Annotated in this window: 57 protein-coding genes and 1 tRNA gene (2 of these 58 running past the window's edge); 37 read left to right on the top strand and 21 right to left on the bottom strand. The window is 69.1% G+C overall.

The features are described from left to right. Together SALMUC_RS01065 and SALMUC_RS01070 are read left to right on the top strand one after the other, a co-directional pair. A protein-coding gene (locus tag SALMUC_RS01065; protein ID WP_020040952.1) for a M48 family metallopeptidase crosses the window boundary here: on the top strand, nt 1-63 show its 3' portion. 630 nt of this gene lie to the left of the window's left edge; the window shows 63 of its 693 coding nt (coding positions 631-693); its start codon lies beyond the left edge, outside the window; it ends in the stop codon at nt 61-63. A 32-nt stretch (nt 64-95) separates the two neighbouring features. Continuing rightward, the gene (locus SALMUC_RS01070) at nt 96-746 is read left to right on the top strand and encodes a GntR family transcriptional regulator (protein ID WP_020040951.1); all 651 of its coding nucleotides are present in this window, start codon (nt 96-98) and stop codon (nt 744-746) included. A gap of 4 nt (nt 747-750) precedes the next feature. Here the strand turns inward: SALMUC_RS01070 and SALMUC_RS01075 are convergent, their stop codons facing one another. After that, nucleotides 751-1728, bottom strand: a complete 978-nt coding sequence (locus tag SALMUC_RS01075; RefSeq protein ID WP_020040950.1) for a LysR substrate-binding domain-containing protein — start codon at nt 1726-1728, stop codon at nt 751-753. Between the two features lie 103 nt (nt 1729-1831). On the opposite strand from SALMUC_RS01075, the gene SALMUC_RS01080 reads away from it, so the two are divergent. After that, on the top strand, nt 1832-2251 hold the full coding sequence (locus SALMUC_RS01080) for a cupin domain-containing protein (protein ID WP_020040949.1): 420 nt from the start codon (nt 1832-1834) through the stop codon (nt 2249-2251). Here the strand turns inward: SALMUC_RS01080 and SALMUC_RS01085 are convergent. Further along, on the bottom strand, nt 2191-3222 hold the full coding sequence (locus SALMUC_RS01085; protein ID WP_021119676.1) for an acetyl-CoA carboxylase carboxyltransferase subunit alpha: 1032 nt from the start codon (nt 3220-3222) through the stop codon (nt 2191-2193). The two genes, SALMUC_RS01080 and SALMUC_RS01085, sit on opposite strands and share 61 nt — an antisense overlap. A 114-nt stretch (nt 3223-3336) precedes the next feature. Beyond that, the gene (locus SALMUC_RS01090) at nt 3337-3930 is read right to left on the bottom strand and encodes a LysE family translocator (protein WP_020040947.1); all 594 of its coding nucleotides are present in this window, start codon (nt 3928-3930) and stop codon (nt 3337-3339) included. Nucleotides 3931-4011: 81 nt separating this feature from the next. Here SALMUC_RS01090 and SALMUC_RS01095 point away from each other — a divergent pair, with 81 nt between their 5' ends. Further along, complete coding sequence (locus tag SALMUC_RS01095) at nt 4012-4455, top strand: Lrp/AsnC family transcriptional regulator (protein WP_021119678.1); 444 nt, start codon at nt 4012-4014, stop codon at nt 4453-4455. Between the two features lie 104 nt (nt 4456-4559). After that, entirely contained in the window at nt 4560-4724 is a 165-nt protein-coding gene (locus tag SALMUC_RS01100) for a hypothetical protein (RefSeq protein WP_245584647.1), read from the top strand. Between the two features lie 7 nt (nt 4725-4731). Here SALMUC_RS01100 and SALMUC_RS01105 read toward each other — a convergent pair whose 3' ends face one another. Further along, the gene (locus tag SALMUC_RS01105; RefSeq protein ID WP_037370943.1) at nt 4732-5334 is read right to left on the bottom strand and encodes an exopolysaccharide biosynthesis protein; all 603 of its coding nucleotides are present in this window, start codon (nt 5332-5334) and stop codon (nt 4732-4734) included. Between the two features lie 454 nt (nt 5335-5788). Here SALMUC_RS01105 and SALMUC_RS01110 point away from each other — a divergent pair, with 454 nt between their 5' ends. Beyond that, nucleotides 5789-6826 carry an AI-2E family transporter gene (locus SALMUC_RS01110; protein WP_021119679.1) on the top strand — a complete coding sequence of 346 codons (1038 nt, stop codon included), beginning with the start codon at nt 5789-5791 and terminating at the stop codon, nt 6824-6826. A 193-nt stretch (nt 6827-7019) separates the two neighbouring features. On the opposite strand, the gene SALMUC_RS01115 is transcribed toward SALMUC_RS01110, so the two are convergent. Beyond that, entirely contained in the window at nt 7020-8015 is a 996-nt protein-coding gene (locus SALMUC_RS01115) for a YihY/virulence factor BrkB family protein (protein WP_021119680.1), read from the bottom strand. Nucleotides 8016-8198: 183 nt separating this feature from the next. On the opposite strand from SALMUC_RS01115, the gene SALMUC_RS01120 reads away from it, so the two are divergent. From SALMUC_RS01120 to SALMUC_RS01135, 4 genes are all read left to right on the top strand, one after another. After that, a complete protein-coding gene (locus SALMUC_RS01120; protein ID WP_020040941.1) occupies nt 8199-8654 on the top strand; it encodes a hypothetical protein in 456 nt (151 codons plus the stop codon). A gap of 114 nt (nt 8655-8768) precedes the next feature. Continuing rightward, entirely contained in the window at nt 8769-10151 is a 1383-nt protein-coding gene (locus SALMUC_RS01125; RefSeq protein ID WP_020040940.1) for a phosphomannomutase, read from the top strand. Between the two features lie 67 nt (nt 10152-10218). Next, nucleotides 10219-11139, top strand: coding sequence for a diacylglycerol/lipid kinase family protein (locus tag SALMUC_RS01130; protein ID WP_020040939.1), 921 nt, complete (start codon nt 10219-10221; stop codon nt 11137-11139). Beyond that, complete coding sequence (locus SALMUC_RS01135; RefSeq protein ID WP_020040938.1) at nt 11136-11954, top strand: metallophosphoesterase family protein; 819 nt, start codon at nt 11136-11138, stop codon at nt 11952-11954. Before SALMUC_RS01130 ends, SALMUC_RS01135 begins: the two co-directional genes overlap by 4 nt. A gap of 37 nt (nt 11955-11991) precedes the next feature. Here SALMUC_RS01135 and ilvD read toward each other — a convergent pair whose 3' ends face one another. Next, nucleotides 11992-13821, bottom strand: coding sequence for a dihydroxy-acid dehydratase (gene ilvD, locus SALMUC_RS01140; RefSeq protein ID WP_020040937.1), 1830 nt, complete (start codon nt 13819-13821; stop codon nt 11992-11994). A gap of 219 nt (nt 13822-14040) precedes the next feature. Between ilvD and SALMUC_RS31630 the strand changes: the two genes are divergently transcribed. Together SALMUC_RS31630 and SALMUC_RS31635 are read left to right on the top strand one after the other, a co-directional pair. After that, nucleotides 14041-15141 carry a hypothetical protein gene (locus SALMUC_RS31630; RefSeq protein WP_021119681.1) on the top strand — a complete coding sequence of 367 codons (1101 nt, stop codon included), beginning with the start codon at nt 14041-14043 and terminating at the stop codon, nt 15139-15141. A gap of 91 nt (nt 15142-15232) precedes the next feature. Next, nucleotides 15233-16399, top strand: a complete 1167-nt coding sequence (locus tag SALMUC_RS31635) for a mechanosensitive ion channel domain-containing protein (protein WP_021119682.1) — start codon at nt 15233-15235, stop codon at nt 16397-16399. A 10-nt stretch (nt 16400-16409) separates the two neighbouring features. Here the strand turns inward: SALMUC_RS31635 and SALMUC_RS01150 are convergent, their stop codons facing one another. Together SALMUC_RS01150 and SALMUC_RS01155 are read right to left on the bottom strand one after the other, a co-directional pair. Continuing rightward, nucleotides 16410-16826: a DUF6636 domain-containing protein gene (locus SALMUC_RS01150; RefSeq protein WP_020040936.1), complete on the bottom strand. Its 417-nt coding sequence runs from the start codon at nt 16824-16826 to the stop codon at nt 16410-16412. A gap of 87 nt (nt 16827-16913) precedes the next feature. Then, on the bottom strand, nt 16914-17873 hold the full coding sequence (locus tag SALMUC_RS01155; RefSeq protein WP_020040935.1) for an L-malyl-CoA/beta-methylmalyl-CoA lyase: 960 nt from the start codon (nt 17871-17873) through the stop codon (nt 16914-16916). 262 nt (nt 17874-18135) lie between these two features. Here SALMUC_RS01155 and dgcN point away from each other — a divergent pair, with 262 nt between their 5' ends. Beyond that, nucleotides 18136-19137, top strand: coding sequence for an N-acetyltransferase DgcN (gene dgcN, locus SALMUC_RS01160; RefSeq protein ID WP_020040934.1), 1002 nt, complete (start codon nt 18136-18138; stop codon nt 19135-19137). 98 nt (nt 19138-19235) lie between these two features. Beyond that, nucleotides 19236-20198, top strand: a complete 963-nt coding sequence (gene dgcA / locus SALMUC_RS01165) for an N-acetyl-D-Glu racemase DgcA (RefSeq protein WP_020040933.1) — start codon at nt 19236-19238, stop codon at nt 20196-20198. Between the two features lie 6 nt (nt 20199-20204). On the opposite strand, the gene SALMUC_RS01170 is transcribed toward dgcA, so the two are convergent. Beyond that, nucleotides 20205-21215, bottom strand: coding sequence for a DUF5671 domain-containing protein (locus SALMUC_RS01170; protein WP_020040932.1), 1011 nt, complete (start codon nt 21213-21215; stop codon nt 20205-20207). A 207-nt stretch (nt 21216-21422) separates the two neighbouring features. On the opposite strand from SALMUC_RS01170, the gene SALMUC_RS01175 reads away from it, so the two are divergent. Next, the gene (locus tag SALMUC_RS01175) at nt 21423-22286 is read left to right on the top strand and encodes a D-amino-acid transaminase (RefSeq protein ID WP_020040931.1); all 864 of its coding nucleotides are present in this window, start codon (nt 21423-21425) and stop codon (nt 22284-22286) included. Between the two features lie 87 nt (nt 22287-22373). Here SALMUC_RS01175 and SALMUC_RS01180 read toward each other — a convergent pair whose 3' ends face one another. The 4 genes from SALMUC_RS01180 to SALMUC_RS01195 all read right to left on the bottom strand — a co-directional run bounded on the left by SALMUC_RS01180 (nt 22374) and on the right by SALMUC_RS01195 (nt 26904). Then, nucleotides 22374-23558: a TIGR03862 family flavoprotein gene (locus SALMUC_RS01180; RefSeq protein WP_020040930.1), complete on the bottom strand. Its 1185-nt coding sequence runs from the start codon at nt 23556-23558 to the stop codon at nt 22374-22376. A 174-nt stretch (nt 23559-23732) separates the two neighbouring features. Next, the gene (locus SALMUC_RS01185; protein WP_020040929.1) at nt 23733-24788 is read right to left on the bottom strand and encodes a betaine/proline/choline family ABC transporter ATP-binding protein; all 1056 of its coding nucleotides are present in this window, start codon (nt 24786-24788) and stop codon (nt 23733-23735) included. A 10-nt stretch (nt 24789-24798) separates the two neighbouring features. Then, a complete protein-coding gene (locus SALMUC_RS01190) occupies nt 24799-25836 on the bottom strand; it encodes an ABC transporter permease (RefSeq protein WP_020040928.1) in 1038 nt (345 codons plus the stop codon). Between the two features lie 96 nt (nt 25837-25932). Beyond that, a complete protein-coding gene (locus tag SALMUC_RS01195; RefSeq protein ID WP_020040927.1) occupies nt 25933-26904 on the bottom strand; it encodes an ABC transporter substrate-binding protein in 972 nt (323 codons plus the stop codon). 453 nt (nt 26905-27357) lie between these two features. Here SALMUC_RS01195 and SALMUC_RS01200 point away from each other — a divergent pair, with 453 nt between their 5' ends. From SALMUC_RS01200 to SALMUC_RS01255, 12 genes are all read left to right on the top strand, one after another. Continuing rightward, nucleotides 27358-27663 carry an HNH endonuclease family protein gene (locus SALMUC_RS01200; protein ID WP_037370946.1) on the top strand — a complete coding sequence of 102 codons (306 nt, stop codon included), beginning with the start codon at nt 27358-27360 and terminating at the stop codon, nt 27661-27663. A gap of 60 nt (nt 27664-27723) precedes the next feature. Further along, nucleotides 27724-28116, top strand: a complete 393-nt coding sequence (gene ybgC, locus SALMUC_RS01205) for a tol-pal system-associated acyl-CoA thioesterase (protein WP_020040924.1) — start codon at nt 27724-27726, stop codon at nt 28114-28116. Between the two features lie 152 nt (nt 28117-28268). Further along, on the top strand, nt 28269-28964 hold the full coding sequence (gene tolQ / locus SALMUC_RS01210; protein WP_020040923.1) for a protein TolQ: 696 nt from the start codon (nt 28269-28271) through the stop codon (nt 28962-28964). A gap of 3 nt (nt 28965-28967) precedes the next feature. Beyond that, nucleotides 28968-29453: a protein TolR gene (tolR, locus tag SALMUC_RS01215; RefSeq protein WP_020040922.1), complete on the top strand. Its 486-nt coding sequence runs from the start codon at nt 28968-28970 to the stop codon at nt 29451-29453. Nucleotides 29454-29462: 9 nt separating this feature from the next. After that, nucleotides 29463-30623, top strand: coding sequence for a hypothetical protein (locus SALMUC_RS01220; RefSeq protein ID WP_021119684.1), 1161 nt, complete (start codon nt 29463-29465; stop codon nt 30621-30623). A gap of 106 nt (nt 30624-30729) precedes the next feature. Then, nucleotides 30730-32058 (top strand): Tol-Pal system beta propeller repeat protein TolB, encoded by a 1329-nt coding sequence (tolB, locus tag SALMUC_RS01225; protein ID WP_020043229.1) that lies wholly within the window; start codon nt 30730-30732, stop codon nt 32056-32058. Between the two features lie 120 nt (nt 32059-32178). Then, nucleotides 32179-32709 carry a peptidoglycan-associated lipoprotein Pal gene (gene pal, locus SALMUC_RS01230; protein ID WP_020043230.1) on the top strand — a complete coding sequence of 177 codons (531 nt, stop codon included), beginning with the start codon at nt 32179-32181 and terminating at the stop codon, nt 32707-32709. An 8-nt stretch (nt 32710-32717) separates the two neighbouring features. Further along, a complete protein-coding gene (gene ybgF, locus SALMUC_RS01235; RefSeq protein WP_037371038.1) occupies nt 32718-33569 on the top strand; it encodes a tol-pal system protein YbgF in 852 nt (283 codons plus the stop codon). Beyond that, nucleotides 33566-34855: a tRNA lysidine(34) synthetase TilS gene (gene tilS / locus SALMUC_RS01240; RefSeq protein ID WP_020043232.1), complete on the top strand. Its 1290-nt coding sequence runs from the start codon at nt 33566-33568 to the stop codon at nt 34853-34855. Before ybgF ends, tilS begins: the two co-directional genes overlap by 4 nt. Nucleotides 34856-34930: 75 nt before the next feature. Then, a complete protein-coding gene (ftsH, locus tag SALMUC_RS01245; RefSeq protein WP_020043233.1) occupies nt 34931-36847 on the top strand; it encodes an ATP-dependent zinc metalloprotease FtsH in 1917 nt (638 codons plus the stop codon). Between the two features lie 59 nt (nt 36848-36906). Continuing rightward, a complete protein-coding gene (locus SALMUC_RS01250) occupies nt 36907-37620 on the top strand; it encodes a methyltransferase domain-containing protein (RefSeq protein ID WP_020043234.1) in 714 nt (237 codons plus the stop codon). A gap of 96 nt (nt 37621-37716) precedes the next feature. Beyond that, nucleotides 37717-38316 carry an MOSC domain-containing protein gene (locus SALMUC_RS01255; protein WP_020043235.1) on the top strand — a complete coding sequence of 200 codons (600 nt, stop codon included), beginning with the start codon at nt 37717-37719 and terminating at the stop codon, nt 38314-38316. A 55-nt stretch (nt 38317-38371) separates the two neighbouring features. On the opposite strand, the gene SALMUC_RS01260 is transcribed toward SALMUC_RS01255, so the two are convergent. Next, the gene (locus tag SALMUC_RS01260) at nt 38372-39178 is read right to left on the bottom strand and encodes an EF-hand domain-containing protein (protein ID WP_020043236.1); all 807 of its coding nucleotides are present in this window, start codon (nt 39176-39178) and stop codon (nt 38372-38374) included. 214 nt (nt 39179-39392) lie between these two features. Here SALMUC_RS01260 and SALMUC_RS01265 point away from each other — a divergent pair, with 214 nt between their 5' ends. Then, entirely contained in the window at nt 39393-41072 is a 1680-nt protein-coding gene (locus SALMUC_RS01265) for a formate--tetrahydrofolate ligase (RefSeq protein ID WP_020043237.1), read from the top strand. 126 nt (nt 41073-41198) lie between these two features. Then, complete coding sequence (locus tag SALMUC_RS01270; RefSeq protein ID WP_020043238.1) at nt 41199-42101, top strand: bifunctional methylenetetrahydrofolate dehydrogenase/methenyltetrahydrofolate cyclohydrolase; 903 nt, start codon at nt 41199-41201, stop codon at nt 42099-42101. Nucleotides 42102-42108: 7 nt separating this feature from the next. Here the strand turns inward: SALMUC_RS01270 and SALMUC_RS01275 are convergent, their stop codons facing one another. Continuing rightward, the gene (locus SALMUC_RS01275; protein ID WP_020043239.1) at nt 42109-42522 is read right to left on the bottom strand and encodes a PaaI family thioesterase; all 414 of its coding nucleotides are present in this window, start codon (nt 42520-42522) and stop codon (nt 42109-42111) included. Between the two features lie 42 nt (nt 42523-42564). Further along, nucleotides 42565-43230, bottom strand: a complete 666-nt coding sequence (gene pdeM, locus SALMUC_RS01280) for a ligase-associated DNA damage response endonuclease PdeM (RefSeq protein ID WP_020043240.1) — start codon at nt 43228-43230, stop codon at nt 42565-42567. A 165-nt stretch (nt 43231-43395) separates the two neighbouring features. On the opposite strand from pdeM, the gene SALMUC_RS01285 reads away from it, so the two are divergent. Then, a complete protein-coding gene (locus SALMUC_RS01285) occupies nt 43396-43692 on the top strand; it encodes an antibiotic biosynthesis monooxygenase family protein (protein WP_020043241.1) in 297 nt (98 codons plus the stop codon). 9 nt (nt 43693-43701) lie between these two features. Here the strand turns inward: SALMUC_RS01285 and SALMUC_RS01290 are convergent, their stop codons facing one another. Together SALMUC_RS01290 and SALMUC_RS01295 are read right to left on the bottom strand one after the other, a co-directional pair. Then, nucleotides 43702-46116: a ligase-associated DNA damage response DEXH box helicase gene (locus tag SALMUC_RS01290; RefSeq protein WP_020043242.1), complete on the bottom strand. Its 2415-nt coding sequence runs from the start codon at nt 46114-46116 to the stop codon at nt 43702-43704. A 130-nt stretch (nt 46117-46246) separates the two neighbouring features. Beyond that, nucleotides 46247-47182 (bottom strand): aldo/keto reductase, encoded by a 936-nt coding sequence (locus SALMUC_RS01295; RefSeq protein ID WP_020043243.1) that lies wholly within the window; start codon nt 47180-47182, stop codon nt 46247-46249. 178 nt (nt 47183-47360) lie between these two features. Here SALMUC_RS01295 and yghU point away from each other — a divergent pair, with 178 nt between their 5' ends. Further along, nucleotides 47361-48218 (top strand): glutathione-dependent disulfide-bond oxidoreductase, encoded by an 858-nt coding sequence (gene yghU, locus SALMUC_RS01300; protein ID WP_020043244.1) that lies wholly within the window; start codon nt 47361-47363, stop codon nt 48216-48218. A 63-nt stretch (nt 48219-48281) separates the two neighbouring features. On the opposite strand, the gene SALMUC_RS01305 is transcribed toward yghU, so the two are convergent. Further along, on the bottom strand, nt 48282-49649 hold the full coding sequence (locus SALMUC_RS01305) for a cytochrome P450 (protein WP_020043245.1): 1368 nt from the start codon (nt 49647-49649) through the stop codon (nt 48282-48284). A 124-nt stretch (nt 49650-49773) separates the two neighbouring features. Here SALMUC_RS01305 and SALMUC_RS01310 point away from each other — a divergent pair, with 124 nt between their 5' ends. Together SALMUC_RS01310 and tuf are read left to right on the top strand one after the other, a co-directional pair. Next, a complete protein-coding gene (locus SALMUC_RS01310) occupies nt 49774-50382 on the top strand; it encodes a hypothetical protein (RefSeq protein WP_020043246.1) in 609 nt (202 codons plus the stop codon). Between the two features lie 117 nt (nt 50383-50499). Further along, nucleotides 50500-51618, top strand: coding sequence for an elongation factor Tu (gene tuf / locus SALMUC_RS01315; RefSeq protein ID WP_021119686.1), 1119 nt, complete (start codon nt 50500-50502; stop codon nt 51616-51618). A 197-nt stretch (nt 51619-51815) separates the two neighbouring features. On the opposite strand, the gene SALMUC_RS01320 is transcribed toward tuf, so the two are convergent. Beyond that, entirely contained in the window at nt 51816-52043 is a 228-nt protein-coding gene (locus SALMUC_RS01320) for a hypothetical protein (protein WP_020042708.1), read from the bottom strand. 480 nt (nt 52044-52523) lie between these two features. On the opposite strand from SALMUC_RS01320, the gene SALMUC_RS01325 reads away from it, so the two are divergent. After that, nucleotides 52524-52599, top strand: a tRNA-Trp gene (locus tag SALMUC_RS01325). A gap of 328 nt (nt 52600-52927) precedes the next feature. On the opposite strand, the gene SALMUC_RS01330 is transcribed toward SALMUC_RS01325, so the two are convergent. Next, nucleotides 52928-53485: a hypothetical protein gene (locus tag SALMUC_RS01330; protein WP_020042709.1), complete on the bottom strand. Its 558-nt coding sequence runs from the start codon at nt 53483-53485 to the stop codon at nt 52928-52930. Nucleotides 53486-53820: 335 nt separating this feature from the next. On the opposite strand from SALMUC_RS01330, the gene secE reads away from it, so the two are divergent. From secE to rplK, 3 genes are all read left to right on the top strand, one after another. Beyond that, nucleotides 53821-54012 (top strand): preprotein translocase subunit SecE, encoded by a 192-nt coding sequence (secE, locus tag SALMUC_RS01335; protein ID WP_020042710.1) that lies wholly within the window; start codon nt 53821-53823, stop codon nt 54010-54012. Nucleotides 54013-54159: 147 nt separating this feature from the next. Then, a complete protein-coding gene (gene nusG / locus SALMUC_RS01340) occupies nt 54160-54693 on the top strand; it encodes a transcription termination/antitermination protein NusG (protein WP_020042711.1) in 534 nt (177 codons plus the stop codon). A 145-nt stretch (nt 54694-54838) separates the two neighbouring features. Further along, nucleotides 54839-54991, top strand: the beginning of a protein-coding gene (gene rplK / locus SALMUC_RS01345; RefSeq protein ID WP_020042712.1) for a 50S ribosomal protein L11. It continues 297 nt past the right edge of the window; 153 of the gene's 450 nt are visible here — the first part of the coding sequence; it begins with the start codon at nt 54839-54841; the stop codon falls past the right edge of the window.

The following is a 54991-nucleotide window of genomic DNA, read 5'->3' on the forward strand; positions in this document are numbered from 1 at the left end:
GCGCCGCGCCGCTGGCTGCGGGACGAGGGCGCCGGGCTCCACCGCTACCGTTTCGACGATTGACCAGGCCCGGATTCGTGATCACAGTCCCGCCGATGACCCCGACACCGCGCCCCTCCGAGATCGTCAGCGCCGCGCATGAACGCGTCTACCGCGGCTTGCGCGCCCGCGTCATGCTGGGCCAGATCGCCCCGGGCGAGGCGCTGACCCTGCGCGGCATCGGCCGCGAGTTCGAGGTCTCGATGACCCCCGCGCGCGAGGCGGTGCGCCGGCTGGTGGCCGAGGGGGCGCTGTCGATGTCCTCCTCGGGCCGGGTCCAGACGCCGGAGCTGTCGAACGAGCGGATCGAGGAGCTGGCGGCGCTGCGTGCGCTGCTCGAGGTCGAGCTGGCCTCGCGCGCCCTGCCACGCGCGCACATGGCGCTGATCGACCGGCTGCAGACGATCAACGCGACGATTTCGGACGTGGTGCTGAACCGCGATGCGGTGGGCTACATCCGCAGCAACCTCGAGTTTCACCGCACGCTCTACCTGCGGGCGCAGGCGCCGGCGATGCTGGCCATGGCGGAGACGGTCTGGCTGCAGCTGGGGCCCACCATGCGTGCGCTCTACGGCCGGCTGCGCCGCACGGAGGCGCCACAGTTCCACCGGCTGATCATCGCGGCGCTCAAGGCCGGCGACGAGCCCGGCCTGCGGCTGGCGGTGCGCTCTGACGTGACGCAGGGGCTCAAGCTGCTGGTGAGCTGAGTCGCTACTGCGCGGCCCGCAGGACCATGTCGTCCTGCGCGAGGCCCTCGCTCTCATGCAGGATCGTCTCGAAGAGCCAGTCGCGGAAGGCGACGATCACGGGGTCGTTGCTGCGCGCCTCCTCGTAGGCGACGGAATAGATCGTGCGCGTCGGCGATTCGAGGTCGAAGGGCATCACGAGGTCGCCGCGCTCCAGCGCGGTGAGCATCATCGCCTTGTAGGCCAGCCCGACGCCCAGCCCGTTCTCGGCCGCGCTCATGGTCAGTTCGCAATGCGCGAAGACGGGCCCGCCCGGCGGGCCGTCGGAGGCCTGCCCGGTGCGCGGGGCGCCCACGCGGGGGCAATCCTCCGCGCGGTCGACGAGGCCGAACCACTCCTCCCAGCCGTCGGCGACCTCGTCGCGGATCAGTGTCTTGCGCAGCAGGTCCTCGGGGCGGCGGATGTCGGGGTTGGCGTCAAGATAGGCCTGGCTGCAGACCGGCACCCGGGTCGAGGACATGAAGGGATCGACGATGACGCCCTCGACCGGGTCGTCGCCCCAGTGGATCACGAGATCCAGAGCCCCGCCGCGGAACTCGGTCGGCGGCATGCCGGTCTCGATCGAGACCTCGACGTCGGGGTAGTCGGCGAGGAAGCGGTGCAGCCGCGGCATCAGCCAGCGCTTGGAGAAGCCCTCGGTCGACTTGATCCGCAGCCGGCCGGAAAAGGTCTCGCCCGCGGCCGCGCGGGTCGAGGCGTCGAGCATGTCGAGCAGCGGGGTGAGTTGCGAGAGGTAGCTGCGCCCCTGGTCCGTGAGTGCCGTCTGGCGGACGCCCCGCACGAAGAGCGTACGGTCGAGGTAGGTCTCCAGGACACGAACCTGGTGGCTGATCGCGGAGGGCGTCACGCAAAGCTCTTCGGCGGCGTCCTTGAAGCTGCCGAGGCGCGCGGCAGATTCGAAGGCGCGCAGGGCGGGGAAGGGGGGCAACTTGCGCTGGTGCATGGATGAATTCCTTTCACCCGCCGGCAAAATGGTTTCGTTTGTCCGTCACAATGCCCCAAGCCTACCCTGATTTTGCAAATCCTCAAAATCGGGAGATTTCCAGATGTCCTTTTCCATTCGTTCCCTCGCCCCCGCGTTCTTCGGCCTGGCCGGGCTGGCCGCCGGTTTCGCCTTTGCAGAGATGTCCGGCCCGACCGAGCACAAGGGCCTCGCCGTCGAAGCCCTGGGCAAGCTCGAGGAGGGCATGATCGCGCGTCAGACCGGGCTGGACGGCTACATGATGCAATTGCGGGCCATCACCATCGAACCCGGCGGCCAGATCGCGCAGCATTCGCACGAGAACCGGCCCGGGCTGGTCAAGGTGATCTCGGGCGAATGGGTCGAGGGCAAGCCCGACGGCGAGACGAGCTATGCCGAGGGCGACATGGGCATCCTCGAGGACGGGGACACCATGCACTGGTTCTACAATCGCGGCGACGTTCCGGCGACGGCCATCGTCTGTGACCTGAACCCGACGGGCTGAGCCCTCAGGCCCGCCACGGCCCTTGGACGCCCGAGGGCGAGGTACTTGTCGCGACGCGCCTTGACCAGTGCCTTGGGCTTCTTGCCTTCCATCTCGCCCAGCATGGCGGAAATGGCGGCGCCCACGCTGGCGATCGTGCTGTCGCGGTCGCGGTGCGCCCCGCCCAGCGGCTCGGGCACGACGCGGTCGGCCACGCCCAGCTTCAGCAGGTCCTGCGCGGTGAGGCGCAGGGCCTCGGCCGCCTCGCGCATCTTCTCGGCGTCCTTCCAGAGGATCGAGGCGCAGCCCTCGGGCGAGATCACCGAGTAGACCGAGTGTTCCAGCATCGCGATGCGGTTCGCGGTGGCAAAGGCCACGGCGCCGCCCGAGCCGCCCTCGCCGATGATGACCGAGACCAGCGGCACGCCGATCTGCAGGCACTTCTCGGTCGAGCGGGCGATGGCCTCGGACTGGCCGCGCTCCTCGGCCCCCTTGCCGGGGTAGGCGCCGGGCGTGTCCACGAGCGTGATGACCGGCAGGCCGAAGCGGTCGGCCATGTCCATCAGCCGGATCGCCTTGCGGTAGCCCTCGGGGCGGGCCATGCCGAAGTTGCGCTCGATGCGGCTCTGGGTATCGTTGCCCTTCTCGTGGCCGATCACCATGACCGGCTGATCGTCGAAGCGCGCCAGCCCGCCCATCACGGCGTGGTCGTCGGCAAAGCCGCGATCGCCCGCCAGCGGGGTGTACTCGGTGAAAAGCGCCTCGATGTAGTCCTTGCAGTGCGGCCGGTCGGGGTGCCGGGCGACCTGGCACTTCCGCCAGGGCGTGAGCTTGCCGTAGAGGTCGCGCAGCAGCGCGTCGGCCTTGCGGTCGAGCGCGGCGGCCTCGTCCTCGACCTTCATCTCCTCGTTCTTTTCCGCCATGGCGCGCAGTTCCGAGGCCTTGCCTTCGATTTCTGCCAGCGGTTTTTCGAAGTCGAGGTAATGCGTCATCGCCCGGGTATCCTGTTGCACGGCGCCTATATGGAGACAGTGGCGGCGCGATGCAACAAAGCAAGGGCGCCGGGGCGGGAAGATGCCGTGCGTTTCGGTGGCCCGCGGGCCGCGTCAGCCCAGCATCACCGCCGCCAGGGAGGCGACCAGCAGGCCCGCCATCACCCAGTTGAAGATCCGCAGGTTGCGCGGGCTTGCCAGCACCCGGCGCAGGCCGCGGCCCATGACCGTCCAGGTGGTGGTCGAGAGGACGGACATCGCGACGTAGGTGCCCGCGACCCAGAGGATCGCACCAAGGTCGCGGCCGGCGGCGTAGAGCGTGATCGCCCCCAGCGCCATGGACCAGGCCTTGGGGTTCACCCACTGGAAGGCGGCCGCCTGCAGGAAGGTGAGAGGGCGCCCGGCCGCGCCATCCTCGCCCGGGGCGGCGGCATGGGCGATCTTCCAGGCCAGCCACAGCATGTAGACCACCGAAACGGCCGTCAGCACCTGCCGGGCCAGGGGCCAGGCCTCGAAGAGCTGCATCACGCCCAGGCCGACCATCACGACCATCGCCGGGAAGCCCAGGCCGATGCCCATCATGTGCGGGATGGAGCGGCGCAGGCCGAAGTTGGCGCCCGAGGCCATGAGCATCAGGTTGTTCGGCCCCGGCGTGATGACCGAGACGAGGGCGAAGGCCGCCAGCGCGAGGAAGAGATCGGGTGTCATGGCGCAATATGACACCCATATCCGCGGCTCCGGATTGCGTTTTGCTGCGTGGTATGCGCAATTTCGCAATCAATGAGCGACATGGATGATATTGACCGCAAGATATTGCGCGCTCTTTCGGGCGACGGGCGGATGAGCAACCTCGCCTTGGCCGAGCGGGTGGGCCTCTCGCCCTCGGCCTGCCTGCGGCGGGTCGCGGCGCTGGAGCGGTCGGGCGTCATTCGCGGTTATCGCGCGGTGGTCAGCGGCGAGAAGACCGGCACCGGCTTTGTCGCCTACGTCACCGTGGGGCTGAACAGCCACACCAAGGCCGCGCAGGAACTCTTCGAGGCGGCCATGCGACGCGCCCCCGAGGTGCGCGAGTGCCACAACATCACCGGCAACGTCGAGTACCTGCTGCGGATCGAGGTCGCCGACCTGCGCGCCTACAAGGAGTTCCACACCGAGGTCTTGGGCACCTTGCCTCAGGTGAATGCGATCACCTCCTTCGTCGTGATGGGATCGCCCAAGGACGAGCGCGCCTGACGTGACGGAACACCGCAACTGTTGTTTGCGTTTTGCCGTCAGTTTCCGACCTTGGGAAAGGCAGGGCGATGCCCGACAAGCCAACCGAACGAGACAGTCACGACGTGCGTGCCGGACCCGGCGACGCGGGAGCACAAGACCGGCCTGTGCACCGGCCCGAGACGCCGAGCGACCGGCAGCGCGGCAGGAGCGCGACCCGGCTTCTGGTCGGTCTCGTGATCGGCGGGTGCCTGGCGGCGCTGGTCTTCTACCTTGCTGCCTGGCTCTAGTCGGCGGTCAGACCGCGCCGAGCGCGAAGAAGGGCAACATGGCGGCGCTCAGCACGGCAATGCTGCCGATCAGCGCGAACAGCCCGTCTCGCGCGAGCAGTGCGGTGGAAAAGAGCAGCACCGCCGCGCCCAGCACCGACGATGAAAAGGGGACCAGTTCGAGGAAGGGCATGGCGAGGCCGCAAAGCATGCAGAGCAGGTAGAGCCAGGCGCGCATCGGCGGCCGCACCATGAAGCGCAGTCGGCTGCGGGTCTTGTTGTCCAGCCAGTCGGTGAACTTGCGCAGCTTGGTGACGGCAGCCCGGGCGCGGGCGCCGTCGATGCGGCGGTCCATGATGAAGGCCGGTAGCCATATGTGGCGGCGTGCCAGCAGGAGTTGCAGCGCGATGAAGGCGATCGTCAGGCCGCAGATCGAGGAGAACAGCGGAATGCCGGACAGCGGCGAGACCACCAGCAGCGCGGGGACCATCATCACGGGGAGGAACGAGGAATCGCCGAAGCTTTTCAGAAGGTCGCGCGGGGTCACCGTGTCGCCGTGCGCGGCTTCGTCCAAACGGTCAACGATTTCTCCGACCGGCCGTCGCGGGCCGTCCGATGCTGTGGTCGTCATGTGAGAGAGTGATCCCCGGCTCGTGGCTACTGCGGTCAACGCGCGGATCATAGCCCGGTTCCCTGGTCCTGGCGAGCCAATCGTGGTTCAGCCGAAACCCGCCAGAGCCGCCAGCCGGAGCAGCGCACAGACCATCCCCGTCGTGGTTTTCGCGGGCTCGTCCCACCCGGCGTCCTACCCAGAGTACGGCGATGCGTCCGGGTCGACGCCGAGCCGGCGCAGGGCGGGCCGGCCCACGCCGACAGTTCCGGATTATGGCGGCAATAGTCTGGGCAGGCATCGCCATGTTCCAAGTTGCGCACCTGCGGGGACCCGACCGCATCCGAGATTGTTTCCGAAATTACGGCAGTCCCTTGAGCAGATGGAACTGGAGCGGACTTGAGGACAGCGCGAGTGAGTATGCATCAACCCTAATATGTCGGGAACGAATGGCGCCACCGGATGTTATCAAGCCATGGCAAGCCGTCCCCTTTCCGGCGATCCGATCGTGCGCGTCGCGATCGTTGTGATCGCATCCATCGCCCTGCTCGCCGGTCTTCGGCTCGCTGACGACATTTTCGCCCCCTTGGTGCTCTCCGTTGTCGTGGGCATCATCTTCGCCCCCGTTGCGGATCGGATGGACCGGATCGGCATTCCGCGGCCGGTGGCCGTGCTGGTCCTGATGGTCCTGCTGTTCTTCGCCTTCGCGGCGCTGGCCTACCTGATCGAGCCCTACATCTCTCTCGCGATCGACCAGATCCCCTCGGTCCGCTACGAGATCCGCAAGCTGCTCTTCGAATACCGCGACCTGATCCGCGGCATCGACGAGGTGAACGAGCAGATGTCCGAAGCGCTCGGCAACGGCGACTCCGAGGGCGATGGGGGCGCGGCCGCTATGCCGGGCATGACCGATGCGTTGTTCCTGGCACCCGCGATCCTGGCGCAGATCCTGATCTTCCTCGGCGGGCTGTTCTTCTTCCTGCTGACCCGCGACAACATCTACCGCTGGGCCTCGCGCAGGATCGGCTCGCGCGCCGACACCGCCGCCATCATGGAGCGGTTCTGCGATGCCGAGATCACGGTCTCGAGGTACTTCGCGACGATCTCGGTCATCAACGCCGGGCTCGGGTTCGCCGTGGGCGGCGTGCTGATGGCGGTGGGCGTGCCCGGTGCCGTGATCTGGGGGATCGGCGCCGCGCTGATGAACTTCATCCTCTACCTCGGTCCGGCGGCCATGGCCGGCGGCCTTCTGCTGACCGGCGTCGTGCACTACGACGGTCTCATGACCTTTGCGCCCCCGGCAATCTACCTTGCGATCAACATGACGGAGGCGCAGTTCGTCACGCCCTCGCTCGTGGGGCGGCATGTCGATATCAATCCCTTCCTGCTCTTCGTTTCGCTGGTTTTCTGGCTCTGGCTCTGGGGGCCGCTGGGCGGCATCGTTGCCATTCCGGTGACGGTCGTGCTGCTCAAGATGTTCGACATCTTCAACGAGCACCCCACAGGCCCCTGAGGTCCGGTCCAGAGCGGGATCGATATGGGCGGGCGGCTGTCTCGGCGGCGCCCGCCCTTTTCATGTCGTGAGCAGGAGGCATGTCGTGGACATCAGGCACCGTGCCGCGAACATGAAGAGGCCCCGCCCGGGGAGGGGCGGGGCCGTACGTGCCAGACCGCACGAGGGAAGTCGGGACAGGTTTGCGGTCTAGTCAGGGACAGGACAGAACAGCGTCCTTGGCAACACAACACGCCCGGGCGGCCGCGGTTCCTGCCGATTTCAGGTTTTTTTGCACGGTGCCCAACGGGGGCTCCTTGGCCGGGACCGGCTCGTCCGCGCGGGCGCGCGCGATGCGTTCGAGTTCGCCGTTGAACTGCGCGCCGAGCAGGGTCATCAGTGCGCTGACGTAGAACCACAGGAGCAGCGCCACCACTGCACCGAGGGAGCCGTAAACCTCGTTCAGGCGGTCGAAATTGCGCACGTAGGTTGCCAGCGCGAAGGAGCCGGCCGACCAGCACAGGACCGCCATCACCGCACCCGGCGTGAACCAGCGCATGCGCTGGCGCCGACGGTTCGGCCCGTAGCGATAGACCAGCGCCGTCGCGAAAAACACGATGCACAGCAGCACGACCCACTTGATCGCCTCGACGGCGAGCTCGACCTCGCCGGGCAGTCCGAGGAAGGCCAGCGCGGCCGGCACGATCACGACGGCGGCGAAGGCCACGAGTGCCACGACGATGAGCATGGCGGTCAGCGCGTAGGCCACCGCGACGCGCAGGAAGACGTTGGGCCGGTGCGGCCGGTCGTGCACCGCGTTCAGTCCGCGGATCAGCGCCGCGACCGAGATCCGCGCGGTCCAGATCGCCAGCACGATCGAGAAGACCGAGGCCCATTGCAGAGTCGAGCGATTGGTGCTGACGAGCTTGGTCACCTGGTCCGAGATGAGCGACCAGGCCCCTTCCGGCACCAGGTCGCGCACCAGGTCCATCTGTTCCGAGATCACTGCAGGATCGGCCCAGTAGCCCCAGATCGCGATGACCGCGCTCATCGCGGGGAAAAGCGACAGGAAGGCGTAATAGGCCACCCCGGCCGCGGCGAGTCCGAGGTTGCGTTCGTCCATTCGGATCCAGGTGCGCCAGGCGGCGCGCACCCACTCTCGGGCGCCCAGGTCGCGCGTGCGCATCTTGGCCGGTGCGGCGTCGCTCATGGTCCGGATCTCCCTGCCGTTTCATCGCCCGGTGGCGGGCTCTCTCACGACTATGTGAGGCTCTCTCGCCCCGGGGCAAGCGCTGCGCGCTCCGCGAGGGCGCGCCTTAACCGGCTCTTCAGCCGGGCCTGTTTCCTATGGCGTCAGTAATGTTCCGATTCTGTTCCAGTTATAGGGGCCGCCATGCGTCTTGCCGGTTGTCTTGTCCTCCTGTCCATTGCCCTGCTTTCCGTGCCGACAGCGCAGGCCGCTACGCCGGCCCGCGAGCGATGGGCGCCCTTCGTCGTCGGCGACGATCCCGGCGGGCGGCTCAGGCCGCGTCTCGAGCTGGTCGCGCGGTTGCGGGCCTCCGGGCGGCGGGTCGAGATCCGGGGGCGATACTGTCATTCGGCCTGCACCGTGTACCTCGGCGCCCGCAATGTCTGCGTCAGCCCGCGCACGCGCTTCGGTTTTCATGGGCCCTACTACCGCTCGGGACCGATCGTTCATCACCGCTTCGACCATTGGTCTCGGGCGATGGCGGCCCACTATCCGGCGCCGCTGCGCCGGTGGTTCATGCGCTACGCACGTTTCCTGACGGACGACCAGGCGATCCTGAGTGGCGCGGAGCTGATCAGGATGGGGGTTCCGCGCTGCTGAGGCCAGCCGTTCGTTCGGTTTGCGGTGTCATCGCTTGCGCACCCGCTGTAGAAGGCGTTCAGGGCCGCCCTGCGGCCGGACAACTGCGCGTTTTCGCAAGGGATTCTGATCGACATGGCACCGAAATTCGGAACGAGCGGCCTGCGCGGCCTTGTGACCGAACTGAAGCCCGAGCTGGTGGCGGACCACGTCCGCGCCTTCGCCGCGGCCTGCGACACCGGCGGCACGGTCTGCGTCGGGCGCGACCTGCGCCCCTCGTCGCCGCGCATCGCGGACGACGTGATCCAGGCCGCGGCGGGCATGGGGCTGCGCGTCATCGACTGCGGCGAGGTGCCGACGCCGGCGCTGGCGCTGGCGGCGCGCCGGCACGGGGCCGGCGCGGTGATGGTGACCGGAAGCCACATTCCCGCCGACCGCAACGGGCTCAAGTTCTATTCCGCCCGGGGCGAGATCACCAAGGCCGACGAACAGGCGATCACCGCCGCGCTGGGCACGGCGCCCGCAACGGATACCGGCCCCGCGCCGGAAGCGGATGTCGAGGTCGGCGCGCGGTTCGTCGAGCGTTATGTCTCGGCCTGTGGCGCGGGCGCGCTGGCGGGGCGGCGCATCGGGCTCTACACCCATTCCGCCGTGGGCCGCGACCTCATGGCGCAGGTCTTTTCCGGCCTGGGCGCCGAGGTGATCGAGCTGGGCCGGTCCGAGACCTTCATTCCCGTCGACACCGAGGCGGTCGACCCGGAGGTGCGCGTGCAGATCGCGAACTGGGTGGCCGAGCATCGGCTCGACGCGCTGGTCTCGACCGACGGCGACTCCGACCGCCCGCTGCTTGCCGACGAGCAGGGGCGCATCGTGCCGGGCGACATCCTGGGGCAGATCACCGCGCAGGCACTGGGCGCGGACACGGTGGTGACGCCGATCTCCTCGAACAGCGGCGTGACCGAAAAGGGCTTTGGCGCGGTGCGTCGCACGCAGATCGGCTCGCCCTTCGTGATCGCGGGCATGGACGAGGCGGGCGGCAAGGTCGTGGGCTACGAGGCCAACGGCGGTTTCCTTCTGGGCTTTGCCGCGCAGGGGCCCATCGGTTCCTTCGAGCCGCTGCCGACGCGCGACTGCGTGCTGCCGCTGGTGATGACGTTGATCGCGGCGCAGGGCGGGCCGGTCTCGGCCCGCATCGCGCAGGAGCCACCGGTCGTGACCGTGGCCGACCGCCTGCAGGAGGTCCCGCAGGAGCGGTCGCGCCCCGTCGTGGCCGCGCTGGCCGAGGACGCAGCGGCCCGCGCCGACTTCCTCGGCGCGCTGGGAGGCACGGAGTCCGGCGTCGACCTGACCGACGGGGTGCGCATGACCATGACCGACGGCCGTGTCGTGCACGTCCGCCCCTCGGGCAACGCGCCCGAGCTGCGGCTCTACGTCGAGGCACCGGACGCCGAGGGCGCGTCGGCCCTGCTCGAGGCGGGCCTGGCCCGGCTGCGCAGTGCCGTTGCGGCACCCGCCTGAGCTGCAGCGCAGCGGAACCGGCTGACGGCAGGGGCGTTGATCCGCGGAACAGCCAGGAGCCGCGCCCGTGTCGTCAGACCAGAACGTCTGCGTGATTCTCAACGAGAAGTCCGGAGACCATCCAGAAGGCACCTCGCGCCGGGCCCGGCTCGAGACGCTGCTGTCGGAGAACGGGCTGCAGGCCCACATCCTGACGCCCCAACCCGGCCGCGCACTGGGCGAAACGGCGCGCCGGGCGCTGGATCGCGGCTGCAAGATGCTGGTCGCGGCGGGAGGCGACGGCACGATCTGCGCCGTGGCCGAGGCTTGTCACGCCGCCGACGCGCCCATGGGCGTGATCCCGCAGGGCACCTTCAACTACTTCGCGCGGGGCCTTGGTATCCCCGAGGACATGGCCGGCGCCGTCCGGGTGCTCGCGACCGGGCAAAAGCGCGGGGTCCGGCTGGGCGAGGTCAACGGCGAGGTCTTTCTCAACAACGCGAGCCTCGGGCTCTACCCGCTGATCCTCAACAAGCGCGAGGGCGTCTACAACCGCTGGGGACGCTCGCGCATCGCGGCTTACTGGTCGGTCGTGCTGACGCTCTCGGGCTTCCGCCGCCCGATGAAACTGCGCATCAACCGCGACGGCGAGGAGACGCGCCTGCGCACGCCGCTGGCCTTCGTGGCGAACAGCGCTTTCCAACTCGAGCAGTTCAACCTCGACGGCGCCGACGAGGTGCGCGCGGGACGGTTCGCGATGCTGACGTCGCGCGCGGACACGCGCGGCGCGCTGGCTCGCCACGCGCTGCGGCTGGCCAACGGCTGGGCCGCGCGCGGCGAGGACTTCGACCTGATGACGGGCGAGGACATTCTGGTGGACACAGGGCGCAAGCGGGCGCTGGTGGCGCGCGACGGCGAAAAGAGCCTGATGCGCGCGCCCGTGCGCTTTCGCCTGCGCGAACGCCCGCTGCAGGTCGTGGTGCCCGGGGACGATACGGAGGACGGATGAAACGGGTCGCGCATGTCTCGGATCTGCACTTTGGCCGGACCGACCACGCGTTGCGTCATGCCCTGATCGAGGCGGTGAACGCCGCGAAGCCCGACCTCGTCGCGGTGACCGGCGATTTCACCCAGCGCGCACGGCGACGGCAGTACAGCGCGGCGCGAGCCTTTCTCGAGCGGATCGAGGCGCCCTGGATGGCGGTGCCGGGCAACCACGATATCTCGCTGGACAACCTGTGGCAGCGCTTCTTTCGCCCCTGGAGGCGGTATCGCGAATTCATCTGCGACGACCTGTGCCCGGTGCACGTGCAGGACGGGCTGGTGGTCGTCGGGCTGAACACCGTCAACCGCTTCCGCTGGCAGTCGGGCCGCGTGCGCTGGCTGCAGATGCGCACCGTCTCGCGGGTCTTTTCCGAGCACGAGGGCATCAAGGTCGTGCTGGCGCATCACCCCTTCGAGCAGGACGCCGACATCAAGAAGACGCTGATGCGCGACGCCGAACGCGCGATGGAGCGGCTGTCGGATTGCGGCGCGGACCTCGTGCTGTCCGGGCACCTGCACCGCTGGCGCACCGAGCCCTTCCTGTCGGCCAAGCACGGCGCGCAGGTGCTGCAGGTTCACGTGGGCACGGGGCTGTCGACGCGGCTGCGTGGGCAGGACAACGACTTCGCCCTGCTCGATCTGGACGCGGACACGGCGGACGTCACGCGCATGGTCGCGCGGCAGGGGCGCTTCGTACCCGAGGGCACGCGGCATTTCCGGGTGCGTGATGGCGGATGGGTCGAGGCGACCGGCGGTCCGGTCGGGGCCCCGGAGGGCTGAGCCGGGTCCCGGGGGGCAGGCCCGGAACCCTAAGCGATCAGATCTGGCGCACGGCGCCCTTGGCGGCGCTGGTGGTTAGCGCAGCATAGGCCTTGAGCGCTTTCGACACCTTGCGCTTGCGCTTTTCGTCGGGCTGCCAGCCCTTCTCGTCGCGGGCGAGGCGCCGCTCGGCGATCACGGCATCGTCCACGGCAAGGTTGATCTTGCGGTTGGGGATGTCGATCTCGATGGTGTCGCCTTCTTCCACGAGGCCGATGGCGCCACCCTCGGCCGCTTCGGGCGAGACGTGGCCGATCGAGAGGCCCGAGGACCCGCCCGAGAAGCGGCCGTCGGTGACCAGCGCGCAGTCCTTCCCGAGACCTTTCGATTTCAGGTAGGATGTCGGGTAGAGCATTTCCTGCATGCCCGGCCCGCCGCGCGGCCCCTCGTAGCGGATCAGCACGATGTCGCCCTTGTGCACCTTGCCGGTCAGGATCGCGCTCACGGCGCTGTCCTGGCTCTCGAAGATGCGCGCGGGGCCGGAGAAGGTCAGGATCGACTCGTCGACACCTGCGGTCTTCACGATGCAGCCTTCCTCGGCGATGTTGCCGAAGAGCACGGCCAGCCCGCCGTCCTTGGAGAAGGCGTGGTCGTAGTCGCGGATCACGCCGTTCTGACGGTCGAGGTCGAGCGTGTCATAGCGCATCGACTGCGAGAAGGCCGTGGTCGAGCGCACGCCGCCCGGGGCCGCGCGGTAGAAGTCGTGCACGGTCTCCGAGTTGGTGCGCGCCACGTCCCAGCGGTCGAGCGCATGGGCCATGGTCTCGGCGTGGACGGTGTGCACCGAGGTGTCGATGAGGCCCGCACGGTCGAGCTCGCCCAGGATGGCCATGATGCCGCCGGCGCGATGCACGTCCTCCATGTGGACGTCGTCCTTGGCGGGCGCGACCTTGCAGAAGACGGGGACGTGCCGCGACAGCTTGTCGATGTGCGACATATCGAAATCGACCTCGCCCTCGTTCGCGGCGGCCAGCAGGTGCAGCACCGTGTTGGTCGAGCCGCCCATGGCGATGTCGAGCGTCATCGCGTTCTCGAAGGCCTTGAAGGTGGCGATGTTGCGCGGAAGGACGGTGGCGTCCTCCTGTTCGTAGTAGCGCTTGGCCAGGTCCACGATGAGGTGGCCCGCCTCGACGAACAGCCGCTGCCGGTCCGAGTGGGTCGCGAGCGTCGAGCCGTTGCCCGGCAGCGAGAGCCCCAGCGCCTCGGTCAGGCAGTTCATCGAGTTGGCGGTGAACATCCCCGAGCAGGAGCCGCAGGTCGGGCAGGCGGCTTCCTCGATGGCCGAGACCTGCGCGTCGGAATACTTGTCGTCGGCGGCGGCCACCATGGCGTCGACCAGGTCGAGCGCCCGTTCGGTGCCTTCCCATTCGACCTTGCCGGCCTCCATCGGGCCGCCCGAGACGAAGACCACGGGGATGTTGAGGCGCATCGCGGCCATCAGCATGCCGGGGGTGATCTTGTCGCAGTTCGAGATGCAGACCATGGCGTCGGCGCAGTGCGCGTTGACCATGTACTCCACGCTGTCGGCGATGATCTCGCGCGAGGGCAGGGAGTAGAGCATGCCGTCGTGGCCCATGGCGATGCCGTCATCGACCGCGATGGTGTTGAATTCCTTGGCGACGCCGCCGGCCTTCTCGACCTCGCCGGCGACCATCTGTCCGAGGTCCTTGAGGTGGACGTGGCCGGGCACGAACTGGGTGAAGCTGTTGACGATGGCGACGATCGGCTTGCCGAAGTCTCCGTCCTTCATGCCCGTGGCGCGCCACAGGCCGCGCGCGCCGGCCATGTTGCGGCCGTGGGTGGTGGTCCGGGAACGGTAGGCTGGCATGGTGGCTCCCCCTGATTGCGGTATCGGGTCTATGTATCCATGTGCGGACGCTGCGGCAAGGGGCCGCGCACCCGCGCTTGCCATGCGGGCGCGGCGACATAATCTTGCTTTTGGCCGCGGGGTTGCTCCTCGGAGACCGGACATGCAATTCGGATATACCTTTCGAATTTGTCGCGGCGCCCGCGCCAAGATCGACGACCGACCAACGGAGCCACGGACATGGTGTCACGCGCCCTGCACAGCCTTTTCGCGATTTTCCTGTTTGCCTTTGTCGGGCTCGGCGTCGTCGCCACACCCTCCGCAGCGCAGGACGCCGCCGCCACGGAGGCGGCCGAGGCGCGCTCGGATGTCGATCTGCTGATCGATGTGATCGAGGACGACACCGCGCGCGCAGAGCTGATCGAGCGGCTGCGCGCGGTGGACGGCCAGGCGGTGACACCGGGCGAGGTCGTCGACGAGATGGCGCCGGGCGCACCGCCCCCCGACGACCTGTCCTTCGGCCGGCAGGTGGCGCTGATCACGCAGGAAGTGGCCGAGGGCATCGCGGGCCGCCTGACCACGACCTGGGCGCAGCTCTCGCGGTCCTCGGGCGTGCTCGACGGTCTCAGCGGCGCCGAGCTGGGCGTGCTGCTGGACGCGCTGCGGGATCTCGCGCTCATCATCGCCGGCACGGTGGTCGTCTACATCGTGCTGCGACGGCTGGGCAAGGCGCTCTACGCGCGCATGGGCGCCTCGGCCCGCGACGGTGGCGCGCTTCGCACGGTGGTGCTGTTCCTGGCCTCGGCCCTGATCGATGCCGGGATCGTGATCGTGGCCTGGGCTGTCGGTTACGCGATCGCGGTGCTGTTCCTGGGCGAGTTCGGCCAGATCGGCATACGTCAGACCCTTTACCTCAACGCCTTCCTGCTGGTCGAGATGACCAAGGTGGTCGTGCGCATGGTGCTCTCGCCGTCGGCGGCGAACCTGCGGCCCCTTCCGGTGACGGATGGTGCCGCGCGCTATCTCGCGACCCGGCTGAACTTGATCGTCGGGCTCGTGGGCTACGGGCAGCTGCTGGTGGTGCCGGTCATCAACTCGAACGTGTCCTTCGCCGCGGGGCGCGCCGTCTCTTCGCTGATCGCCTTCGCGGTGCTCGCGCTGGCGATCTGGCTGGTGCTGCGCAACCGTCGCGCGGTGACTGACTGGATGCTCGGTTCCCGCCGCCGTACCGCCCCCGCTGCGGCGGAGCCTCGGGCCGAAACCGCTGCGCGCCCGGCGAACGAGGAGTCTCGACCCCGAGGCGCGGATCGAGCCCGAGGCGGGCGTCGACCTCGAGGATGAGCAGGCACACACGCGGCAGCGCAGGCGTCGCGAGCCGCTGGCCTGGCTCGCGCGGCACTGGCACTGGCCCGCGGTCGGTTACCTGCTGGTGATGTTCCTGCTGGTGCTGATCCGCCCCGGCAACGCCGCCTTCCAGTCGATGATCGGCTCGGCCCAGGTGCTGGGCATCGCGCTGGCGGGGATCGCCGTTGCAGGCATGATGGGCCGGACCATGGCACGCGGCGTGCATCTGCCCGAGAGCGTGACGCAGCGCCTGCCGCTGCTCGAGTCGCGGCTGAATCGCTTCGTGCCCAAGGCGCTCTTCGTGCTGCGGCTGGTGATCTTCGCACTCGTGGTGCTGCTGGCGCTCGACTCGATCAGCCTGATCGACCTCAAGCTCTGGCTCGCCAGCCGGATCGGCCTGCAGCTGACCGGCACGCTGGCGGCGGTCGCCACGATCCTCGTGATCTCCTTCGCGGTCTGGATCGCCATGACCTCCTGGGTCGACTACCGGCTCAATCCCGAGGTCGGCAAGGTCGCCACCGCGCGCGAACAGACGCTGCTGACGCTGCTGCGCAACGCGGCGACCATCGCGCTCATCGTGGTGACGCTGATGTTCGTTCTGGCCGAGGTGGGGCTCGACATCGCGCCGCTTCTGGCCTCTGCCGGGGTGCTGGGCCTGGCCATCGGTTTCGGTGCGCAGAAGATGGTGCAGGACATCATCACCGGCATTTTCATCCAGTTCGAGAACGCGATGAACGTGGGCGACGTGGTGACCGTGGGTGGCACCTCGGGCGTGGTCGAGCGTCTGACGATCCGCTCGGTCAGCCTGCGCGACCTCGCCGGCTCGTTCCACGTCATCCCGTTTTCCTCGGTCGACATGGTGACCAACTACATGCGCGATTTCGCCTACCACGTCTGCGACATGGGCGTGGCCTACCGCGAGGATGTCGAGGAGGTGAAGCAGGCCATGCTCGACGCCTTCGAGGACCTGCGTGCCGATCCCGAGCAGGCGGCCTCGATCATCGACGACCTCGAGTGGTTCGGGGTCAACAGCTTCGGCGACAGCGCGGTCAACATGCGCGCCCGGATCAAGTGTCTGCCAGGCACGCAGTGGGGCGTTGGCCGGGCCTACAACGCGCATCTCAAGCGTGTCTTCGACGCCCGCGGGATCGAGATCCCCTTCCCGCACCAGACCATCTACCTGGGCGAGGCCAAGGACGGCTCGACCCAGACCTTCCGGGTCGACGTGGACAGGGACGGCGAAGCCGGGGCCTGAGCCCCGGCCCTCAGAAGACCCCGAGGTTGCGCCGCGAGAGGTGGAAGCCGTGGCCGTCCGCGTTCTGGCAGCGCAGGCCGGTCCTGGCGGAGTGGCAGGAAATGCCGCCCCAGTCGGCCGAGACGCCGTAGGGCGCCACGTCGACGCCGGGGGCGGTGTTCTTGCCGCCAGGGCCGCCGCATTCCATCCGCACCCGGCCGCGCGCCAGCAGGATGTAGGTATGCCCCCAGGGCCCGTTGCATGAGGCCGGGCGCGGCACGTTGGGCGTGCCGCTGAACTGGTGGATCGTGCAGGTGAGGTCCGGCGGGCCCTCGCCGGTGCCGATGTAGCACTCGATGTTGCCCGAGGGGGTCTTGAAGGGGGTCACGTCGGCCGTGGCCAGCGTCGGCAGCGCGAGGGCCGCCGCGGTCAGGAATAACTTGAACATGGCTTGATCCGGAAAAGGGTCGAAACGAAAGGCGTGCGGCGAGCTTGCGCCCGCCGCACGCCACCGGTCAAGCTGTCCTTTCGGGGTTCAGTGGCCCGCGATCATCTCGGCCTGTTTCACGATCACCTCGGCCTGCTTGATCGAGGCGATGTCCACGAGCCGGCCCTTGTAGACCGTGGCGCCTTCGCCCTTGGCCTTGGCCTCCTCCATGGCGGCGAGGATCTCGCGCGCCTCGCTCACGGCCTTGTCCGACGGGGTGAAGACCTCGTTTGCGAGCGCGACCTGCTTGGGGTGGATCGCCCATTTGCCGACCATGCCCAGCGTTGCCGAGCGCAGCGCCTGCGCGCGGAAGCCCTCGTCGTCGCTGAAGTCGCCGAAGGGGCCGTCCACGGGCAGCACGCCGTGCGTGCGGCAGGCGGCGACGATGGCGGCCTGCGCCCAGTGCCAGGGGTCGGACCAGTGCTTCTGGCCCTCGTGCAGCATGTAGTAGTTTTCCTGCGTGCCGCCGATGCCGGTGGTCGACATGCCCATCGAGGCCGCGAAATCCGCGGCGCCGAGGCTCATCGCCTCGAGCCGGGGCGATCCGGCGGCGATCTGTTCGACATGGGCGATGCCGGCGGCGGATTCGATGATGACCTCGAACTTCAGCCGCTTCGTGCGGCCCTTGGCGGTCTCGATCGCGGTGACCAGGGCGTCGACCGCGTAGAGATCCTCGGCGCAGCCGACCTTGGGAATCATGATCTGGTCGAGCCGGTCGCTGGCCTGCTCCAGCAGGTCGACCACGTCGCGGTACCAGTAGGGCGTGTCGAGCCCGTTGATGCGCACCGAGAGGGTCTTTTTCCCCCAGTCCACGTCGCCGATCGCCTCGACGATGTTGGCACGCGCGCTCGCCTTGTCGTCGGGGGCGACCGAATCCTCGAGGTCGAGGTTGATGACGTCCGCCGCCGAGCCGGCCATCTTCTCGAAGATGGCGGGGCGCGAGCCGGGGCCGAACAGCTGGCAGCGGTTCGGGCGGGACGCCGGGGCGGGCTGGATGCGGAAGCTCATGTCGGACCTCGGTCGTTAAGAATGTTGCGTTTTCTTCGGGTGGATCGGTAGTAAATTGCGCATTGCTGCGCAAGCGAAATCCGGGAAGGGCCTATGGCTGCCATGGCGCGATGCCGATGGGACGGATTGCACGATTCTTCGGCGTCGTTCCGGAAATGCCGCCGATTTCGGCGGAAAACTCGGAATTCCGCCCTATTTCGGAAGGGAATTGCGCGCTGCAGCATGCAGGATGGCGCACGAATCCAAACACAGGGAGCCCGCAATGATCGAGACGCCGTATCTGCTTTTCCTCGGAGACGCCCCGGACCCCCTCGCCGCGAAGGTGGCGCAGGGGATCAAGGACTGGCGGCCGGAGAACTGCGTCGGTCAGTTCCGTCTGGAGGGCTGCAAGGCCGACCTCAAGCTGCCGGACATGACCCTGGCCGAAGCCAAGGCCGCCGGCGCCAAGACGCTGGTGATCGGCGTGGCCAACCGCGGCGGCGTGATCAGCAAGGCCTGGAAGAAGGTCCTGATCGAGGCTTTGGAAGAGGGCTTCGACCTTGCGTCGGGGCTGCACAACCTGCTGCGCGACGAGGAAGACCTTGCCGCCGTGGCCCGGGCGACGGGCCGCACGCTGCATGACGTGCGCATCCCCGAGGTGCAGTATCCCATCGCCAACGGCGAGAAGCGCACCGGCAAGCGGGTGCTGGCCGTGGGCACCGACTGCTCGGTCGGCAAGATGTACACCGCGCTGGCGCTCGATTCCGCGCTGCGCGAGGCGGGCAAGAAGTCCAGCTTCCGCGCCACGGGCCAGACCGGCATCCTGATCACCGGCGACGGCGTGCCGCTCGACGCGGTGATCGCCGACTTCATGGCGGGTTCGGTCGAGTGGCTGACGCCCGACAACGATCCCGACCACTGGGACGTGATCGAGGGGCAGGGGAGCCTGTTCCACGTGTCCTATTCCGGCGTGACCATGGCACTTGTGCACGGGGGGCAGCCCGACGCGCTGATCCTGTGCCACGAGCCCACGCGCACGCACATGCGCGGCCTGCCGGGCTACCAGCTGCCCTCGCTCGAGGCGGTGCGCGACGTGGCGCTCGAGCTTGCGAAGGTGGCGAACCCGGACTGCAAGGTCGTGGGCATCTCGATCAACACCCAGCACATGGGCGAGGACGAGGCCGCGGCCTACTGCAAGGAGATCGAGGACCGCATGGGCCTGCCCACGGTCGATCCCTTCCGCCACGGCGCGGCGCGCCTGGCCGAGGCTCTGGACGGCGTCTGAGGCCGGCCACGGCCCCGGGGCCGCGCGCGCCGCATCCGGCGCGGCGCGGCTCCGAGGGCGCTTTTGCGTATTTGGAACAAGAAGAAGGACCGGGTCCGATGATCGAGGTGACGCGTGACGTCTTCCGGCTGGCGGAGGTGTTCACGATCTCGCGCGGCAGCCGCAGCGCGGCGGAGGTGCTGACCGTCCGGGTCACGCGGGACGGCGTGACCGGCTGGGGCGAATGCGTGCCCTACGCGCGCTACGACGAGACGCTGGACAGCGTCGAGGCCGAGATTGCCGGGCTGCCCGGTGACGTGACGCGCGAGGCGCTTCAGCGGCTGTTGCCGGCCGGGGCGGCGCGCAACGCGGTGGACTGCGCGCTGTGGGATCTCGAGGCCAAGGCGGCGGGCAAGCGCGTCTGGCAGCTGGCCGGGCTGCCGGCGCCGGGGCCGGAGATCACCGCCTACACGCTCTCGCTGGACACGCCGGAGAAGATGAAGGCCCAGGCCGCCAAGCACGCCCATCGGCCGCTCCTGAAGATCAAGCTGGGCACGCCCGACGACATGCCCCGGCTGGAGGCGGTCCGCGCGGGCGCGCCCGAGGCACGGATCATCGTGGATGCCAACGAGGGCTGGTCGGCCGAGGTCTATGCCGAGCTGGCGCCGCACCTCGTGCGGCTGGGCGTGCAACTGGTGGAGCAGCCCTTGCCGGCGGCCGACGACGAGGCGCTCATCGGGATGGAGCGGCCGGTGCCGGTCTGCGCCGACGAGAGCTGCCACGACCGCGAGAGCCTGCCCGGGCTCAAGGGCAAGTATGACGTGGTGAACATCAAGCTCGACAAGACCGGCGGGCTGACCGAGGCGCTTCTGCTGCGCGAGGAGGCCGCGGTCCAGGGCTATGACGTCATGGTGGGCTGCATGGTGGGCAGTTCGCTGGCCATGGCGCCGGCACTGCTGGTGGCGCAGGGTGCGCTGGTGACCGACCTCGACGGGCCGCTGCTGCTGGCCGAGGACCGGCCCGAGCCGCTGGTCTTCGACGAGGCGGGGGTGCATCCCTCGGCGCCGGGGCTCTGGGGGTGAGCGCGTTCAGCCGGGCAGGTCGGTGCGGATGCAGGCCGTGTCCTCGCTGAGTGTCACGTCGTATTGCCGGATCGCGACCGGGGCCTCGACCGTGGTGCAGAGCTCGAAGGCCTCCGGGCCGGCGGGGCTGTACGCGATCTCGGAGGCGAAGCCGGTGAGCTCGCGCCGGTCGCGGGCGCAGGAGAGCGGGTCGAAGGTGTCGGGGAGAGTGTCTTGATCGAAGGCGTCGCAGCGGACCATGTCGCGGGCCAGCGTGCGCATGTCGGCGAGACGTGCGCGGTCGCGCTGTTCGGCGCGCCCCTGCGCCGGGCCGCCGACGACGGCGAAGGAGAGGGCCAGCACCAGCAGGCCGAGCCCGGCCATGGCCCAGCCGGCGGGCTGGCGCGCCGCGCCGTCGCCGGGCACGCGGGTCTGCCGGAAATAGGCCAGGACGAGGCCCGCGAGGCCCGCGACGACGACGGATTTCACCAGGAAGCGCGCGGTCATCTGGCCGTCAAGGAAGGTGTAGATCAGCACCAGTGCGTCGCCCATGAGGATGATGACCGCGATCAGCATGGCCACCGCCGAGAGCCAGCGGCGCACGCTGCCGTGGCGCCGCGAGGGATCGGTGCGGCCGGCGCGTGCGTCGGCGCGGTCGAGCGCCCAGAAGGCCGGCAGGAAGACGATCAGCGCCGCCATCGACCAGCGCATGCCGCGCGGCGCGTAGCGCGCAGGGGCGCCGGGGTCGGGCAGCCAGGCCTCGATCTGCTCGAAGGCGAGCGACAGGACGTTGCCGGCGACCATGCCGAAGGTCACGAAGAGCAGGACGTAGAAGACCGCTTCGCGCGCGGCGCCCGAGCGCACCGGGCGGGGCACCGGCCCTGCGGGGGTGACGCGATCGGACCAGGCGGCGAGGGCCGCCTCGGCCTCGGTGTCGCTCCAGCCCGCGGCGGAGAGGTCGGCGCGGATGGCTTCGCGCGGCTGGCCGTCTCGCAGGGCGTCGCGGACGTAGGCGGCAAGGTCGGGCGGTTGGGGCATGGGGGCTCTCTGCTGGCGGCGGTCCGGTCCGGCGGCCGCGGCGCGCCGGGTGCCCCCCGATATGATACGTCCGGATTTGTCATTCAATCGCCGGCGGTATAGCTGGGGCAGCCCCGTGGCGCCCGGCCGCCGGCGCCCCATATCCGCGATGCCTGCCCGGAGCCTTCGGAGGCATCGCCCGACCCATCGACCGACAAGGAGCACGTCATGACCCGCACAGTCTATCTCAACGGTGAATATCTGCCGGAAACCGAGGCGAAGGTCTCGATCTTCGACCGGGCCTTCCTGATGGCCGACGGCGTCTACGAGGTGACGAGCGTGCTGGGCGGCAAGCTGATCGACTTCGACGGCCACGCCAAGCGCCTCGAGCGGTCGCTGGGCGAGCTGGACATGAAGGCGCCCTGCTCGAAGGAGGACCTGCTGCAGATCCACCGCGAACTGGTGGCGCGCAACGGGATCGAGGACGGGCTGGTCTACCTGCAGGTGACGCGCGGCGCGCCGGGCGACCGCGATTTCGCCTTCCCCGATCCCGAGACGACCGAGCCGACGCTGGTGCTCTTCACGCAGAGCAAGCCGGGGCTGGCCGATGCGCCGGCGTCGCGAACCGGGATCAAGGTGATCTCGATCGACGACATCCGCTGGGGCCGCCGCGACATCAAGACGGTGCAGCTGCTCTACCCCTCGATGGGCAAGATGATGGCCAAGAAGGCGGGTGCCGACGACGCCTGGATGACCGAGGACGGCGTGGTGACCGAGGGGACCTCGAACAACGCCTACATCGTCAAGAACGGCAGGATCGTCACGCGCTCGCTGTCCAACGACATCCTGCACGGGATCACCCGTGCCGCCGTGCTGCGCTTTGCGCGCGAGGCGCAGATGGAGGTCGAGGAGCGCGACTTCACCATCGAGGAGGCGCGCGAGGCGGACGAGGCCTTCGTGACCTCGGCCTCGGCCTTTGTCCTGCCGGTGGTGCAGATCGACGAGGCGGTGCTGGGCGACGGCGCGCCCGGTCCGGTGGCGAAGCGTCTGCGCGAGATCTACCTCGACGAGAGCCGCAAGGCCGCGATCTGAGCGGCGCTCCTCCGGCGCCTTGCAGGGGCGGCGGGGGAGGGATGCCTCCGGCGGGCGTATTTTCCGGAAAGATGAAGGGGCGGGCGCTCAGGTTCCGGCGAGGTAGCCCGCGGCGCCCTGGCCGGCGCGCAGCCCGGTCGCGAGGCAGCCGGTGAGCAGGTAGCCGCCGGTCGGCGCCTCCCAGTCAAGCATCTCGCCGGCGCAGAAGGTGCCCGGGCGGCCTGTCAGCATGAGGGTCTCGTCCAGGGCCGCGAAGGGCACGCCTCCGGCGGTCGAGATCGCCTCGTCCATCGGGCGGAGCCCCGCGTGCGGGACGGGCAGGGCCTTGAGCAGCGCCGCGAGCGCGCGCGGTTCCTGCGGCAGCGGCCGGGCGCATTCCATCAGCAGGGCGCGGGCGGCGGGCGCCAGCTTGACCGCACGGCGCAGGTGGTTGGCGAGGCTGAGCTTGCCGCGCGGGCGCGCGAGCCGCTTTTCCAGCGTGGCCGGGTCGGTGTCAGGCAAAAGGTCGACGCTCAGCGCTGCGCTCTCGCGCAGGGCGGGGGAGAGCGGGTAGAGGCCGCCGCCTTCGAGCCCGCGGGCCGAGATCACCGCCTCGCCGCGCGAGGAGAGATCGCCGGCCTGAAAAGCCACGTTCTTGAGCGGCGCGCCGAAGTGGGGGCGCATGTGCTCGGACCAGTCGACGCAGAGCCCGGCATTGGCCGGTCGGAAGGGCGCGACAGGGAGGCCCTGGGCGGCGAAGTACCCGGCCCAGGCGCCGTCGGAGCCCAGCCGTGCCCAACTGGCGCCGCCGAGGGCCAGGACTGTGACCGCGGGCGTCACGCGCCGCGCACCTTCGGGCGTGTCGAAGAGGCAGGCGGTGCCGCCCCAGCCCTGCCAGCGCCATCGGGTGTGCCGCTCCAGCCCCATGCCATCGAGCCGCGCGAGCCAGGCGCGCAGCAGCGGCGAGGCCTTCATCGCGAAGGGAAAGACGCGGCCGGTGGAGCCGGCGAAGGTCTCCTGTCCCAGCCCCGCGGCCCAGGCGCGGACCTGTGTGGGACCGAACGCCTCGAGCAGCGGACGCAGGGCCGGGGCGGCCTCGCCGTAGGCCGCGAGGAAACGCTCGAAGGGCTCGCCGTCCTTGGTGAGGTTCAGGCCGGACTTGCCCGCCATCAGGAGCTTGCGCCCCAGCGAGGGCTTGGCCTCGGCGAGCGTGACCGCGTGGCCGGCGGATAGCAGCGCGTCGGCGGCCATGAGGCCGGCAGGCCCGCCGCCGATGACGAGGGCAGGGGTCATGCCGCCCCCGCGCGGCGAATGTGTCTGTGCCGGATGCTCATCTTTGTCCTGCCGATCGGATGCGGCCGCACTGTTGCCGCGCGGGGCGCGTGAAGGCAAGGGCCGCGCGGCGGACGCAAAAGCGCCGGGCCCGTCTCGAAGCCCGGCGCGATGCTTTCCCCAAGGGAAATGCGGTCAGGATGCCTGGCGGATGCCCTCGTCCGAGGCGTGGGTGGGCACCAGCGCCTTGACCACCTCGGTCATCGCGAGCGTGCCGACCTGCTTGCCGTCGCGCATGACGCGGAAGCTTCGGTCGATCTCGCCCTTGGCCTCGGCGATCACGTCCTCGAGCGTGTCATCGGCCTCGACCGTGCCCGAGAGGTTGGCCGGTTCGGCCTCGCTCTCGTCCATGATCGTGCGCGCGCGCAGCACCCGGGCGCGGTTGATGTCCGAGACGAAGTCGATGATGTAGGGATCGTTCGGGTTCATCAGGATGTACTGCGGTTCGCCCTGCTGGACGACCTCGCCATCCTTCAGGATCACGAGGTGATCGGCCAGCTTCAGCGCCTCGTCGAGGTCGTGGGTGATGAAGACCACCGTCTTCTGCAGCTCGGTCTGAAGCTCGAGCAGCAGGTCCTGCATGTCCGTCCGGATCAGCGGGTCGAGCGCCGAGAAGGCCTCGTCCATCAGCATGATGTCCGAGTTCGACGTCAGCGCCCGGGCGATGCCCACGCGCTGCTGCATGCCGCCCGAGAGCTGGTGCGGGTACTGCGGTCCCTGGCCCTCGAGGCCGACGCGGTCGAGCCACTTGGTCGCCTCGGTCTCCCAGTCGGACCGCTTGGCGCCGTCGACGATCATCGGGGTCGCGGCGTTCTCGAGCACCGTGCGGTGCGGGAGAAGCGCGAACTTCTGGAACACCATCGACATGCTCTCGCGGCGGAGCCGGCGCAGCTGCGCGTCGCTGTAGTCCATGATGTTCTCGCCGTTCACGATCACCTCGCCGGCGGTCGGGTCGATCAGCCGGTTCAGGTGGCGGATCAGGGTCGACTTGCCCGAGCCCGAGAGGCCCATGATGACCGTGATCTCGCCCGGCCGCATTTCGACGTTGATGTCGCGCAGGCCCAGAACGTGGCGGTGTCCCTCCAGCAGTTCGGCCTTGCTCATCCCGTTGCGGGCGTGCTCGAGCGCGCCCTGGGGATCCTCGCCGAAGATCTTGTAGAGGTTCCGGATGGAGATCTTTGCGTCTGACATATCGGCCTCCTCAATTGTTCTGCGCGGCATTGACGCGTGCGAGCGCCGCCTTGGTGGAGCGGTCGAGGATGACCGCGAGGAGGACGATGCCGAGGCCCGAGATCAGACCGACGCCCAGTTCGAGGTTCCGGATGCCGCGCAGCACCAGTACGCCGAGCCCGGGGGCCGAGACCAGCGAGGCGATCACCACCATCGCGAGGCTCATCATGATCGTCTGGTTCACGCCGGCCATGATGTTGGGCAGCGCGAGCGGGATCTGCACGCCGTAGAGCTTCTGCTGCTTGGTCATGCCGAAGGCGTCCGCGGCCTCGATCACTTCCTTGTCCACGAGTCGGATGCCGAGGTTCGTCAGGCGGATCACCGGCACGATGGCGTAGAGGATGATCGCGATGCCGTAGAGCTTGGGCTCGGTCACCGAGAAGAGGAAGATCAGCGGGATGAGATACACGAAGGGCGGCAGCGTCTGCAGCATGTCGAGCACCGGGATCATGGCGCCCTGCAGCTTGTCGGATCGCGACATGGCGATGCCGATGGGCACGCCCAGCAACACGCATATCAAGGCGCAGACGAAGATCACCGCGAGCGTCTGCATCGCGTAGTCGTAGTAGTCCACGAAGGCCAGCAGCGCGAGGGAGGCGACCACGAAGGTCACCAGCTTCCAGGAGCGGCTGACGAGGAGAATGATGATGCCCAGCAGCGGAATCATGATCCACCAGGGCGTGGATTGGAATGCCGTGAGGGCGTATTCCAGTGCCCAGCTGAGGGGCTGCGTCAGGGGATCGAGCACGTAGCTCAGCGAGTCCTTGACGTCGAGAAAGCCGCGCTCCAGCCCGCGCGTCACCTCACGCGATTGCGGAAAGGTCGCACAGGCGTCGTTGAGCGCGTCCATGGAAGGGAAGGGTAGCTCCCAGATCGAGCGTTCGGGCGCATCGCCGCCGCTCTGATTCACGAGATCCGCCATGGACATCGGCGCGGAGGAGCCACCTTCTTCGTCCCCGCACCAATCGCGCAGTCCCACCGAATCGAATACCCAGTCGTAGGTCGCCATTGGTTCGTCCTGTTGGTTCTTGGGCACCTTCGTGGTGCCTTAAATGAATGACGGGACGGCCTTGCGGCCGCCCCGTTTTCGAAGCAGCGTCGAGGATTACTGGGACAGAACGCCCTGCAGGTTTTCCGTCGCGCTGTCGTTGATCCAGCCGGACCATTCATCCTGGTAGTTGGTCAGGAAGTAGACCGCGCCTTCCTCGCCCGAAGCCGAGTTGTCCTGCATCCAGGCCACGATGGCGTTCATCGTGTCGACGTCGAAGGTCATGTTCGACAGGAAGTCGGTCAGGTCGGGGTATTCTTCGGAGAAGTCCGTCGTGACGGCCGTCAGCACCGGAGCTGCCGGGAAGCCGGTCTTGCCGACGTCCGAGGCATCGGCGTTCTGCGCCTCGTCGTGCACTTCCTTGTTGTAGCCGCCCATGTCGACCTTGACCATGTCGTAGCGGCCCAGCGGTGCGGTCGGCGCCCAGTAGTAGCCGAACCAGGGCTCTTCGCTCTCGTAGGCCGAGGCCATGGAGGTCGCCAGCGTCTCGCCGGAGCCGTGGTTGAAGACCTCGATGCCGGCCTCCTCGACGCCGAAGGACGGCAGGATGTTGTCGTTGACCACGCGGCAGCCCCAGCCTTCGGGGCAGTTGTGGAAGCGGCTGCCGACCAGCTCGGGGTTCGCGAGGATGCCGTCGATGGTCTTCAGCTCGGGGTGCTCCTCGGCAAGGTAGGCCGGGATCCACCAGCCTTCGACGCCACCGGGCGACAGCACTTCACCCAGCTCGGTGATGCGGCCCTCGTCCTTCAGGCGCTGGTAGACCTCGCCCGTCGAGTTGGTCCAGAGCTCGGTCACGATGTCAGGCTCGCCGTTCTCGGCCACCGAGGTCACGGCAGGCACCGTGTCGGAGGGCACGATCGAGACGTTGCAGCCGTAGCCCTGCTCCATGATGAAGTTGGCCACGTTGGTGACGACCGAGGCCGAGGCCCAGTTCATCTCGGTGATGGACACCTCGCCGCAGCTGTTGTCCTGCGCGAATGCGGGTGCGGCCAGAAAGCCGATGGCGGTCGTGAGCATGATGCGTTTCATGACATCTCCGTCGGTAGTGAAAAGGAAAGGGTGCACTTTGCCCGGTCCGGCCGGCCGCCCGAGCGGCGTGCCGGCATCGGCGAAAACCTGCTTTCGGGCGATGGCACACGGCCACCGCCCCGGATGTTCACGCGGGCAAACATGGCCGGGGAGGTACATCACGACCACGCGATGTAAAGGGCAGGTTCCCGCCGACCGGGGTGTGTTACGCAACGTGACTCTCTGGTGTCGCTTCGGCGAGACGTGGGGTAGTGGTTTGTTATATATTATAAAATCGCATCCGGGCGACGCGATTAACCAAGCCGGAACGTCCTGAAGGATTTTTTGCTGAAAACGAGACGCGCCGGCCGGAATGGCCGGCGATCCGGCCTGGGCGGGTGTCCGCCGACCTTGACCCGCGACGCCTCTGCGCCAGACTGAAACCCGCCAAGATCCCGTCCGGAAGAGGCCGCTCTGACCGATACCGATGACCCCGTCTGCCCGCTCTGCCTGCGCCGGATCCCGCCGGAGGCGCGCCAGAGCCTGCACCACCTCGTGCCCAAGCTGAAGGGCGGCAAGGGCGGTCCGGTCGTGCTGCTTCACCAGATCTGTCACAACGAGATCCACGCCCGCTTCACCGAGGCCGAACTGGCCCGCGAGGCGAACACGCCCGAGGCGCTGCGGGCCGATCCGCGTATGCAGGGCTTCCTGAAGTGGGTCGCCAAGCGGCCGCCCACCTTCCACTCGCGCAGCGCCGGCGGGCGGCGAAAGCGGCGCTGAGCGGGGCGCTTGCGCCCGCGGCGCGCGGTGGCCTACAGCTTCGGCCAGGTATCAGGAGGGATGGCGATGCACGAGTTTCAGGTGCGGGTTTACTACGAAGACACCGACATGGCGGGCATCGTCTACTATGCCAACTACCTGAAATTCATCGAGCGCGCCCGCTCCGACTGGGTGCGTGACCTCGGGATCGACCAGCGCGCGATGCGCGACGTCGAGGGTATCGTCTTCGTCGTCCGCCGGGTCGAGGCCGACTACCTCGCGCCGGCGCATTTCGACGAGGAACTGACCGTGCGCACCTCGGTCATCTCGTCGAGCGGCGTGCGGATGCTGCTCACGCAAGAGGTGCTGCGCGAGGGCACGCCGATCTTCCAGGCCGAGGTGACGCTCGTGGCCGTCACTACCGAGGGCCAGATCGCGCGCCTGCCCGAGGCCCTGCGCCGGCGCATCCACTGAGCCGCCCGCAAGGCACGGCGGCAAACCGCCGATCCGGCGACTGCCTGCCGTCTGACGGCAATGTGTTGGCCTTTGACCTGCAAATCGGGTAAACGTGCGGTTAATGAGAGCCTCGACAAAGCTGAGGCCGACGAGGAAAAAAGAGCAGGCTCATGGAAGCAGAAACCCTTGCCCTGGCGCAGGAGATCGATTTCTCCATGTTGGGGCTGTTCGCGCGCGCGACACTGACCGTCAAGCTGGTGATGATCCTCCTGATCGCGGCCTCGGTCTGGTCCTGGGCGATCATCATCGAAAAGGCCGTCTCCTACCGCCGGGCCCGCCGCGAGGCGGCGCGCTTCGACCGGTCGTTCTGGTCGGGCGAGCCGCTCGACGAACTCTACGACCAGATCGGTCTCGACCCCGCGGGCCGCGCCGAGCGGGTCTTCGTCGCCGGCATGACGGAATGGCGCCGCTCGCACCGCGACGATGGCGCGCTGATCCCCGGGGCGCACGCCCGCATCGACCGCTCGATGGACGTCTCGATCCAGAAGGAGGCCGAGTCGCTGCAGAAGGGGCTGCCGGTGCTGGCGACCGTGGGCTCGACCGCGCCCTTCGTGGGCCTGTTCGGCACGGTCTGGGGCATCATGCACGCCTTCATCGAGATTGCGCAGCAGCAGGACACCTCTCTCGTCGTGGTGGCGCCCGGCATCGCCGAGGCCCTGCTCGCGACCGGGCTGGGCCTGCTCGCGGCGATCCCGGCGGTGGTCTTCTACAACAAGTTCTCGGCCGACTCCGACCGGGTGATCTCGGGCTACGAGGCCTTCGCCGACGAGTTCTCGACCATCCTCTCGCGCCAGCTGGATTCCTGACCGATGGGCGCGGGCGTGATGAAATCCGGAGGCGGGGGCGGCGGCCGCAGGCGGCGTCGCCGCAGCGGGTCGCGCGGCCAGCCCATGGCCGAGATCAACGTCACGCCCTTCGTGGACGTGATGCTGGTGCTGCTCATCATCTTCATGGTGGCGGCGCCGCTGTTGACCGTGGGTGTGCCGGTCGAACTGCCCAAGACGGCGGCGAGCGCGCTGCCCTCCGAGGCCGAAGAGCCGCTGGCGGTGACCGTGACCGCCGACGGCACGGTGACGATCCAGACCACCGAGGTGCCGATGGACGAGCTGGTCGGCCGCCTGCGGTCCATCGCGACCGAGCGGGCCGATGACCGCATCTTCCTGCGCGCCGACGGCAATGTGCCCTACCGCACGGTGGCCGAGGTCATGGGCGCGCTGAACCGTGGCGGCTTTTCCTCGATCGGTCTCGTGACCGACAGCGGTGGCCCGGCGCTCGACGGCGCGGACGGCGGCTGAGGGGTTCCCTTGCGCAAGAGCCTCTACATATCGGGCGGGGCGCATGCCCTGTTGATCCTGTGGGTGATGCTGGGCAACGTTTTCCGTGCCAGCCCGCCCGAGGTGCAGATGACCGAGGTCTCGGTCATCTCCGAAGAGGAATTCGCCGCGCTCAGCTCGACCGAGAGCGCCCCTGAGGCCGAGACCGAGGACCCGGCGCCCCCCGCGCCCGAAGCCACGCAGGAGGTGGCCGAACCCGCGCCGCCCGAGCCCGAACCGGACCCCGCGCCGGAGCCCCCGGCGCCCGAGCCGGAACCGGCCCCCGAGCCGGTCTCGCCTCCCGACCCCGTCGAACCCGAGGCACCGCCGGTGCCCGAGTCGCCGACCGACACTCCGCCGGTCAACGCTCCGGACGAGACGGCGCGCCACGTGCCGCGCCCGGCGCCGCGCGTGGCCCCCGAGCCAGTCGCGCCGCCCGAGCCCGACACGACCGTCGCCGAGGAGACGCAGCAGGCCGCCACGCCCGAGGCCGAGAGCTCCGACGTGGCCGAAGAGGAGCAGGAGGCGACCGCACCGGAGGAGGCCGCGACCGAGATCGTGACCGAGGCCGAAGAGCCCGCCTCGGCGCCTTCTGCCCCTTCGGCCTCGGTCCGTCCCCGCACCCGGCCGCAGCAGCTGGCCTCTGCCGAACCCGAGGCCGAGCCCGCGCCGGAGGCCGAACCCGCCCCCGCGCCGGAGCAATCGGCGCCTGCCGAGACCGCGCCCCAGCCTGAACCGCAGAGCGACGAGTCCTCGGACGCGGTGGCAGATGCCATCGCCGAGGCGCTTGCCGGTGGCGGTGGCTCGCCCGATCGCGACGTGCCCGAGGGGCCGCCCCTGACGCGCGGCGAACGCGACGGGCTGCGCGTGGCCGTGCAGCGCTGCTGGGTCGTAGACGTGGGCAGCCAGGCGGCGAACGTGACGGTCACCGTGGGCATGAACATGGAGGCGGACGGCACGGTCGTGTCCTCGAGCATCGAGATGCTGGGCTCCGAGGGCGGCAACGCCTCGGCGGCCGAGACCGCCTTCCAGGCGGCGCGCCGCGCGATCCTGCGCTGCCAGGAAGGCGGCTATGACCTGCCGGCCGATAAGTATGGTCAGTGGCAGCGCATCGAGATGACCTTCAACCCCGAGGAGATGAGGCTGAGATGACCCGGTCGCCCGGCAAACCATCGCTGTCTCCGGTGCCGCGCTTTGTGGCGCGCGCCCGGTCCGCTATCATCGCGGCATCACGACCCCCGCAGGCAGGGAGAGCAGAATGACGAGACGGATCCTGGCCAGCCTTCTGGCCGCGCTGAGCATCGCGATGTTTCCGGTGGCGGCGGCCGCGCAGGACGACGGCCCGCTGCGCATCGAGATCACCGAGGGCGTGGTCGAGCCGCTGCCCTTCGCCGTGCCCGAGTTCGTGGCCGAGGGTGCCGAGGCACAGCAATACGCCCAGCAGGTCAGCCGGCTGGTGGCCGAGGACCTGACCGGCACCGGCCTCTTCCGCGAGATCCCGCGCGAGGCGCATATCAGCAACATCACCAGTTTCCAGAGCCCGGTGCAGTTCGCCGACTGGAAGGCGATCAACGCGCAGGCGCTGATCACCGGGGCGGTCTCCTACGACGGCAGCCGCGTGGTGGTGAAGTTCCGCGCCTGGGACGTCTTCGCCGGCACCGAGCTGGGGCAGGGGATGCAGTTCGCCGCCGCGCCCGACGGCTGGCGCCGGCTGGCGCACAAGGTGGCCGACCAGGTCTACTCGCGGCTCACGGGCGAGTCCGGCTATTTCGACAGCCGCGTCGTCTTCGTTTCCGAGAGCGGGCCCAAGGACGAGCGCCGCAAGCGGCTCGCGATCATGGACTACGACGGGGCGAACCTGCAGTACCTGACCGACTCCAGCTCGATCGTGCTGGCGCCGCGCTTCTCGCCCGGTGGCGATCGCGTGCTCTACACCAGCTACGAGACAGGGCGCCCGCAGATCCACGTCCTCGACGTGGGCGCGGTGCAGAGCCGGGTGATGCAGGCGGGCCAGGGCTCGATGAGCTTCTCGCCGCGCTTCTCGCCCGACGGCTCCAAGGTGGTCTATTCGCTGACGCAGGGCTCGAACACCGACATCTACGAGATGGATATCGCCAGCGGCGCGACGCGCCAGCTTACCATGGCGCCCTCGATCGAGACCGCGCCCAGCTTCTCGCCCGACGGCAGCCAGATCGTCTTCGAAAGCGACCGCTCGGGGCAGCAGCAGCTTTACATCATGCCCGCGAGCGGGGGCGAGGCGACGCGCATCAGCTTCGGACAGGGCCGCTACGGCACGCCGGTCTGGTCGCCGCGCGGCGATCTCATCGCCTTCACCAAGCAGAACGCGGGCCGTTTCCACATCGGCGTGATGCGCACCGACGGCAGCGAGGAGCGCCTGCTCACGGCGTCGTTCCTCGACGAGGGGCCGACCTGGGCGCCCAACGGCCGCGTGCTGATGTTCGCGCGCGAGACGCAGGGCGCACAGGGGGCCTCGTCGCTCTACTCGGTCGACATCTCGGGCCGCAACCTCAAGCGGGTGCGCACGCCCGACGGCGCCTCGGACCCCAGCTGGGGTCCGCTGCAATAATGATCCGCGCGCCGGCGGCACCCGTGAATTTTCCATGAAAATCCGGGGCTCCGCCGCCACGCGTTCCCAACCCCCGCAGGCTGTGCTAGCCTGCCCCCAACATACGAGCAGGACAGACCCATGACCCGATTTCCCAAGGCCCTGATGCTCATCGCGGCGCTCGGCGTGGCCGCGTGCACGAGCGGCAACCGTTTCGACAGCACCGCCGGCGGCGCGGGGGCAGGCGCGGGAGCCGGGACCGGCGCCGCAGGCGGCATCGTGCCCGGCAGCGCCAACGACCCGGCCTCGCCCGCCTACTTCAACCAGACCGTCGGCGACCGCGTCCTCTTTGCCGTCGACCAGTCGACGCTGAGCCCCGAGGCGCAGGCCACCCTCAACGGCCAGGCGCAATGGCTGCAGCGCAACAGCGACTACCTCGCCGTGATCGAGGGCCACGCCGACGAACAGGGCACGCGCGAATACAACCTCGCGCTCGGCGCGCGCCGCGCCAACGCGGTGATGGAATACCTCGTGTCGCAGGGCATCTCGTCCGATCGCCTGCGCTACGTCAGCTACGGCAAGGAACGCCCGGTCGAGGTCTGCTCGGTCGAAAGCTGCTACGCCAAGAACCGGCGCGCGGTGACCGTGATCTCCATGGGCGTCAGCAGCTGAGGCGCATGATGCGGGGCCGTGTTCTTCTTCTTTGTGCCGCGCTCGTCGCGGGTCCCGTCGCGGCGCAGGATGCCGCGACGCTTGCGGACATGCGGCAGGATCTCTCGATCCTGTCGGGCGAGTTGCAACGCCTGCAGCAGGAGCTCAACACCACCGGGCAGGGCGGCGTCACGGTCAGCGGCAGCACGCTCGACCGGGTGAACGCCATCGAGGCCGAGTTGCAGCGCCTGACCTCGCGGGCCGAGGAGCTCGGGCACCGCATCGACACGGTGGTCACGGACGGCACCAACCGGATCGGCGATCTGGAGTTCCGCATCTGCGAGCTGGAAGAGGGCTGCGACATCGGCAGCCTCGGCCAGACGCCCCCGCTGGGCGGCGAGGCGCCGGACACCGGCGGTGCGGCACCTGCGCCGGCGCCTGCCCCGGTCGAGGAAGGTTCCTCGGGCAGCGATCTGCCCTCGGGCGGCGCGCAGCTTGCCGTGGCCGAGGAAACCGATTTCCGCGCCGCGCAGGAGGCACTGAACACCAGCGCCTACCAGGAAGCCGTCCAGAAGTTCGGCTCGTTCCGCGAGACCTATCCGGGCAGCCCGCTGGAGCCGGCGGCGCTGCTGGGCGAGGGCAAGGCGCTGGACGCCACAGGCGACACCCGCGAGGCCGCGCGCCGCTTCCTCGACACCTACGCGACCTATCCCGAGAGTTCCTCGGCGCCCGAGGCGCTCTGGCGGCTGGGCGCGGCACTGGGCGAGCTGGGCAGCGTCTCCGAGGCCTGCGTGACGCTGGCCGAGGTGTCCGCGCGCTACCCCGACACGCCCGCCGTCTCCGAGGCCGCCGCCGAGCGGGACCGCCTGGGCTGCGAGTGAGCGACAGCCTGGAGGCGCGCTTCGCGGCGGCCATGGGCACGCTGCTGGGTCCCGGCTTTCCCGACGAGATCGCGCTCGCCGTCTCGGGCGGCGGCGACAGCATGGCGATGCTGACCCTCGCGCACAACTGGACGCGGGCCTGGGGCCTGCACCTGCGGGTCGTCACCGTCGACCACGGCTTCCGTCCCGGGGCCGCCGACGAGGCCGCCATGGTGGCAGAGGAATGTGCCCTGCTGGGTCATGACCACACCACGCTGCACTGGCGCTGGGACGGGCAGGGCAACAAGATGGACGCGGCGCGGCGCGGGCGGCTCGAGGCGATCGACGCCTGGCGGGGCGAGCTGCGTCACGTCCTCATGGCGCACACCCGCGACGACGTGGCCGAGACCTTTCTCATGCGGCTGGCACGCGGATCGGGGGTCGAGGGCCTCTCGGCGATGGCCCCGCTGCGGCACCTGCCTGCGCGCCAGCCTGGCGCGGAGGGCATGATCGTCGTCCGCCCCTGCCTCGACATGGGGCGCGAGGAGCTGCGGCACTACCTGCGCACGCTCAAGGGCCAATGGGTCGAGGACCCGTCGAACGAGGACCCGCGTTATGACCGGGTGCGCGCGCGGCGGCTGCTGTCCACGCTGAAGGAGGCGGGGATCGACACCGCAACGCTCTCCGCGACCGCGCAACGCATGGCCCGTGCCCGCGAGGCGCTGCGACGCCGCGCACTGGATGTCTGGCAGTCCATCGGCCGCAGCGATCCCCTGACCGGCGAGATCCTCTTCGACCGCGACGCGCTGGCCGGGATCGAGCGCGACACGCAGCTGCGCCTGCTCGCCGCCGCGCTGCAGGCCGTGGGCTCGGCGGAATACCGCCCCCGCGCCGCGCCGCTCGAGGCGCTGCTCGACCGGCTGCTCGCGGGCGGCGCGGGCACCCTCCACGGCTGCGAGGCGCGGGCCGGGCGCGCATGGCTGCGCATCTACCGCGAATACGCCGCTGTCGCCGATGAGGTCGTCGCAGCGGCGCCCGGTGCGGTCTGGGATCGCCGCTGGCGGCTGGCGGGCAAGATCCCGGATGGTCTCGAGATTCGCGCGCTCGGCGAGGCCGGCTGGGCGCAGTCCGCCGAGAGACCCGCATCGGCGCCGCCCCATGCGGTCGCCCGCGCGGCGCCGGCCCTCTGGAAGGGCGACCTGCTTTACGCCTGCCCGGCAATGTGCCATGGGCCGGCGGTCGATCTGCGCCTGACACCCTTGGGACAGGAGGACGCGGGGCTTGCCGCCGCCCTTCTTTCGCATTGAACCGGCGCCACCGATCCCTATGTTAAGGCAGACGCGCCCTGAGCGGGACGCACGACGCATGTGAGGAGGTCTTCCTTGGGCAACGCACGCAATATCGCCTTCTGGGTGGTGCTGTTTCTACTGATCCTGGCGCTGTTCAATCTGTTCTCGGGTGGCGGCAATACGCTGCAGAGCCGCGAGATCAGCTATTCCGACTTTATCGAGTCGGTGGAGGCCGGCGAAGTCGCCTCGGCCACGATCGACGGCGAGCAGGTCCGCTACCGCACCGACGACGGCACCGATTACGTGACCGTGAAGCCCGAGGACGCCGAGCTGACCGACCGCCTTGTCGACCAGGGCGTGACCGTGCGCGCGGAACAGCAGGAGCAGTCGGGCTTCCAGTCCTTCCTGATCTCGCTGCTGCCCTTCCTGCTGCTGATCGGTGTCTGGATCTACTTCATGAACCGGATGCAGGGCGGCGGCAAAGGCGGCGCCATGGGCTTCGGCAAGTCCAAGGCCAAGCTGCTGACCGAAAAGCATGGCCGCGTGACCTTCGACGACGTCGCGGGCATCGACGAGGCCAAGGAAGAGCTCGAGGAGATCGTCGAGTTCCTGCGCAACCCGCAGAAGTTCTCGCGCCTCGGCGGCAAGATCCCCAAGGGCGCGCTGCTGGTCGGCCCTCCCGGGACCGGTAAGACGCTGCTCGCGCGCGCCATTGCGGGCGAGGCGGGCGTGCCCTTCTTCACCATCTCGGGCTCGGACTTCGTCGAGATGTTCGTGGGTGTCGGCGCGAGCCGCGTGCGCGACATGTTCGAGCAGGCCAAGAAGAACGCGCCGTGCATCGTCTTCATCGACGAGATCGACGCCGTGGGCCGCAACCGTGGCTCCGGCTATGGCGGCGGCAACGACGAGCGCGAGCAGACGCTGAACCAGCTTCTGGTCGAGATGGACGGCTTCGAGTCGAACGAGGGCGTCATCATCATCGCGGCGACGAACCGCAAGGACGTGCTGGACCCCGCGCTGCTGCGCCCGGGCCGCTTCGACCGCCAGGTGACGGTGCCGAACCCCGACATCAAGGGCCGCGAGAAGATCCTCGGCGTGCACGCCCGCAAGACCCCGCTGGGCCCGAACGTCGACCTGCGCATCATCGCGCGCGGGACGCCCGGTTTCTCGGGCGCCGACCTCGCGAACCTCGTGAACGAGGCGGCGCTGATGGCGGCGCGCGTGGGGCGCCGGTTCCTCACGATGGAGGATTTCGACAACGCCAAGGACAAGGTCATGATGGGCGCCGAGCGCCGGTCGATGGTCCTGACGCCCGAGCAGAAGGAAAAGACCGCCTACCACGAGGCCGGTCACGCCGTCGTCGGCCTGACGCTTCCGCAGTGCGACCCGGTCTACAAGGCGACGATCATCCCGCGCGGCGGTGCGCTTGGCATGGTGGTCTCGCTGCCCGAGATCGACCGCCTGAACTGGCACAAGTCCGAGTGCGAGGAAAAGCTGGCCATGACCATGGCGGGCAAGGCGGCCGAGATCATCAAGTACGGTGACGACATGGTGTCGAACGGCCCCGCCGGCGACATCCAGCAGGCCAGCGCGCTGGCGCGTGCCATGGTGCTGCGTTGGGGCATGTCGGACAAGGTCGGCAACATCGACTATTCCGAGGCGCACGAGGGCTACCAGGGCAACACCGCCGGCCTCTCGGTCAGCGCGCACACCAAGGAAATGATCGAGGACGAGGTCAAGCGCTTCATTCAGGACGCCTACGAGCGCGCCCACACCATCCTGACCGAGCGGAAGGACCAGTGGGAGCGGCTGGCGCAGGGCCTGCTGGAATACGAGACGCTGACCGGTGACGAGATCAAGCGCGTCATGAACGGCGAGCCCCCGCACGAGGGCGACGATTCCGGCGCCGCGGCCGAGGACGACACGCCCAGCGTGACGGCCATTCCCAAGACCAAGCCCAAGGCGAAGCCCGCGGGCGAGGGTGGAATGGAGCCCGAGCCGAGCACATGACGCCTCCGCGAGAGACGGACTGGGACCCCGGAATCTATCACAGGTTCCGGGGTCATCGTTTGAGACCCGCCATCGACCTGCTGCGCGCCGTCGGTCCTCTGCCCGAGGGCGCCGTGGTCGACCTGGGTTGCGGCAGCGGCATGGCCGGCCCCGCGCTGCGCGAGATCGGCCGCCGCCTGCTGGGCGTCGACCTCAGCCCCGCGATGCTGGCAAAGGCGCGGGCCACCGGGGTCTACGACGCCGTGACCGAAGGTGATGTCGCGGACTGGACCCCGGACGAGCCCGCCGCGCTGATCTATTCCAACGCCGTGCTGCACTGGCTCGACGACCACGAGACGCTGCTGCCGCGCCTTGCTGCCATGCTGCCGCCGGGCGGCACGCTGGCGGTGCAGGTGCCCCGCCAGAACAACGCGCCCTCGCACCGGCTCTGGCTCTCGCTGGCGGACGAGCTCTTTCCCGGCCGCGTGGATCACGACGCGCTGCCCGAGGTGATGCTGCCGGCCGAATACCACCGCCTGCTGGACCCGCTGGGTCACGTGACCATGTGGGAAACCGAGTACTACCAGGAGCTGGAGCCCGAACCCGGCGCCCATCCCGTGCGCCGTTTCACCGAGGCGAGCTTTGCCCGCCCGGTGCTCGCCCCGCTCGACGAGGCGGAGCGGGCGCGGCTGATCTCGGCCTACGAGGCGGTGATCGGCAAGGCCTACCCGGCCGGCCCCAAGGGGCGTGTGCTGTTCCCCTTCCGCAGGCTCTTTTTCACCCTGACGGTCTGAGCGTCGTTGCGCGAATTCTGCGTGAATGGGCTGGCTTCGGGTTGGCGCCCTTGGCGCACTGGGGCAGGTTTGGCCGACTGGAAAAGAGAGGTCGGCATGCCCGCATTGAAGCCCACGGATTTCATCGCACGGATCGAGTGGATGGGGCGCGTGCCGCTCGGCGACAGCGGGCTGCGCTCGGTGCCGGTCGAGACGCTGGAGTTGGGCTTCGACGGCCCGCAGGGGGAGCGTCACGCCGGGCTCACGCGGCCCTCGTGCAGCCGCGTCACGGCGCAGCACGTCCGCGGCACCGAGATCGCCAACGCCCGGCAGCTGTCGATCCTGTCGGCTGAGGAACTGGACGAGATCGCCGCGAAGATGGGGATCGAGGCGCTCGACCCGGTCTGGCTGGGAGCGAGCATGATCGTCTCGGGGATCGGCGATTTCAGCCACCTGCCGCCCTCGTCCCGGCTGCAGGCCCCCGACGGGGCGACGCTGGTGATCGACATGGAAAACCGTCCCTGCAACCTGCCCGCCCGCGAAATCGAAAGCGAGCGCGAGGGCTTCGGCAAGCGCTTCAAGACGGCCGCCAAGGGCCGGCGCGGGGTCACCGCCTGGGTCGAACGTCCGGGCCGCCTGTCGCTGGGCGAGCCGCTGCGCCTGCACATCCCGCATCAGCCGGTCTGGACGCATTACGACGAGGCGCGCGCGGACTGAAAAGGCCCGCGCAGCGGACTGCGCGGGCCTGCAGGCTCCCGTTCCGGGCCTTGTCTTACATCACGTAGAACCAGAAGACCGGCGCGCCGGTCTTGTCCGTGGCGTCTGCCGACTGCTCGTCGCTGCCGGATTGCGGCTCGGCCGCCTCGGCGGCACGGTCGGCCTTCATCGCGTTCATGCGGGTGTACTCGGACTGGTTCAGGTCACCCGAATTGTCCGCGTCCGCCGCCTCGAAGTCGCGGCCCAGCGTGTCGCGCATGTCCGGGATCTCGGCCTGCTCGACGCTCCATTCCTCCTCGGAGAGCGAGCCGCTGGAGTCACTGTCCAGCGAGTCGAACATCGCGGCGTTCTGGGTCGCCATGTCCTCGGCCGAGGCGCCGTCCCAGCCGTCGAGACCGAAGGCCTGCTTGTCGAAGGTCAGTCGCCCCAGATCGGCCTCCGAGCCGCTGTCACGCGCTTCGGCGCCGGCGTTCATGAACTCCTCGCGGCTCAGCTCACCGTTCCCGTCGGTGTCGTACTGGCCCATGTTGTCGGCGCCGCGGTCGGACTGTGCCGACTGCGTTCCGGCGCCCGCGTTCATGCAGTCGAGGAACTCTGCCTGCTGCACGATCCCGTCGCCGTTCTCGTCCATCTTCTTGAACGAGCGCTCGCTGGCCTGCTTGATCTCCTTGTCGCTGATGAGGCCGTCGTCGTTCATGTCGAACTGCGCCTGGCCCTGATCACACAGCATCGTCTGCGTCTGGGACGAGGGGCTCATGTCGGTCTCGCCTGACTGCGTGTCGGTGGCAGCCAGCGCCGGCACGGCGGCGCCCATGGCCAGAACGGTGGTCGTGGTGAGACAGGTCTTGCGCAGAGTACGCATGACGATCCTCCTTCCCTTGAGCGGTTCGATTGTAGACGGCCGCGGCGTCGTGTCTGTCGTCCTCGGCGTCTGCCTGCACAACGTATGCCCCCGGGTCTTGTTCCTGCAGGCGCTTCGCGCCGCTGCGGAGCCGCCAAAGGTCGGAATTCCGGGGGCAGACCCTTGTCTTGCAGGGGCAGGCTGGGTCACAGAGGGTAACGGACACGACGGGAGGATGCAGGTGGCACAATCGGACATCGAGATCGCGCGGGCGGCCCGGAAGAAACCGATCCAGGAGATCGGCGCCGCGCTCGGCATCGGCGCGGACCATCTGCTGCCCTACGGCCACGACAAGGCCAAGGTGGACCAGGGCTTCATCGACGGGCTGGCCGACCGGCCCGACGGCAAGCTGGTGCTGGTGACCGCGGTGACGCCCACGCCGGCGGGCGAGGGCAAGACGACCACCACCGTGGGCCTGGGCGACGGGCTGAATGCCATCGGCAAGAAGGCGGCGATCTGCATCCGCGAGGCCTCGCTCGGGCCGAACTTCGGGATGAAGGGCGGCGCGGCGGGCGGCGGCTATGCGCAGGTCGTGCCGATGGAGGACATGAACCTCCACTTCACCGGCGACTTCCACGCGATCACCAGCGCGCACAACCTGCTGTCGGCGATGATCGACAACCTCGTCTACTGGGGAAACGAGCAGGACATCGACACCCGCCGCGTGGTCTGGCGCCGCGTGCTGGACATGAACGACCGCGCGCTGCGGCAGATCACCACCTCGCTGGGCGGTGTCGCCAACGGGTTCCCGCGCGAGACCGGCTTCGACATCACCGTGGCCTCCGAGGTCATGGCGATCCTCTGCCTCGCGAAGGACCTGTCGGACCTGCAGGAGCGGCTGGGGGCGATGATCGTCGCCTACCGCCGCGACAAGAGCCCGGTCTACGCCCGCGACATCAAGGCTGACGGGGCGATGACGGTGCTGCTGAAGGACGCGATGCAGCCGAACCTGGTGCAGACGCTCGAGAACAACCCGGCCTTCGTGCACGGCGGCCCCTTCGCCAACATCGCGCATGGCTGCAACTCGGTCATCGCCACGAAGACCGCGCTCAAGCTGGCCGACTACGTGGTGACCGAGGCCGGTTTCGGCGCCGACCTCGGGGCCGAGAAGTTCATGAACATCAAGTGCCGCAAGGCGGGGCTCTCGCCCGCCTGCGTGGTGGTGGTCGCCACCGTGCGCGCGATGAAGATGAACGGGGGCGTCGCCAAGGCCGATCTCGGGACCGAGAACGTCGCCGCGGTGAAGGAAGGCTGCGCCAACCTCGGCCGCCACATCGCGAACGTCAAAGGCTTCGGCGTGCCGGTGGTGGTGGGGATCAACCACTTCGCCGGGGATACCGAGGCGGAGATCGCCGCGGTGAAGGACTTCGTCGCGGGCGAGGGGGCCGAGGCGATCCTGTGCAAGCACTGGGCCGATGGCTCGAAGGGCATGACCGAGATGGCGACCCGCGTGGCCGAGATTGCCGACAGCGGCACGGCCGATTTCCGCACGCTCTATCCGGATGACATGGGGCTCTTCGAGAAGATCGAGAGCGTTGCTCACAAGATCTACCACGCAGGCGCCGTCGTGGCCGACGGCAAGGTCCGCGCGCAGCTGAAGGAATGGGAGGAGCAGGGCTATGGCAATCTCCCGGTCTGCATGGCCAAGACGCAGTATTCCTTCTCGACCGACCCCGGACAGCGCGGCGCACCGACGGGCTTCGACCTGCCGGTGCGCGAGGTGCGGCTCTCGGCCGGGGCGGGCTTCGTCGTCGCGATCTGCGGGGAGATCATGACCATGCCGGGCCTGCCGCGGCACCCGGCGGCGGAGGCGATCCGGTTGAACGAGGCCGGAGAGGTCGAGGGGCTGTTCTGACGGGACGGGACGGGACGGGACGGGCAGCGCGGCGCGGCGGGGCCATCGAGCCCCCGCCGCGCCGGTCGCCGCTGTCGCGGCTCCTGCCTCCGGCGGGGATATTTGAAGCCAGAAGAAGGAACGGGCATGAGCGCCGAGATCATCGACGGAAAGGGCTTTGCGGCCGGGGTGCGGGAGCGCGTCGCCGAGCACGTGGCGCGGCTGAAGGCGGATCACGGGATCACGCCGGGCCTCGCGGTGGTGCTGGTGGGCGAGGACCCGGCGAGCCAGGTCTACGTCCGCAACAAGGGCAAGCAGACCGTCGAGGCGGGGATGAACTCCTGGGAGCACCGGCTGGATACCGGGGTCTCGGAGGCGGCGCTGCTGGACCTCGTGGCGCGGCTCAACGCGGATCCGGCGGTGCACGGGATCCTGGTGCAGCTGCCGCTGCCGGATCACATCAATTCCGAGGCGGTGATCAATGCGATCGCGCCGGAGAAGGACGTGGACGGCTTCACGCTGTCGAACGTGGGGCTTCTGAACACCGGGCAGGCGGCCATGGTGCCGTGCACGCCGCTGGGCGCGCTGATGATGCTGCGCGACCGGCTGGGCGATCTGTCCGGGCAGGAGGCCGTGGTGATCGGGCGGTCGAACATCGTTGGCAAGCCCATGGCCCAGCTTCTGCTGCGGGAGAACTGCACCGTGACGCTGGCGCATTCGCGCACGCGCGACCTGCCGGGCGTGGTGCGGCGTGCGGACATCGTGGTGGCGGCCGTGGGCCGGCCGCGCATGGTGACCGGCGATTGGCTGAAGGCCGGGGCGACGGTGATCGACGTCGGCATCAACCGCATCGCGGCGCCGGAGAAGGGCGAGGGCAAGACGCGGTTGGTGGGCGACTGCGATTTCGACAGCTGCGCAGAGGTGGCCGGGGCCATCACGCCGGTGCCGGGCGGGGTAGGGCCGATGACCATCGCCTGCCTTTTGGCCAATACCGTCACCGCCTGCTGCCGGGCCAACGACCTGGCGGAGGCGGAGGGGCTGACGCTCTGATGCGGGGTCAGGCCGGGACGGGCACCATGGTGCCCGTCAGCAGGGCGACGTGGCGTTCCTCCGCGCCGTCGAGGGCGAAGACATCGGCCGTCACGATCACCAGCCGGCGGCCCGGCTTGACCACGCGCCCGCGCGCGACGAGCCGGGTGCCGCGGGCCGGGGCGAGCAGGTGGATCTTCATCTCCGAGGTGACGACCTCGTTGTCTGCCGGCATCACGCTCAGTGCCGCGTAGCCGGCCGCGCTGTCGCCGATCGCGAAGGTGAGCCCCGCGTGGGCCATGCCCTGCTGCTGGCCGGTCTCGGGGCGGATCGGCGCGGATACCTCGACCTTGCCCTCGCGGGCGCTGTCGAGCCGCGCGCCAAGGGTTGTCATAAGGCCCTGGCGGGCAAAGCTTGCGCGGATCCTGTCCTCGATCTCCATGCGCCCGAGTTCTGCACGTGCGCCGGGGCTTGGCAAGACGGATCAGCCGCGCGGCATCGGGATCATTGCCGGGCTGGGGCCGGTCAGGATCGCGCGGGCGTCCTCGGCCATGAGGGCGCAGAGCGTGCGGTCGTCGGTGCGCAGCCCGCCGGTGTAGGCGCCGTAGGCCGGCAGGATCAGGCGCCGGTCGTCGAGCAGGAAGCAGGCCCGCGAGAGCAGGCGGCCGCGCAGGCGCAGCCGGGCCTTGGGATGGTAGTGGCCCGAGACCTCGCCCCGCGCGTCGTCGGTGGCGATGTGGCGGAAGACCAGCGGGCCGAGCCACGCCTCGGCGGCCTGCGTGCCGCCGAGCGTGACGGGGGCCGGGTCGTGGTTGCCCGCGATCCAGGTCCAGTCGCGGCCCGCTTGCAGGCGGGCGATGGCCTCGCGGTCGGCGGCGGGCAGCACGGCGTCGAGCCCCGGTGCGTCGAAGCTGTCGCCGAGGCAGATCACCCGGCGCGCGGCCGTGGCGGAAAGGTCGGCCTCGAGCCGCAGCAACGTCTCACGGGTCTCGTAGGGGGGCAGCGCCGCGCCGCCCCGGGCCGAGAGCCGCGCCGCCTTGCCGAGGTGCAGGTCCGAGACCACAAGCAGCGCCTCGTCCGGCCAGTGCAGCGCGCCGGAGGGCAGGGCGCGCAGCGCCGCGCCGTGGAATCGGAAGCCTTGCGTGTTCATGCTGCGTTCCTTGCCTCAGCCCGCGCGCCGGTGCAAGCGCGGCATCGTCCGCGCGGTTTCCGCGCCGGAGGTCGCCGGTTTCGTGCTACCATGCGTGGGCCCATGGCCGGTCCGGCCGTGGCGCGGACATGGGCGCGTCGTTCCCCTTTCAGGAAAGCGAAGCCCATGATCATGCGCATCTTCCAGGTCTCGGTGCATCCCGGCAAGGAGGCCGAGTTCACCCGCTTCTTCCACGAAACCGCCATCCCGCTGATGCGGAACACGGACGGCATCGAGCAGGTCCTCTTCGGCCTGGCGCGGCCCGACAGCCCGCAGGATTTCAGCGTCGTCATGGTCTGGCGCGACCTGGCGAGCCTCAAGGCCTTCGTCGGCGAGGACTACACCAGCGCCCATATCGCGCCCGACGAGGAGGACCTCGTCGCCCACCGGCTCATCCGGCACTACGACCTCGTGGAGGTCTGATAAGGGGGCTCATGCCTCGATCTGCGCGAGGCCGGACTCGTCGAGGAGCCGCGTCACCTCCTCCTCCAGCAGCCGTTCGTCGGCGCGCCCGGCGATGGGCACGCGCCCCGGCTCGAGGAAGAGCGGCGCCGCCAGCGGCGTGACCCGCGAGAGCCGCAGCAGGTCCACCCGGTCGCCGACCCGCGCGCACATCTCGCGGATGCGGTCGAAATCCACCAGCCCGCGCATGGCCTCCTCGTGGGTGATCCGCATCAGCAGGTGGTCGGGGTCGTATTTCAGCAGCGTGTCGTAGAGGATGTCCGAGGACATGGTCGCCTGCCGCCCGCTCTTCCGCTGCCCGCCGACCTGCCGCTCGATCAGCCCCGCGATGGTGGCCGAGGCCCGGAAGGTGCGCTTCATCACCGCGTTGCCGGCAAGCCAGGTCTCCAGCCCCGCCTCGAGCCTCGCGAGATCGAAGAGCGGGCGCGGGTCGGTCACCGCGTCAAGCCCCCAGATCAGCGTGGCATAGTCGGTCGAGACGAACCCCATGGGCGCGAGGCCCTCTTCCTCCATCCGCTTGGTCAGCAGCAGGCCCAGCGTCTGCTGCGCGTTGCGCCCGGCAAAGCCGTAGACCACGAGCTGCTCGCGCCCGTCGTGGGGAAAGCTCTCGATCAGCAGGCGGTCCGGGCGCGGCAGGCGCGAGACCTCGCGCTGCAGCGCCAGCCAGTCCGCCGTGTGCTGCGGCAGCTCGGGCCAGTTCTCCTGCCGGAACATCCGCAGAATGCGCTGCGAAAGCTGAGTCGAGGTGGCGAACTTGGTGCCGTTGAAGGTGGCGATCTTGGGCTTGCGCGCGGCATCGCGGCTGACCTCGACGGTCAGCTCGCGCAGGCCCTCGTAGCGCACGATCTGCCCGCCGATGAGAAAGGTGTCGCCCTGCGTCAGCGAGGCGGCGAAGCCTTCCTCGATCTCGCCCAGCGGCGCGCCGCCGCGGCCGCGCCAGCGCACCTTCAGGGTGTCGGTGTCCTGGATCGTGCCGATGTTCTGCCGGATGCGCGGGGCCGAGCGCGGATCGCGCAGTTGCCAAAGCCCGTCGGGCCGCTGCTTGAGCCGCTGCCACTGGTCATAGGCGCGCAGCGCGTATCCGCCGGTGGCGCAGAAATCGAGACAGGAGTCAAAGGCCCCCCGGTCGAGCCCGGCGTAGGCGCCCGCCGTCGTCATCTCGGCAAAGAGCGTATCGGCGTCGAAGGGCCCGGCGCAGGCGGCGATCAGGATGTGCTGGCAGAGCACGTCGCGCGGGCCCGGCCCGCGCGGCTCGCCGTCGAGGTCATGCGCCCGCACTGCCTCGAGCGCCGCGACGCATTCCACCACCTCGAAGCGGTTCGCGGGCACCAGCCGCGCTTTCGACGGCGCGTTGTAGCGGTGGTTGGCGCGCCCGATGCGCTGCACCAGCCGCTTGACGTTCTTCGGCGCGCCGATCTGGATCACCAGGTCCACGTCGCCCCAGTCGATGCCGAGATCCAGCGAACCGGTGCAGACGATGGCCCGTAGCTCGCCGCGGACCATGGCCGCCTCGACCTTCTCGCGCTGCCCGCGATCGAGCGAGCCGTGGTGGATGCCGATGGGCAGCGCCTCCTCGTTGGCGAGCCACAGGTTGTGGAAGAAGATCTCGGCCTGAGCGCGGGTGTTGTGAAAGATCAGCGTGGTGCGATGCCGCCGGACCTCCTCCAGCACGGCGGGGATGCTGTAGGCCGCCCCGCCCCCGGACCAGGGCGGCGAGGCCTCGGTGTCCAGCATGGCGATGTCGGGCGCGGGGCCCGGGTCGGCCTCGACGATCTCGCAGGGGTCGGGATGGCGCGCCAGCAGCCGGGCGATGGCTGCCGGGTCCTCGACCGTCGCCGAAAGCCCGACGCGCCGCAGCCCCGGCCGCAGCGCCGAAAGGCGCGCCAGCGCCAGCATCAACTGGTCGCCGCGCTTCGACTCCGCCAGCGCGTGGATCTCGTCCACCACGATGCGCTGCAGGCCCGCGAAGATCCGCGGCGCGTCCTCGTAGGATGTCAGCAGCGCGAGGCTCTCGGGCGTGGTCAGCAGGATGTGCGGCGGATCGGCCCTCTGCCGCTTCTTGCGCGACGAGGGCGTGTCGCCCGTGCGATCCTCGACGCGGATCGGCAGGCCGGTCTCCTCGATCGGCGTCATCAGGTTGCGCCGGATGTCCGCCGCCAGCGCCTTTAGCGGCGAGATGTAGAGCGTGTGCAGACCCGGCGCCGGATCCTCCGCCAGCTCCGCCAGCGTGGGCAGGAAGCCCGCCAGCGTCTTGCCGCCGCCCGTAGGCGCGATAAGCAGCTGGCAGGGCGCCCCGGCGCGCGCGAGCATCTCGCGCTGGTGCGGGTGCATCTCCCAGCCGCGGCGGTCGAACCAGTCCCGGATCGGGTTCGGAAGCGTCGTCATGCCCCGCCAGATAAGGCGGCCGGAACGAAAGGAAAACGCCCCGCGCCCCGAAGCATCTTCTGGCCGCAAATATCCCGGGGAGTCGCCGCAGGCGACGGGGCAGAGCCCCGCCCGCGCCCGCAGGGCGCGCTCAGACCTCTTCCAGCCGGTCGGTGGCGGGCGGCGGCGTGACGCTCAGCGCGCAAAGCGCGGCATAGGTCGCGTCGTCCATCTCGAAGTCCACCGCCGCCAGCGAGGGGGCAAGCTGTTCCGCCGAGCGCGCCGAGAGGATCGGCACCGGCGCCGCGGGATGCCGAGCCACCCAGGCCGCGGCCAGCGTCGCCGGGTGCAGGCCCATCTCTCCGGCCAGCGCCACCAGCTTGCCCGCGGTCTCGTGCGCCGCGTCGACGCCGTAGCGGGCGGAATAGCGCTCGTCCTCGGTCAGCCGGCCGCTGCCGCCGCCGGCGTATTTGCCCGTCAGAAGCCCGCCGCCCAGTGGCGAGTAGGGCACCGCCCGGATGCCTTCCGAGGCGCACATGGGCAGGATCTCGACCTCGGCCTGCCGCTTGGCGAGGTTGTACATCGGCTGGATCACGTCGATCCGCACGCCGAAGGAGGCCGCGACGCATTGCGCCTTCATCACCTGCCAGGCGGCGTAGTTCGACACGCCGATATGCCCGATGCGGCCCGCCTGCTTCAGCTCGGCCAGCGCCTCGAAGGTCTCTTCCAGCGGCGTCTCACCGTCCCAGCGGTGCATATAGAAGAGGTCGATCGTGTCCATGCCCAGCCGCGAGCGGCTTTCCTCGAACGACTCCATGATGGTCGCGCGCGTGGCGGGGGCGCCGAAGTTCGCCTTGGTCGCGATGAAGAGCTCGTCACGCTCCGCCGCCGCGAAGCGGCCGAGCATCCGTTCGGACTCGCCGTCGGTATAGGTGTAGGCGGTGTCGAAATGGGTGATGCCCGCCGCGCGGCAGGCGTCGAACATGGCGCGCGCGGCGGCCTCGTCGGCCTTGCCGCCGAACTGCATGGTGCCGAAGGCAAAGCGCGAGGCCGGGGTGCCGGTTGGGGTGCGGAGATCTGCTGTCATGCCGAATTGGTGCCACGCGCGGCGCACCCGGCAAAGCTTTTTCTGCGGGCCCCGCGCCGCGCGAGGCGGCGCCTTGCGCCTCCGAACAGCCGTCCCTGCATCGCCGCACGGGTCGCGGGCTGGCAATTTGTCGCGTCATGGCTAGGTTCGCAGCACAAAGGGAAAAGGACATCTCGCCATGACCGACTACAAGCCGCCCCGCGTCTGGACCTGGGATCAGGAGAACGGCGGGCAGTTCGCCTCGACCAACCGGCCCATCGCGGGCGCCACCCACGACAAGGAGCTGCCCGTCGGCAAGCATCCCTTCCAGCTCTACAGCCTCGCCACGCCGAACGGCCAGAAGATCGGCATCATGTTCGAGGAGCTGCTGGCCGCCGGCCACGCGGATGCCGAGTACGACGCCTGGCTGATCCGCATCGGCGACGGCGACCAGTTCGGCTCGGGCTTCGTCGACATCAACCCGAACTCCAAGATCCCCGCGCTTGTCGACCGCTCGGGCCCCGAGCCGGTGCGTGTCTTCGAATCCGGCGCCATCCTGATGCACCTTGCCGAGAAGTTCGGCGCCTTCCTCGGCAAGCCCGAGGACCGGCCGGAGATGCTGTCCTGGCTGATGTGGCAGATGGGCAGCGCGCCCTATCTCGGCGGCGGCTTCGGCCACTTCTACGCCTATGCGCCCGAGCCGATGGAATATCCCATCAACCGCTTCGCGATGGAGACCAAGCGCCAGCTCGACGTGCTGGACCGCAACCTCGCCGAGCGCCGCTACATGACCGGCGACGACTACACCATCGCCGACATCGCGATCTGGCCCTGGTACGGCAACCTCGCCCTGGGCCGCGCCTATGACGCGGGCGAGTTCCTCGACGTGAAGAGCTACGAGAACGTCCAGCGTTGGGCGCAGGAGATCGACGCGCGGCCTCAGGTCAAGCGCGGCCGCATGGTCAACAAGGTCAACGGCGATCCCTCAGAGCAGCTGCACGAACGTCACGACGCCTCGGACTTCGAGACCCGCACGCAGGACCGGCTCAGCGCCTGAGCCTTCCGCGTCCGCCTGACCGCAGAGAAAGGCCCCGCGCCAATGCGCGGGGCGTTTTGCGTTTCAGGCCGGGTCTGCCTCGAGCCAGACGCCGCCCTCCGGCCGCAGGGTCAGGATCATGACCGGCTGCGGCACCTTCCCCGCGACCGCGCGAAAGCGGAAGCGGCGCAGCAGCGTGGCCAGCACGATGACCGCCTCCTGCACGGCAAAGCTCGCCCCGATGCAGATGCGCGGCCCGTCACCGAATGGCAGGTAGGCGTAGCGCTCGGGCGCCTTGCCGTCCCACCGCTCCGGGAGGAAGGCATCGGGCTCGTCCCAGAGCGCGTGGTGCCGGTGCAGGGCGTAGATCGGGATCATCACCGTGTCGCCCGCCCGGATCTCGCGCCCGCAGAGCTCGTCCTCGGCCTGCGCCGTGCGCGAGACCATGCCCGCCGGCGGGTAGAGCCGCAGCGCCTCGTCGACCACGTGACGCACGAAGGGCAGGTTGCCCGCGTCTTCGCCGCTGACCGTGTCGCCCGTGACAACCGAGGCGATTTCCTCCCGCGCGCGATCCTGCGCGGCCTCGTCCTGCGACAGCAGGTAGAGCGACCACGACAGCGCCAGCGCCGTCGTCTCGTGGCCCGCGACGATGAAGGTCAGCAAGTTGTCGCGCAGCTCGGCCGCGTTCATGCTGCGCTTCGTCTCGGGGTCCTCGCCCTCGAGCAGCAGGTCCAGCAGGTCCGGCACGCCCTCGTGGCCGCGCCGCACGCGGTCGTCGATGGCGCGGTCGGCCACGCCCTTCATCTGCTTCAGCGCCCCCGAGGAGCGCATCCGCCCCGGACGCGGCACCCAGTCGGGAAAGCCCAGCACGTCGAAGAGCGACACCTTGCCCGCCTCGGCGATATAGCCGTCGATGGCGCGGTGCACCGCGTCGCGGTCGAAGCCCTCGCCCCCCGAGAAGGTCACGTCCGAGATCACGTCGAAGGTTGTGGTCACCATCTCGTCGTAGAGGTCCACGGCGCGCGGCCCGGCTTCCGCCAGCCGGTCGCCGCAGCGCTCGGCGGCGCCGGCCATGACGGGTGCGAGGTTGCGCACGTTGCGGTGCGAGAAGGTCGGCGCGGCGGCCCGGCGCTGCCAGCGCCAGTGCGCGCCCTCGGCGATGAACATCGACTCGCCGATGGCCGGGCGCAGCAGGTTCTTGGTGACCGTGGATTTCGGGTAGTTGTCGATGTTCTCGAGCAGCATCCGCCGGATCGCGCCGGGCTCCATCACCATGTGCCAGCGCGCGCCGGTTCGGCCCGAGATCATCGGCACCCGCGTGGCGATCTCGGGGATGATCGACAGCAGGTTGCTGCGCGCGGCACGCAGGCTGCCCAGCACGCCCAGCGGCTGGGTCGCCAACGGCGCGCGCACCGGCTGCGGGGCGGGGGGGATCGGGGTCTGATCGGTCATCGCGTCGGGCCTCCTGCGGTCAAAGATAGGCGCGCTCGGCGCCGCGGCAAAGCCCCGCGCGATTGCGCCGCGCCCCCGCCTGCGCTATCCGGGCGGGACGCCGCAGCCAGTCCCCGGAGACGCCATGATCCGCCTCGTCCTGACCCTCAGCCTCGTTCTCGGTCTTGCCGCCTGTGCCGACGGGCAGCGCGAACTGAAAGAGCCGGTCGAGCCGCTGGGCGACTTCCAGCTCGGGTTTGCCGAGGTGGTCGCGCCGAACCTGCTCAAGGGGCCGGTCTCGCGCGAGGCGACCAAGGAGGAGTGGAGCGCCTCGGTCGACGAGGCGCTCGAGGAGCGTTTCGGCCGCTACGAGGGCGGCAAGTACTACCACCTCGGCGTCAGCGTCGAGGGCTACGTGCTGGCGCAGCCGGGCATTCCGCTGGTGTTCAGCCCCAAGTCGGCGCTGATCGTGCGGGCCACGGTCTGGGACGACGCGGCGCAGAGCAAGCTCAACCCCGAGCCGGAACAGATCACCGTGCTCGAGGCGATCTCGCCCGAGACGATGATGGGCTCGGGCCTCACGCAGTCGAAAGAGGTGCAGATGCGCAACCTCTCGGCCAACGTCGCGCTGCAGATCGAGAAATGGATGCGGCGCATGCAGCGGACCGAGGGCTGGTTCGGCGGCGAGGCCTCCGCGGCCGCCGCGGACGAGGCCCCGGCCTCCGGGCCGGAGGTCGCAAGCGTGGCCGAGTGAGCGCTCCGGCGGGTCCGGCCCGCAGGAGGCGCTTGATTTTCCCCTTGCGACTCAATAAACGGCGCGCGGAGTGAAAGCGGGTCTTCGACCCCCAACAACGGCGAGGCGTCTGACAAGATGGCAAAGGAAAAGTTTGAGCGCGGCAAGCCGCACGTGAACATCGGCACGATCGGGCACGTTGACCACGGCAAGACGACGCTGACGGCGGCGATCACGAAGTACTTCGGCGACTTCCGTGCGTACGACCAGATCGACGGCGCACCGGAGGAGAAGGCGCGCGGGATCACGATCTCGACGGCGCACGTGGAATACGAGACCGAGAACCGTCACTACGCGCACGTCGACTGCCCCGGCCACGCCGACTACGTGAAGAACATGATCACCGGCGCGGCGCAGATGGACGGCGCGATCCTCGTGGTGAACGCGGCTGACGGCCCGATGCCGCAGACCCGCGAGCACATCCTGCTGGGCCGCCAGGTGGGCATCCCCGCCATGGTCGTGTTCCTCAACAAGGTCGACCAGGTGGACGACGAGGAACTGCTCGAGCTGGTCGAGATGGAAGTGCGCGAGCTGCTCTCCGAGTACGACTTCCCGGGCGACGACATCCCGATCATCGCGGGCTCGGCGCTTGCGGCGATGAACGGCGAGACCCCGGAAATCGGCGAAGAGAAGATCAAGGAGCTGATGGCCGCGGTGGACGAGTACATCCCCACCCCCGAGCGTGCCGTCGACCAGCCCTTCCTGATGCCGATCGAGGACGTGTTCTCGATCTCNGAGATCGAGATCGTGGGCATCAAGGACACCCGCAAGACGACCTGCACCGGCGTCGAGATGTTCCGCAAGCTGCTCGACCGCGGTGAAGCGGGCGACAACATCGGCGCGCTGCTGCGCGGCATCGACCGCGACGACGTCGAGCGCGGCCAGGTGCTGTGCAAGCCGAAGTCGGTGACGCCGCACACCAAGTTCGAGTGCGAGGTCTACATCCTGACCAAGGAAGAGGGCGGCCGCCACACGCCGTTCTTCGCGAACTACCGTCCGCAGTTCTACTTCCGCACGACGGACGTGACCGGCACGGTGACGCTTCCCGAGGGCACCGAGATGGTGATGCCGGGCGACAACCTGAAGTTCGAGGTCGAGCTCATCGCGCCGATCGCGATGGAAGACGGCCTGCGCTTCGCCATCCGCGAAGGCGGCCGCACCGTCGGCTCGGGCGTCGTCTCCAAGATCCTCGAGTGATCCGAAGACGGGACCGGGCCTTGTCCGGTCCCTCGCCCTCACGGGGGTCAGGCGGCCATCGGGCCGGCAAGGCTCTGAGAGAAAAGGGCTTTGAAAAAATTTGGCGGGGCATGCCGTGAGGCGTGCCCCGCTTTCATTTGCGGGGCAGCCGCTGGGGCTGCCCCGGAGCTTTCCAGGCCGTGCCGGCCTGACGCGGCTCAGCGCAGGATCGCGCGGATGCGGTCGCGCTTCTCGGTGTCGTCGCTGCCCGAAACGATCACGGCCAGCAGCTGCGTGCGCTCATGCGCGGTGAGGCTGTCCAGGTCGACCTGCGGTGCGAACTGGTGCACACGGCTCAGGGTGTCGTTGGAGGGGGCTGCGACGGCTGCGCCGGCGCCTGCGGTGAGGGCGAGAACAGTTGCGGTGGTGGTGATGATGCGTTTCATGGTTCACTCCGTTCTTTCGGTTCTGAGACTGGCGCCCGAGGGCGCCGCCGCGCGGTCCATCGCCGCGTCGACAACTGGAATATTGTTTTCCAGCAGTGATTTAGCAAATCACCAACCCGCTCACAGCCGCTCGCAAAATTGTGCCCTTGAATGTGTACGACAGCATACGGGTCCGTCGTTCGCGCCCGGATGCGCCGAAAAATCGGGGTTTTTCGCGCCCTCCGAAAAGAGGCGTCGTGATCGCGGGTATCGTCGAGGCCCGCAGGGGGCGGGTGGCACCGGCTCTGCGCGTGTGTGCACAGGCCTTTCCGAGCCGTTTTCGAGTGTTTTCCAGGGGAGGTCCGGGGTCTCCCGGCCGGGTCTGGCGGGGTCCTGGCGGCGCGATGCGCGGGGTGTCCCGCGGCCCGGGTTGATTGCACGACAAGGCCACTTTCCCGCTTGCATCGGGGCGGTCTGTTTCGTAAAGGGTGCACCGGCCTTAGGGGTATAGCTCAGTTGGTAGAGCGACGGTCTCCAAAACCGTAGGTCGCGGGTTCGAGCCCTGCTGCCCCTGCCACTCTCCTCACATCACCGAAGCACGGGTCACGGCGACCTGTACGGCTCGTACGGGAGTTTCGTACGGCTGCGCGCCCCGGCGAGGTCGCCAGCTGCGCCGTGCGTCCTGCATGGCAGCCGCCGCGAGGGCGTCATGTACGGCTCGTACGGGGTTTCTGTACGGGAGCGCGCGCGGTCCGGCCGGCCACCGCGCCGGCCTCGGGTCGCCGCAGCCGCGAGGCTGGCGTCCTGTACGGCTCGTACGGGGTTTCCGTACGCTGTCATGCGCGCACGCAAAAAGGGGCCGCGCCGAAGCGCAGCCCCTGTTTGGCTCGGAATGAGCGCCGGTCTTACGACAGGGCCTGCTCGAGGTCCCGACGGATGTCGACATCGCTGCTGCCGCTGTAGATCGCCGCGCGGACTTCGTTCACGTCCTCGGCGGTGAGGTCGGTCAGCTGCGCGTCGGGCACGAAGAACATCACGCGCTGCATTTCGGCTTCGGTCAGGGCGGCCGCGTCGCCGGTCACGATGGCCATGACTTCCTCGCGGATGTCGGCCGGCTCGCTGCCCGATTCGATGATGGCCTGCGCTTCGACCTTCTGTGCGTCGGTCATCGCGGCGACCTGCCAGTCCGGCACGTACTCCATGATCATTGCGTCAACCTCGGGCGAGACCGAGTCGATCATGTTGCTGCCTTCGACGATCTGCTGGATCTTGTCGCGCTTCTCGACGTCCGAGTCGCCGCTCTTGGCGATGGCGAAGGCTTCGTCGACCTGGGCATCGGTCATCATGGAGACGTCGACGCCGGGCGCGACGGTGTTGATGGCGGTCACCTCGGCCTCGGAAGCGGCATATGCGCCGGTGGCGAGGACGGTCGTAAGGGCGGTAACGGTCAGGATGCGTTTCATGATATCAGTCCTTTCGTTTACTGGTCTCGAACTCGCAGGGCAGACTGCTCTGCGCTTCTGGCCACACAACACCGGCAGATCGCGGGTCGTTCCCCGAAAATCGCTCGCGATTTCCTGAATTTTCGTGTGATCCAAGGTGGTTATGAGCTCAAACGTGCGCGTGAACGCGCCGCCTGCGAAACGGTTGCGCGGCGAACGTGGCGTTTTTTTCATTCCTTCGTGATCTGCCGTCGCAATCCCGTGATCGGGGCGCGGCGCGGCGGGATGCTTGCCACGGCGGCCCGCGGCGCGTATACGCGCGGACGCACTCACAAGAGACGGAAGGCGCAGGCGCCATGGCCAATCCACTCCAGTTCGTTCAGCAGACCCGGGCCGAGGTCGCCAAGATCTCGTGGCCGACGCGGCGCGAGGTGATCCTGACCACGGTCATGGTCTTCATCATGGCGACCCTGACGGCGATCTTCTTTGCCCTGGCCGATCTCCTGATCCGGACCGGGCTGCAGGGGCTGCTCAACTTCTTCGGGTGAGCGCGCCCGGCAGGGCCTTGAAATCGCCGGATGACGGCGGTATCGGACGGCACTGAGTTTTGACGGGCGTGCAGCGATTCGAGTTGCACGCCAGTTTTCTTTTGGGGGAGGCAGCGTTCCGCCCCGCAAGTGAAGGAAGAGGGCCAGATGGCGAAGCGGTGGTACTCGGTCAGCGTTCTGTCGAACTTCGAGAAGAAGATCGCGGAGCAGATCCGTCAGTCCGTGACCGAGCAGGGGCTCGAGGATCAGATTGACGAGGTCCTCGTGCCGACCGAGGAGGTCATCGAGGTCCGTCGCGGCAAGAAGGTGACGACCGAGCGGCGCTTCATGCCCGGCTACGTGCTGGTGCACATGGAGATGTCGGACCAGGGCTATCACCTGGTCAACTCGATCAACCGCGTGACCGGCTTCCTCGGCCCGCAGGGCCGGCCGATGCCGATGCGCGATGCCGAGGTCGAGGCGATCCTGGGCCGCGTGCAGGAAGGCGAAGAAGCGCCGCGCACGCTCGTGCACTTCGAGGTGGGCGAGAAGGTCAAGGTCAACGACGGCCCCTTCGAGGGCTTCGACGGCATGGTCGAGGGCGTCGACGACGACAACCAGCGCCTGCGCGTCTCGGTGTCGATCTTCGGCCGGGAGACCCCGGTCGAACTGGAATTCACCCAGGTCTCGAAAGAGGCCTGAGGCGAGGCCCCGGGCCATGTCCGGGGCAGGGCGGGGCAACCCGCCCGCGAGCGTGGGAGGCGAGGGCGGCGCGCCGTCCGGACCGCACCACACCAAGTGAGCGCCCCGCGGTCGCGTCCCGGGGCATTGGGAAAGGAGAAAGCCGATGGCCAAGAAGCTCGCCGGCAAGATGAAGCTGCAGATCCCTGCAGGCAAGGCAAACCCGTCGCCGCCCGTGGGCCCCGCCCTGGGTCAGCGCGGCATCAACATCATGGAATTCTGCAAGGCGTTCAACGCCAAGACGCAGGAGATGGAGCCG

This window comes from Salipiger mucosus DSM 16094, assembly GCF_000442255.1.
GTDB classification, from domain to species: Bacteria; Pseudomonadota; Alphaproteobacteria; order Rhodobacterales; family Rhodobacteraceae; genus Salipiger; species Salipiger mucosus.

Coding starts and splice junctions, on each gene's coding strand:
- SALMUC_RS01070 (WP_020040951.1), top strand. CDS start 96: ATGACCCCGACACCGCGCCCCTCCGAGATCGTCAGCGCCGCGCATGAA.
- SALMUC_RS01075 (WP_020040950.1), bottom strand. CDS start 1,728: ATGCACCAGCGCAAGTTGCCCCCCTTCCCCGCCCTGCGCGCCTTCGAA.
- SALMUC_RS01080 (WP_020040949.1), top strand. CDS start 1,832: ATGTCCTTTTCCATTCGTTCCCTCGCCCCCGCGTTCTTCGGCCTGGCC.
- SALMUC_RS01085 (WP_021119676.1), bottom strand. CDS start 3,222: ATGACGCATTACCTCGACTTCGAAAAACCGCTGGCAGAAATCGAAGGC.
- SALMUC_RS01090 (WP_020040947.1), bottom strand. CDS start 3,930: ATGACACCCGATCTCTTCCTCGCGCTGGCGGCCTTCGCCCTCGTCTCG.
- SALMUC_RS01095 (WP_021119678.1), top strand. CDS start 4,012: ATGGATGATATTGACCGCAAGATATTGCGCGCTCTTTCGGGCGACGGG.
- SALMUC_RS01105 (WP_037370943.1), bottom strand. CDS start 5,334: ATGACGACCACAGCATCGGACGGCCCGCGACGGCCGGTCGGAGAAATC.
- SALMUC_RS01110 (WP_021119679.1), top strand. CDS start 5,789: ATGGCAAGCCGTCCCCTTTCCGGCGATCCGATCGTGCGCGTCGCGATC.
- SALMUC_RS01115 (WP_021119680.1), bottom strand. CDS start 8,015: ATGAGCGACGCCGCACCGGCCAAGATGCGCACGCGCGACCTGGGCGCC.
- SALMUC_RS01120 (WP_020040941.1), top strand. CDS start 8,199: ATGCGTCTTGCCGGTTGTCTTGTCCTCCTGTCCATTGCCCTGCTTTCC.
- SALMUC_RS01125 (WP_020040940.1), top strand. CDS start 8,769: ATGGCACCGAAATTCGGAACGAGCGGCCTGCGCGGCCTTGTGACCGAA.
- SALMUC_RS01135 (WP_020040938.1), top strand. CDS start 11,136: ATGAAACGGGTCGCGCATGTCTCGGATCTGCACTTTGGCCGGACCGAC.
- ilvD (WP_020040937.1), bottom strand. CDS start 13,821: ATGCCAGCCTACCGTTCCCGGACCACCACCCACGGCCGCAACATGGCC.
- SALMUC_RS31630 (WP_021119681.1), top strand. CDS start 14,041: ATGGTGTCACGCGCCCTGCACAGCCTTTTCGCGATTTTCCTGTTTGCC.
- SALMUC_RS31635 (WP_021119682.1), top strand. CDS start 15,233: ATGTTCCTGCTGGTGCTGATCCGCCCCGGCAACGCCGCCTTCCAGTCG.
- SALMUC_RS01150 (WP_020040936.1), bottom strand. CDS start 16,826: ATGTTCAAGTTATTCCTGACCGCGGCGGCCCTCGCGCTGCCGACGCTG.
- SALMUC_RS01155 (WP_020040935.1), bottom strand. CDS start 17,873: ATGAGCTTCCGCATCCAGCCCGCCCCGGCGTCCCGCCCGAACCGCTGC.
- dgcN (WP_020040934.1), top strand. CDS start 18,136: ATGATCGAGACGCCGTATCTGCTTTTCCTCGGAGACGCCCCGGACCCC.
- dgcA (WP_020040933.1), top strand. CDS start 19,236: ATGATCGAGGTGACGCGTGACGTCTTCCGGCTGGCGGAGGTGTTCACG.
- SALMUC_RS01170 (WP_020040932.1), bottom strand. CDS start 21,215: ATGCCCCAACCGCCCGACCTTGCCGCCTACGTCCGCGACGCCCTGCGA.
- SALMUC_RS01175 (WP_020040931.1), top strand. CDS start 21,423: ATGACCCGCACAGTCTATCTCAACGGTGAATATCTGCCGGAAACCGAG.
- SALMUC_RS01180 (WP_020040930.1), bottom strand. CDS start 23,558: ATGACCCCTGCCCTCGTCATCGGCGGCGGGCCTGCCGGCCTCATGGCC.
- SALMUC_RS01185 (WP_020040929.1), bottom strand. CDS start 24,788: ATGTCAGACGCAAAGATCTCCATCCGGAACCTCTACAAGATCTTCGGC.
- SALMUC_RS01190 (WP_020040928.1), bottom strand. CDS start 25,836: ATGGCGACCTACGACTGGGTATTCGATTCGGTGGGACTGCGCGATTGG.
- SALMUC_RS01195 (WP_020040927.1), bottom strand. CDS start 26,904: ATGAAACGCATCATGCTCACGACCGCCATCGGCTTTCTGGCCGCACCC.
- ybgC (WP_020040924.1), top strand. CDS start 27,724: ATGGCGATGCACGAGTTTCAGGTGCGGGTTTACTACGAAGACACCGAC.
- tolQ (WP_020040923.1), top strand. CDS start 28,269: ATGGAAGCAGAAACCCTTGCCCTGGCGCAGGAGATCGATTTCTCCATG.
- tolR (WP_020040922.1), top strand. CDS start 28,968: ATGGGCGCGGGCGTGATGAAATCCGGAGGCGGGGGCGGCGGCCGCAGG.
- tolB (WP_020043229.1), top strand. CDS start 30,730: ATGACGAGACGGATCCTGGCCAGCCTTCTGGCCGCGCTGAGCATCGCG.
- pal (WP_020043230.1), top strand. CDS start 32,179: ATGACCCGATTTCCCAAGGCCCTGATGCTCATCGCGGCGCTCGGCGTG.
- ybgF (WP_037371038.1), top strand. CDS start 32,718: ATGCGGGGCCGTGTTCTTCTTCTTTGTGCCGCGCTCGTCGCGGGTCCC.
- SALMUC_RS01255 (WP_020043235.1), top strand. CDS start 37,717: ATGCCCGCATTGAAGCCCACGGATTTCATCGCACGGATCGAGTGGATG.
- SALMUC_RS01260 (WP_020043236.1), bottom strand. CDS start 39,178: ATGCGTACTCTGCGCAAGACCTGTCTCACCACGACCACCGTTCTGGCC.
- SALMUC_RS01265 (WP_020043237.1), top strand. CDS start 39,393: ATGCAGGTGGCACAATCGGACATCGAGATCGCGCGGGCGGCCCGGAAG.
- SALMUC_RS01270 (WP_020043238.1), top strand. CDS start 41,199: ATGAGCGCCGAGATCATCGACGGAAAGGGCTTTGCGGCCGGGGTGCGG.
- SALMUC_RS01275 (WP_020043239.1), bottom strand. CDS start 42,522: ATGGAGATCGAGGACAGGATCCGCGCAAGCTTTGCCCGCCAGGGCCTT.
- pdeM (WP_020043240.1), bottom strand. CDS start 43,230: ATGAACACGCAAGGCTTCCGATTCCACGGCGCGGCGCTGCGCGCCCTG.
- SALMUC_RS01285 (WP_020043241.1), top strand. CDS start 43,396: ATGATCATGCGCATCTTCCAGGTCTCGGTGCATCCCGGCAAGGAGGCC.
- SALMUC_RS01290 (WP_020043242.1), bottom strand. CDS start 46,116: ATGACGACGCTTCCGAACCCGATCCGGGACTGGTTCGACCGCCGCGGC.
- SALMUC_RS01295 (WP_020043243.1), bottom strand. CDS start 47,182: ATGACAGCAGATCTCCGCACCCCAACCGGCACCCCGGCCTCGCGCTTT.
- yghU (WP_020043244.1), top strand. CDS start 47,361: ATGACCGACTACAAGCCGCCCCGCGTCTGGACCTGGGATCAGGAGAAC.
- SALMUC_RS01305 (WP_020043245.1), bottom strand. CDS start 49,649: ATGACCGATCAGACCCCGATCCCCCCCGCCCCGCAGCCGGTGCGCGCG.
- SALMUC_RS01310 (WP_020043246.1), top strand. CDS start 49,774: ATGATCCGCCTCGTCCTGACCCTCAGCCTCGTTCTCGGTCTTGCCGCC.
- SALMUC_RS01320 (WP_020042708.1), bottom strand. CDS start 52,043: ATGAAACGCATCATCACCACCACCGCAACTGTTCTCGCCCTCACCGCA.
- SALMUC_RS01330 (WP_020042709.1), bottom strand. CDS start 53,485: ATGAAACGCATCCTGACCGTTACCGCCCTTACGACCGTCCTCGCCACC.
- secE (WP_020042710.1), top strand. CDS start 53,821: ATGGCCAATCCACTCCAGTTCGTTCAGCAGACCCGGGCCGAGGTCGCC.
- nusG (WP_020042711.1), top strand. CDS start 54,160: ATGGCGAAGCGGTGGTACTCGGTCAGCGTTCTGTCGAACTTCGAGAAG.